Origin of the sequence: Proteiniborus sp. (genome assembly GCF_040308045.1) — a bacterium.
In the GTDB taxonomy this organism is placed as follows: domain Bacteria; phylum Bacillota; class Clostridia; order Tissierellales; family Proteiniboraceae; genus Proteiniborus.
Genome location: NZ_JAWRHZ010000051.1, coordinates 1 through 54,272, shown reverse-complemented (window position 1 = coordinate 54,272; position 54,272 = coordinate 1). Strand labels below are relative to the sequence as shown.

The window sequence follows — 54,272 nt, the reverse complement described above, 5'->3', positions numbered from 1 at the left end:
CCTTAAAAAAACTGTCTAAATTAGTGGTTCTTTCCATAGTTAGTTGAATTTATAACTAATTAGTATTATAATATTTTAATAATAATTCGAGAAATGAGGCTTTGATATGGAAGAACTTATTAAACTATTAGATAAAAACCTAGGATATATTGATCATTCTATCTTAAACGATACTATTTATATAAATGTAAAATCAGTACGCGAATATGCTATATGTCCATATTGCAATACCCCTTCTACCAAAGTACATTCATATTATAAAAGGAGCTTTCAAGATCTACCTATACAAGATAAGAAGACTGTTATTATTCTAAGCAATAGAAAGATGTTCTGTGTAAATGAAGATTGTAAGCATACAACATTTGCTGAAACTTTTGATTTTATTAAGTTTAAATCTAAGAAAACTAGCCGTTTACAAAATGAAATAATTAATATATCTCAAAACGTTAGCTCTATATCAGCTGCTAAGATGATAAATACTAGAATTGCGAGTATAGGAAAAAGTACTATTTGCAATCTTTTAAAAAAAAATAATTATAAGTATTAATAAGAATAATGTTAAAAAGGTATGTATTGATGATTTTGCAACAAAAAAGCGTGAAACCTATGGAACTGTTATGATTGATATAGATACTCATAGAATTGTTGATATGATTAATTCTAGGGAGTATGATGATATTGTTACTTGGCTAAAGACATTTCCAAACCTTCAGGTAGTTTCACGAGATGGCTCTATTACATATTCTAATGCAATCAAAGGTAGAAATAGAAGCTGAAGCACAAGATAAAGAAAAGGGAATCTTAATAGAAAGTAATAATAAACAATTAACTTTATCTGAGAAAATAGATGCAGCTAGAAGATTAGTTGAAACTGGTACTACAAATACAAAGATTTGCAAGTTATTAAATATGGATATCCGTACCTTAGAAAAGTATCTTAATATGTCTGAAAAAGAACTATATGAGAATTTAAATATAAGTACTGTAGAATCTACTCACAATAATAACGTTGCTAAAAAAGAACAATTAATATCTATGGTGAGAGAAATGTATCAAAAAGGTTTTTCTAAAAGAGCAATATCGAGAGAATTAGGTATCCATCGTACTACCGTTACAAATTATTTAAATCCAAATGCATCTCCAATTAATGGAAACTATGCCACAACAAGAAATGATACTTTGCTATCTCCTTATCATGAGCATATTAATCAACTTCTATTAGAAGGATATACATTTAAAAGGATAGAGGAGTCTATTAAAGCTAAAGGGTATACAGGTTCAAGCTCGACAATACGTATGTATACAACTCGTATGAGAAAATTAAATAAAGAGGCAATTAAAGAATTCACTAATGAAAATGTGGAATTTATTGAAAGATCACTACTTATAAAGCTGCTGTATAAACCATTAAAAGATGTGAAAAAACTAAGTGAATCCCAACTAAATAAAGTATTATCGGCACATCCATTATTTGATAAAATCTACAAACTTGTATTAAGATTTAAGGATATTTTAAAAGGTTCAAATCCTGACAATTTAAATTTATGGATTGAGCAAGCTAAACAATTAGAGATAAGTGAAATAAATAGCTTTGTAAATGGAATAAATAGAGATATTGATGCTATAAAAAATGCTATTACCTATAGTTATAGTAATGGATTGGCAGAAGGCAGTGTGAATAAGATTAAAGTTATAAAAAGAATTATGTATGGCCGTTGTAACTTTTCAACTTTACGTTCAAAGGTTCTTTTATTAGAAAGGACATGAGATTTCAACTAACTATGGAAAGAACCAGTTTTCACTTGACAAATACAAATATAATATGTTTTAGTATTCTAAGGATTTAAGCTATTGTAAAACATGGGGAAGTTTAAGCGAGAGCGAAATAAGAGCGATGCCAGACTCTTAACATATTAACTTTTCCAATACTCTAAAAAATCAGTTTCAAATAAGGTAAACATGTCTTCTTTTAAAGTAATAGAAGGTCCTCTGCTCCATAAAAATAATTTCATGAAGCAGAGGACTTTAGTCAATGCCATTTTTACTAAAATAAATAGTCAATATATACTCTAGCTACCAATATATTACTAGGCTTAGTAGGGACTATTTTAATAATCACAGGAGTATCATCAGAAGAATTAATTATTAATGCTTCCATAGCTTTTAAAGAGTAAGTATTGTCATGGGTTTCAATATTTACATCGTTAACACTTAAAATAATGGTGAATTGATTTTTACTCAAAATCTCATTTAATACATATTCTTCATCAATATAAATACATGAAAGACTTCCCTTTGTTCCATTTGCCAACATTAAATTAAAATCCTTAGCTGTACCATAACTAGTTGTATTTAATCCACCATCAAACTCATAGATCTGAAACGGTTTTAATTCCATATAATCTTCATTATTGTGAGTCAATTTTAAATTTTTATCAAGTGGTGTAATAAATCTATATACTCCTTCTAATTTTGTAAATTCTGATTTTTCAAGTTCCACAGTAGCAGAACTTATTCTAAACTTAAAATTAATGCTCTTGTAACTTGCATCTTCAGGATAAATATAGATCTGAGTAGTTTTTCCACCACTCCACTCTGTTACAATGAAATCCTCGTTTTTTATTAGTTTTATAGTATTAGCCATATTATTCTCCTTGATAATATATAGGTTTTATGCATACTTGTAAACATTGTTAAAACAAAATAGTATGTACCATTAAGATATGGTTTGGTCTATATAGATTATAATCTAAAAAGAGAAATTATGGAAGTGTTATTCAGACCCACTGGTAACTTATTCTACTTATTTTTATGGAATAATATTGAAAGTTATTTCTAATAAAGCAAATAATAATAAATAACGGATTTCATTATGATATTTGCCTCTCTTGTTTTTTTATGTCATACATAATTTTCTATGATTATATCAAACTATAATTAGACCAATTTTTTGTGAAATGGTTGAAGCTTATACAAAATAATACTAGGAGGAAAAATATGATTACAAATAGAGCTAATGAAATATTAAATCAAAACCGTAGGAATATTGAAGTTCTTCACAATGGTAATCAGGTTTGGCTAGAAGGCGTTAATTCTTTAAATAACACTGCTCAAGTGAGAGTACTAGAAAATAATCAAAACATAATAGTACCTATTGACGAATTAAATGAAACTGGTAGGGAACTTAAATAAATTAAAAAGCTTCTATGATATGCTTCCTTTATAGTAAATAGTTTAAAAAATCTAACTACTATATAGGAGGCTTTTATGTTTCATAATAATCAGCTGACTATTTAAACTCTTAGTAATATTATATAAATAAATTAACTGTTCTATTGAGAGGGAAGAGTAATAGTTCTTAACTTTTTACAAGCACTTTGTTAAAAAAGTAACGTAGACTTCAGTTTTTTCAATGCGTAAAGTACTTTACAAAGGAAAAGAGATATGATAGTATATGGATAGCTAATATAGTAAAAATATACTTAATAGTTTGATCAAGGAAATTATTAAAATACAATATTAATAACAGGAGAATTGGAGTGTCAACAATTAATAACATTATATTATATATGTGTTGTTTAATTGTTGCTTTTTTTACGCCTTTTTGTTTATTAAAAAGCAAACACTAATAGAAGAAAGTATTAGTTAATGGAAAATGTATCCAGAAGATTATACTATCGTATGAGATAATACAATGATGTCTCTTCTAATACCATAGGTGTTTAATGTAAATACGAGATTACATATAAAAGCTAATAAGAATATTCTGAAAGTATCGCATTATTTACTCTAAACCTATTTAATTAGGCTTAGAGAGGTAAAAGGAGGAAGGTATTGGAGACTTTAAAAGAGAAAACTGTATTTTTATTAGATATGGATGGAACTATATATCTTGGAGATGAATTAATTGATGGTTCGAAAGAATTTCTAGAAACTATAAAAAAGGAAGGAAAAAGATATATTTTTCTCACGAACAATTCATCAAAAAGCAAAGAAGTATATGTAGAAAAGCTTAATAATTTAGGTATACAAGCTACTGAGGAAGAGGTATTTACTTCAGGAGAAGCTACTACCATGTATTTAAAGAAACAAAAAGAAGGTGCAAAAATTTATTTATTAGGAACTGAGGCATTAGAAAAAGAATTTATAAAAGAAGGTTTTATATTAGAAAAAGAAAGACATAAAAACATAGATTATGTAGTATTAGGGTTTGATACCACATTAACTTATGAAAAATTATGGGCAGCATGTGAATACATATCTGAGGGAGTGGAGTATATAGCTACACATCCAGACTTTAATTGTCCCTTGCCCAATGATAAATTTATGCCAGATGCAGGTGCAATGGCTGCATTTATAGAAGCTTCTACTGGTAAGACACCAAAAGTAATAGGTAAACCAAATAAGGAAGTAGTAGAAAGTATTGCTTCAAAATATGGTTTAAACAGAGAAGATATGGTAATGGTAGGAGATAGATTATATACAGATATTAAGACTGGACAAAATGCAGGTATAGCCTCTGTATTAGTTTATTCTGGTGAAACTAAAGAAGAAGACTACAGAAATAGTGAAACGAGAGCAGATTATGTGTTTAATTCTGTAAAAGATATGATTGAGTTATTATAATTTAGAGTTCATATAAAAAGTGAATTCACTTAAAAAAATAAGGAATGATAGTATGAGTGAAACAATAATTGATAAGATTGAGTTAAATCCAGTTATTGCAGCCGTTCAGAATGAAAAAGACTTAGAAATTGCAATTAAGTCTCGAGTATCAACTATATTTTTACTTTGTTGATATATTTAATGCTAAATCACTAGTTGACAAAATCAAAAATGCTGGTAAAAACGCTTTAATACATATTGATTTTCTCGAAGGAATAGGAAGAGACGCTAAAGCTATTGATTATATTATTCATGTTATTCAACCAGATGGTATTATTAGCACTAAAAGTAGTCATATAAAGATTGCTAGGGCAAAAGGGTGCTTTACAATACAAAGATTCTTTTTGATTGATAGTAAATCCTACGAAATGACAATAAAAAGTGTGAAATCTATACAACCAGATATGATTGAGATTATGCCTGGGGTTATGCCTGGAGTAATAGAACGCATTACAAGACAACTGTCAATACCTGTTATAGCAGGAGGGTTAATAAGTAGCAAGCAAGATATAATGGAAGTTTTAAAGGCAGGAGCATTAGGAGCATCCACCGGTAAAAAGAATTTATGGGAACTATAGTATCAAATTTATGATACTTTGATTACAAAAAAATGTTTATGGCTGAGAATAGGAGAGCCGTGGAACTAAATCTATTTTAAATAGGTTATGTTTGCACGGCTTTTTTTATCTTTTCGGCAATATTACTACAACCTTAATTTTAAAAATAAGTATTCATTTTATATTTTCTCAAGATTTTCGTGTGTATGTAAAAAGGAGGAATAAAGAATGTATGATATTACAGTCATTGGAGCCGGTATAGTGGGTACTTTTATAGCCAGAGAGCTTTCAAGATATGAATTAAGAGTGTTACTAATTGATAAGGAAAATGATGTAGCCAATGGAACTACAAAAGCAAACAGCGCTATAGTACATGTTGGATATGATGCGGCAGAAGGAACATTAAAGGCTAAATTAAATGTAAGAGGAAATGAACTATATGAAGAGATATGTAAGGAGCTACATGTTCCTTTCAAAAGAATAGGTTCTTTAGTTATAGCTTTTAATAAACAAGAGATGGAGACAGTAAAAGAGCTATTTGATAGAGGAATAAAAAATGGTGTCCCTCAATTGGAAATATTAGACAAAGAAGGTTTATTAAAGCTTGAAAAAAACATAAATGAAGAGGTAGTAGGTGCTCTATTCGCAAAAACAGCTGGAATAGTTGGACCATGGGAACTAGCTATTGCATTAGCAGAAAATGCAATGGAAAACGGGGTAGAATTGATGCTTAATAGCCAGTGACTAATATCAAAAAAACAGTAGACGGTTACTGTATTACAGCTGGAGATAAGAAAATAGAGAGTAAAATGATTATTAATTGTGCTGGAATTCATTCTGATGAAATAAATAATATGGTAAATAGCCCAAGCTTCGAGATACTGCCCAATAGAGGAGAGTATAATTTATTTGATAAATCAGTAGGAAACATGGTTAGTACGGTAATTTTTGGATGCCCTTCAGAAGCAGGTAAGGGAGTAGTTATTATGCCTACAGTTCACGGCAACTTACTTATAGGTCCAACTGCAGAGTATGTAGATAGCAAAAACAAATTAGATACTACACTTGAGGGGCTAGCTTTTATTAACGAACATGCTCAGCATACCTTGAAGCAAATAAACTTTCAAAATGTTATCACTTCATTTACTGGATTAAGAGCGAAGACTAAGTCTCAAGATTTCATCATTGAAGAGTCAAAAGAATCCTTAGGATTCTTTAATGTAGCAGGAATAGATTCTCCAGGTCTTACATCTGCTCCTGCAATTGCGGAATATGTTGTAGAATTAGTAAAAGAAAGAGTAGGGAACATGGGAATAAAACAAGATTTTAATCCTAATAGAAGACCTAATATTCACTTTATGGAACTGCCTGACGATGAGAAAGCAAAGCTTATTGAAAAGGACCCTAGATTTGGAAGAATTATATGTCATTGTGAGCATATTACAGAGGGTGAAATTGTTGATGTTATCAAAAGAAAGGCAGGAGCAACAACAGTAGATGGAGTCAAGAGAAGAGCAAGACCTGGTTCAGGAAGATGTCAGGGCGGATTTTGTGCTCCGAGAGTAATGGAAATTCTTGCAAGAGAGCTTGGGATAGACATTACAGATGTTGTAAAGGATAGCCCAAATTCTCATATATTAACAGGGAAAACTAAGTAGTATAAATATATATAAAGGTAGGAGGGAGCATTTTGTTACAGTATGATATTGCAGTGATTGGTGGAGGTCCTGCAGGACTAGCGGCTGCTATAGAAGCACGAAAAAGTGGAGTAAAAAAATATTAATAATAGAGAGAGATAGAGAATTAGGTGGAATATTACAACAATGTATTCACAACGGGTTTGGACTCCAGGTTTTCAAAGAGGAGCTTACTGGTCCTGAGTATGCAGAGAGGTTCATTAAAGAGCTTATTACTATGGGCATAGAATATAAACTAGATACAATGGCTCTAGAGATTTCAGATAAAAAAGTTATTACAGCAATGAACTCAACAGATGGGATACTTAAAATACAATCTAAGGCTATAATTCTAGCAATGGGTTGTAGAGAAAGAACTAGAGGGGCTATTAGAATACCTGGAACTAGACCGGCAGGGGTTTTGACAGCTGGAACCGCTCAGAGATTTGTTAATATTGAAGGATATATGATTGGAAAAAGAATAGTTATTCTTGGTTCGGGAGATATTGGCCTAATCATGGCGAGACGTCTTACTCTTGAGGGAGCTAATGTACTAGCAGTTGCTGAGTTGATGCCATACTCAGGAGGACTAAAAAGAAATATAGTTCAATGTTTAGAGGATTTTGACATCCCACTTTATTTAAGTCATACAGTAGTAAATATAGAAGGACATGACCGAGTAGAAGCTGTAACTATTGCTCAGGTTGATGAAAGACTTAAACCAATAAAAGGCACAGAAAAGAAGTTTGAATGTGATACATTACTACTATCTGTAGGACTGATTCCTGAAAATGAACTTTCCAAATCTGCAGGAATAGAACTTCACTCAGTTACTGGAGGTCCAATTGTAAATGAATCTATGGAAACTTCTGTTGAAGGAATTTTTGCCTGTGGTAATGTGGTTCATGTTCACGATTTAGTGGATTGGGTGACGGAAGAAAGTAAAAGAGCGGGAAGTAGTGCTGCTAAATATATAAAAGGACAGATAGAAAGCAACGGTAAAACCATAAAACTTAGGGGGATAAATGGAGTAAGGTATGTTGTTCCACATCAAATAAGGTTAGATAATATAGAGCAAACAGTTGAGTTGATGATGCGTGTAGATAATATCTATAAAGATGTAAAACTTGTTATTAGAAGTAATGAAGAAGTAATAAAAGAGATAAAAAGAAGTCATGTCGCTCCTGGAGAAATGGAAACCATTAAATTGGACTTAAATAAAATTACTCTACAAGATAGTGATGAAATATATATAGAAGTTGTTAAGGAGGAAGCATAACTATGGAAGTTAAAGATATGGTTTGCATTGTCTGCCCTTTAGGTTGCAAGTTAAAGGTTATTAAGGATGATACAAGTCAAACAGGATATACTGTTGAAGGAAACAGATGTTTTAGAGGTGCAGATTATGGCGTTAAAGAATTGACAAATCCTACAAGAGTATTAACAACAACTGTCATTATGTCAGATGCTCCTGTTAAAAGACTTCCAGTTAGAACATCTGGAGCAATTCCTAAACATCTAATTAGACAAGCAATGGACATAATTAATAAAGTAGAGGTTAAAGCGCCAATACAAGTAGGTCAGATTATAATTAAGAATATCCTTGATACAGGCGTAGATGTAGTGGCTTCTAAGAGTATGTATCAAAATACCAACATGAAGATAAATTAAAAGGCTGTTTTGTTTAAGGATAAATTCATTTAGAAATAAGCAATATAGGGGAGGTAGAGATTATTGATAAATAATAGGGAAGTTCTACTAAGATTAGTTTTATCAGCTATAGCAGGAGGTATTGTTGGTATGGAAAGGGAGGCCAACCATAGTTCCGCTGGGCTTAGAACTCATATATTAGTTACTTTAGGCTCTACCCTTATTATGCTAATATCTATGTATGGTTTTCAAGGACTTGGTGCCAATAATAATGGGGGTGAACCTGCTAGATTAGCAGCACAAGTAGTTAGTGGAATAGGATTTCTAGGAGCAGGAACCATTTTGAGAACAGGGAATAATATTCGAGGTTTAACTACTGCTGCAAGTATATGGGTTTGTGGGGGTATAGGATTAGCTATAGGAAATGGTTATTATTTAGGAGGAGTTGCAACTACTATAATAGTTTTGTTTGCTTTAAGAGGCTTGGTTTTTGTACAAAAGAAATTATCTAAAGGCCAACATGAATTGTTAATTGTTCAATGTAAAGAGCGGGCTGGTTTAATAGGGGACATAGGACATATATTAGGCAAAAATAATATTATAATTAATGAAATTAAAGTTAATAGTGAAGATAATATTGTAGAAAATGAAGATCATATGATAGAAATTGTATTTATGGTGAGGTTACCGTCTAAATTTACAAATGGAAGTTTTTTTGATGAAATTCTAAATGTGAATGGAGTGGAAAGTGCAATATGGAAGGGAGAATTAGGAGAGGCTTTTCTAAACTAAATTCTAAGTATTGTTGTCTCAGGTATTTAACACTTGACTATTTTAACCTTTAGTGATACCATATTAATAATTTAATCGTTTCCATTGAAAGGGAAGAGTAATTGTATGTTTAGTTATAGAGAGCTGGTGATGGTGGAAATCCAGCACGATGATGTCCAATGAATGGGCCCTTGAGGAGTAGTGTGAAATAAGTATATTAGATTAGCACTACCGTAAGCCACACGTTATAGTGGATAGGGTATGTTAGTACCTGAAGAGAGGTGTACTTTACACAATTTAGGTGGTACCGCGGATATTACTCCGTCCTATTTATTTAGGACGGAGTTTTTTGTATTTTTGACTTGATTAAGCGCAGAAGGGGTGATAGTGATGTGAAGAGACTTTAATGCTAATAAAAAAACAATGAAACATAAGAAAAATAAAACAAAGGAGAGTGTTTTTATGAATATCAAAAAATTTGTGTTAAACTCTTTATTACTTGCAATAGGAGCTCTTTTACATCAGATTACTCCACCACTAGTGCTTGGCATGAAACCAGACTTTTCACTAGTTATGCTTTTTATTGTAATATTATTTAATGAAGACTTTAAGTCATGTATAACAGCAGGCTTAGCTATTGGGATATTTTCTGCACTTACAACTGGGTTCCCTGCTGGACAATTACCTAATATAATTGATAAGATAATTACAACAACTATAATATACTTTAGTATCAGAGCTCTTACTGGAAAAGTTAAGGAGCAAATATTGATGATGATTATAATAGCTATAGGTACATTAATAAGTGGAATAGTTTTTCTATCTTCAGCAGCATTTTTAGCAGGACTACCAGGAAGCTTCAATATACTACTGGTATCAATTGTTTTACCTGCAGTTCTCATAAATACAGTAGCGGGAATGGCCTTATTTAATACTGTAAGACTTAGCATCAAAAGGAGTAATTTTAAAATGAATTAATTGATAGTTCTGGGAATTGATTTTTCATTCATCTAAAAAGAAGGAAAACATCTTTTCTCTGTAGAATAAAAAGATAAAAGGAGGAAAAATACAATGAGAAAAATTGCTTTTTTCGCTTTTAAAGGTCAACAGATGTGCTTTATGCACATACTACTTAATGCATTAGATTTTCATGAAAAGGGTATTGAAACTAAGATTATCATGGAAGGTGAAGCAGTAAAGCTGATTAAAGAGCTTGAAGAGTCTAACAATAAGCTTTATAAAAAAGCTAAAGATTTAAACCTATTTGATTGTGTATGTAAAGCTTGCTCTGCTAAAATGGGAGTATTAGAGTACAATGAAACCTGTGGTATTCCTTTAAATGGAGATTTGCACGGGCACCCTGCTATGAATGATTATATTGAAAAAGGTTTTGAGATTATTACATTATAGATTATCTTGAGAGTTACAAAAAATAAAGATTTGGATATCTTCCAAGTCTTTATTTTTTTATAGCAAAATAAAGCATTGTGGATAATAAAAAGAAGTACCTAATGATTTATCTTGGTAATAATGATAAACATGTATGAATTATGCAATAAGTCAAATAATATATCTAGACATTGGTAAACAAAATCCATAAGAGAGGTAGGAGTGTGTTTATGGCAAGAAAAGTAAAAACTATGGATGGGAATCAAGCAGCTGCATATGTATCCTATGCCTTCACAGATGTAGCAGCTATCTTTCCTATTACACCGTCTACACCTATGGCAGAAGGTGTAGATGAATGGGCTGCCCATGGAAAGAAGAATTTATTTGGGCAGCCAGTAAGAGTAGTAGAAATGCAGTCAGAAGCTGGGGCTTCAGGAGCTGTTCATGGTTCACTACAAGCTGGAGCGTTGACAACTACTTATACAGCATCTCAAGGACTTTTGCTTATGATTCCTAATATGTACAAGATAGCAGGTGAGTTATTACCAGGAGTATTTCATGTAAGTGCACGTGCAATAGCAACTCATGCCCTATCGATTTTTGGAGATCACCAAGATGTGATGGCTACTAGACAGACAGGATTTGCCCTATTGGCTTCTAATAGTGTTCAGGAGGTTATGGATTTAGCAGGAGTTGCTCATTTAGCAGCTATAAAATCTAGGGTGCCCTTTCTTCATTTTTTTGATGGATTTAGAACTTCTCATGAGTATCAGAAAATAGAAGTGCTAGAATATGAAGAATTAGAAAGCCTATTAGACTATGAAGCTCTAAAGGCTTTCAGGGAGCGTGCATTAAATCCAGAGCATCCTGTAGCTAGAGGAACAGCTCAAAATCCCGATATATATTTTCAAGGGAGAGAGGCTGCTAATCCTTTTTATGAAAATGTACCAGACATTGTAGCAGATTATATGAAGGAAATTAGCCAATTAACAGGAAGAGATTATAGGCCTTTTAATTATTATGGTTCAGAGGATGCAGAAGATATTATTGTAGCTATGGGTTCTGTATGTGACACAATAGAAGAAACTATAGATTATTTAATGAGTAAAGGTGAAAAGGTAGGCTTAATCAAGGTTCACCTCTATAGACCTTTTTCATCAAAATACTTTTTTAATGTACTTCCTTTTACTGTAAAAAGAATAGCAGTATTAGATAGAACTAAAGAACCTGGTGCTGTGGGTGAACCGCTATATCTAGATATCAAGAGTCTTTTCTATGAGCGCAAGGAGCAACCATTAATTACAGGAGGAAGATATGGATTAGGCTCTAAGGATACTAGACCTTCCCAAATAATTGCTGTATATAATAACTTAAGAAAATTAGAGCCTAAAAATGGGTTTACAATAGGAATTGTAGACGATGTAAAAGAGACTTCTCTTAAAGAGGAGGATATAGTTGATACAACCCCTAAGGGCAACATTGCATGCAAGTTCTGGGGGCTTGGCTCTGATGGAACAGTAGGAGCTAATAAAACTGCAGTAAAGATTATTGGAGACAATACAGACTTATATGCTCAAGCCTATTTTTCATATGATAGTAAAAAATCAGGAGGCTCTACAATTTCTCATCTTAGGTTTGGTAAAAGTCCAATTAAATCTTCTTATTTAATTTATAATGCAGATTATATTGCATGTCACAATAGCTCCTATGTAAATCATTTTGATTTATTAAAGGGTATCAATAAAAAAGGAATTTTTGTGTTGAATTGTCCTTGGACTGAAGATGAGCTTGAAGAAAAGCTACCCGCTTCCTTTAAGAGAGCTATTGCAGAAAATCAGGTTGAATTTTATATTATTGATGCTATGAAAATAGCTCATGAAATTGGATTAGGCAATAGAATTAATATGATAATGCAGGCTGCTTTCTTTAAGCTAGCAAATGTAATACCTATAGAAGATGCAATCAAATATTTAAAGGAGAATATTGAAAGTTTATATGGGAGAAAAGGTGAAAAAATAGTAGAAATGAATAAAAAGGCTGTTGATAGAGGTGTTGACGGCTTGGTTAAGGTAAAAGTTCCCTCTCATTGGTCTCAAGCAAAAGACGGAAACAATCCTATAAAAGAAGAGCCAGATTTCGTAAAGAATATTCAAAGACCAATGGCAAGGCATGAAGGAGACGAATTGCCAGTTAGTGCCTTTACAGGAATGGAAGATGGCACCTATCCACTAGGAACAACCTCATATGAAAAGCGTGGCATTGCACCAATGGTTCCTCAGTGGCAGACAGAAAAATGTATCCAATGTAATCAATGCTCATATATTTGTCCTCATGCAGTAGTTAGACCTTTTCTATTAGATGAGGAAGAAAAAAGCAGGGCACCTCATACATTTGAGACTAAAAAAGCAGTTGGCAAAGGAATTGAAAACCTACACTATCGCATTCAGATAAGTCCTTTAGATTGTACAGGATGTGGAAACTGTGCTGATGTGTGTCCTGCCCCTGGAAAGGCTTTAGTAATGGTAGATGCAGAAGAGGAAATAGTAAGGCAAGAGGAAAACTGGGAGTATACCATGACTATTAGTGAAAAAGCTCATTTAGTAGATAAGGGAAATGTGAAAAATAGCCAATTTGCAAGACCTTTATTGGAATTTTCTGGAGCATGTGCAGGTTGTGGTGAAACTGCCTATGTAAAACTAGTAACTCAGCTTTATGGAGATAGGATGATGATTGCCAATGCTACAGGATGCTCTTCAATCTGGGGAGCTAGTGCTCCTTCTATTGCTTATAGTACTACTGCTGAAGGAAAAGGGCCTTCTTGGGCTAATTCTCTCTTTGAAGATAATGCTGAGTATGGATTTGGAATGCATATTGCAGTACGGCAGATAAGAGAGAGATTAGGACAATTGATGAGACAGGGGATTGAATCAGACCTTGATGAGGAATATAAAGATGCCTTTAAGTATTGGCTTGAAAATATGGAACATGGAGAGTTATCGAAAAAAGCTTCTCAAAGAGTCATAGAGACACTTGAAAAGCATAATCATTATGACAATCCAATTGTGAGGGAAATTTTAGAGAAAAAAGATTATCTCATAAAAAAATCCATGTGGATTATTGGCGGTGATGGTTGGGCTTATGATATAGGCTATGGCGGGGTAGATCAAGTATTGGCTATGGGAGAAGATGTAAATCTATTAGTATTAGATACAGAAATCTATTCTAATACAGGAGGGCAATCCTCTAAATCTACTCCTACAGCTGCTGTAGCGAAATTTGCTGCGGCAGGAAAACGGATTCGGAAAAAGGATTTAGGATTGATGGCTATGAGCTATGGTTATGTTTATGTAGCTCAGATAGCTCTTGGTGCCAATATGAATCAAGCTATCAAAGCCATTAGAGAAGCAGAAAGCTATAAGGGACCATCACTTATTATTTGCTATGCTCCTTGTATCAGTCATGGTATTAAGACAGGAATGGGAACTAGTGTAGCTCAAGAAAAGAAGGCAGTAGAAGCAGGTTATTGGCATCTATATAGATACAATCCTTCCTTAAAGGAAGAAGATAAAAATCCATTTATTCTTGATTCCAAGGAACCAACTGCTTCATTTAGGGAATTTATAGAAGGAGAGATTAGGTACTCGCAAATTATGAATGTATTTCCTGATGTGGCAGATGAATTATTTTCTCAAGCAGAAAAGCATGCAAGGGAAAGATATGAAACCTATAAAAGATTAGCAGAGATGAAGTATTAAATCAAAAAAAGGCTCCCCAAAAGGGGCCTTTTCCTATTTTTGATTGCTATCTACCCATTCTTTTGCATTTTTTACTTGATGATAGTCTGGTATGGGAACATTAGAAATTGGCTGCTTTTTTTCTATATTTGCCCAAGCTGCAGTATTTTGTTTTTCGATAGGCATTCCCATATTTCTTTCCTTTTTTTTATTTGTACTCACAGTTATCACCTCTCTATTAGTATTTTCAAGAGAGAAAAAAATATGAGTCATAAAAAATCAAATGATATAGAGAATGACACAGAGGGACTTCATAGTAGGTGGTTCTTGTGTGTTGCTTTTATGTGTTATTATTAGTACTTCCAATCTTTCTTTAATTGCAATATAATAAAGTTGGTAGGGGTCTGTTATTTAATGTGTAATTTTAGGCATGATTATAAAGGTAGATTCTATAAAATAGGGAGATGATAGCTAATGAAGATAGGTATACCTAGGGCATTATTATACTACAAATACCGCTATCTCTGGGAGACATTTTTTGATGAGCTAGGAATAGAATATATTATCAGTCCAGATACAAACAAAGAGATTATTAGCAAAGGCATGACATATGCAATTGATGAGGCATGTCTTTCTTCTAAGATATATTTAGGTCATGTTGAATGGCTAATAGGTAAATGTGATTATATACTTGTTCCAAGGGTCTCAAACTATGGGGGTGCTGGAACTGTATGTACAAAATTTCAAGCTATATACGATATAGTAAAAAATACTTTTAGAGACAGAGATATTAAGATATTGTACTATAATATAGATGTTAAAAGTGCTGACTTTGAAGCCAGGGCTTTTCTTAAAATGGGAAAGCTACTTAACAAGAGAAAACCAAAATGCATGAGAGCTTACCTAATTGCAAAACAGGCTGAAAAAACTGCAAGAATTATGGATGAAAAATATCAAGAACAGCTATTAAATGAAGATAAAATTAAAATCCTCCTAATAGCACATCACTATAATATTAACGACAGATATATTGGTGCACCTATTATTGACTACCTACGTGAAATGGATGCTATACCTATTATAGGAGATATTGCTAACAAGAAAGAGGCTATTACAAAATCAGCAGAGATAACTGATACATTACCTTGGGCATATAACAAGGAGTTAGTAGGCTCAGTAGCAATGTACAAAGACAGAGTTGACGGCATCATACTTATAAGTTCGTTTAATTGTGGGCCAGATTCTTTAGTCAATGAAATAATTATCAGACGTGTTAAGGACAAGCCTATACTTAATCTCATAGTAGATGGTCAAGAAGGAAGTGCAGGTATGGAGACACGTTTAGAAAGCTTCTTGGATATAATTAAATTTAAAAAGGATGATTACAGTGGGAATGTATAAAGTTAGCTTTCCTCAATTAGGAAATTATAATGTACCCTTGGAAATCTTATTTACAGTAGGCTTGGAAGTTGAATATGTAGCGCCTCCACCTATTACTAAAAGAACATTAGAGTTGGGCAGTCGTTATAGTCCTGATTTTGCTTGTGCTCCCTTTAAATATACGCTTGGAAATTTCATAGAAACTATTGAAGCAGGTGCCAATACACTTGTTCAAACAGGTGGAGTGTGTAGATTAGGTTATTATGGAGAACTTGACGAGCAAATACTTAAGGACTTAGGATATAATATACGATTTGTAAATATGGCAAAGGCTAAATACTCAAACCCTGTGACATTTTACAATGAGTTTAAGGAAATAAATCCTAATGTGTCATTAAAAAAAGTAGCCAAAGTTCTACCAGTAGTAATAAAAATGGTGGAATACATAGATGAAATAGAAGATTATATTCGCAAAAACATAGGATTTGAAACTAAAATTGGTTCTTTCAATGATGTCCACGAAAACTTTCTAGCAGAACTTAAATCTGTTCGAACTAAGGAAGAGCTAAATAATACTTATCATAAATTCCTTAAGCTTTTCAAGACAATTGAGGTTAATAAACCTAAAAACCCACTTAGAGTTGGAATAGTAGGAGAGTATTATACTATCATGGAACCATTTAGCAATCATTATATAGAGAAAGAGCTTGCTCAAATGGGAATAGTCGTTGACAGATGGATGAATATTACGAATTCAATACTTCATCGCCCTGAAAAGAAAGCAAAAGAACGTATAAAAAATTATGCTAAATATGATATGGGTGCTACAAGTATGTATACCATTGATAAAGCATTGGAGTATGCAAAGAAAGGTTATGATGGCATAATTCATGTAAAATCAGCTGGATGCACACCAGAAATTGATGCTATGTCTGTACTTCAAAATATTAGTCTAGATTATAAAATACCTATACTATATTTTAGCTTCGACTCGCAAACCAGTGATACAGGAATACAAACTCGTCTTGAAGCATTTTATGACATGATAATCATGAGGAAGGAGAAGTAAAATGAATAAGGCATATTTAGGAATAGATATAGGTTCAATCTCTACTAAAGGAGTTATAATAGATGAAAATAATAATATAAAGGCAAAAGAATATTTGTGGTCAGAGGGAGATCCTGTGGGAGCGGTGAAACGACTTTTAATAGCCTTAAGCAAACAGATTGACACAAATGAATACCAAGTTGTGGCTGTAGGGACAACAGGTAGCGCTCGTAAACTTATAGGTGTAATGACTGATGCAGTAGTGATTAAAAATGAAATCACAGCTCATGCTATAGGTACAGCATCTCTTTATCCTGATGTTCGTACTATTTTTGAAATAGGTGGTCAAGACTCAAAAATTATCTTAATTGAAAATGGAATTGTAGTAGATTATGCAATGAATACCCTTTGTGCAGCAGGAACAGGCGCTTTTTTATCAAGTCAGGCACATAGATTAGGAGTTCAGGTAGAGGAATTTGGTAAAATAGCCTTACAATCTAAAAAGCCAACGCAAATTGCTGCTCGTTGCACAGTTTTTGCAGAATCTGATCTTGTTCATAAGGCACAGATTGGTTATAAAAAAGAAGATATTATTGCTGGTTTATGCAAATCTGTTGTTGCTAATTACCTTAATAATGTAGGGAAAGGAAAAAAGATAGTACCTCCAATAGTTTTCCAAGGAGGAGTTAGTAAGAACGAGGGTGTAGTAAAAGCCTTTGAGGATGTGACTGGCTATCCAGTGACAGTAGATCCAAACAGCCATTTAATTGGTGCTTTAGGTGTAGCCATACTAGCTAAAAAATCCAGAGTAGAAAAAGACTTTACTTTTGATATAGCAAATATTGAATTTATAACTAAAGGCGTAGAATGCGGAAAATGCTCTAATAACTGCGAAATTATTTGTGTATACAAAGACAATGAATTGATTGATGCATGGGGCAATAAATGTGATAATGGAGCAATAAAAACTCGCAGGGATAAGAAAAATTAACAGTCAATTAGGCACTCAAGAAAGTGAGTGTCTTTTTTAATCACTTTACATCGAACATATGTTCTGATATATAATATATAGAAACTATTTTTATGGCTTACATATATTAGACTAACAAAAAATATAATACCAAGGAGGCTTTATTATGTTTATTAATGTCCAGCATATTTCCATGGATGCACCAAATAATAGAAGACCTGGTATTGCTATGGAACCTGAGTATTTGACTATACACAGCACTGCTAATCCAGACAGCACTGCACAAAATGAAAGGGACTGGTTAATTAACCCAAGCAACACTAGAACAGCTAGTTGGCATTTAGTTGTAGATGATAAAGAAGTCATTGAAGCAATACCCCAAAATGAAGTGGCGTGGCATGCAGGTGATGGGAGAAAAGGTACTGGAAATAAAAAGTCCATATCTATAGAGATATGTGAAAGTAATGACAGAGAAAAGACTATTATAAACGCAGTTAAATTATCTGCTAAAATACTTCATGAGAGAAAATGGGGAATTGACCGCTTAAAAAGGCATTATGATTGGAGTGGAAAGCATTGTCCTAGAATACTTGAATGCAATAACTGGTCAGGGTGGGAAAATTTCAAAATAATGGTTTCAAAGGAGCTAGAAGAACTATCTATTAGTACTTGGGCAAAAGAGGCTGTGGATTGGGCTACAAGTTCAGAAATAAATATTACAGATGGAACAAAGCCTAAAGAGTCTATAACTTTGGAGCGCATGATTACTATACTTTATAGATATGATAAGCTAATACAGAAAAAATAATAAAAATATTGTCAGATTAACAGAAATATGTTCGTTTTTGTGTACAATATTAGCGAATTAAGTTATAATACTAATTAGCATTTAAGGTCTAAAATTCATATAGAAAGTAAAAAGAATTTTTTTCCATTCATTAATTGTTAGAGTTGATAAAAGGAGGCGATTTAATGGACTATAAAAAAACTGGTATTCAAGAATATCATGAATTATCACAAAAAGTTGCTGAAGCTATTAAAGCAGTTCTTGGTATTGACGTTACAATAATGAATGAATGGATGGAAAGAGTAGCAGGAACAGGAATCTATAAGTCCCTAATTAATGACCAAATCGAGAAAAATTCAGCTTTTCATATATGTTTGACTACAGGAAAATCGCAGGTTATTAATAATAGATGTGAGAAAGACCCATTATGTATTGGATGTTCTAGGCTTTTAACTTGTGTCGAGCGAGCTGCAATATGTGTTCCTATTAAGCAAGAAAAAAAGGTCATTGGTGTATTAGGTGTCATTGCCTTTAATGAAGAACAGAAAAATCAGATTACTAGGAATGCGGATATTTATTTAAATTATCTGGAAAAGATGGCTTATCTTCTTGAGGGAAAGTATTCAGAATATGAGACTATTATGGAGAAAAAGTTATTGTCAAATAGAATGAAAGGAATACTTGACACTATAAATTCAGGTGTTGTAATCTATGATGGCAGAGGGAATGTGCTATATAAAAATAATTCCTTAGTTAGAATACTAAATGAAATGGGAATAGAAAATATTGACGATTTCGTAAATGAAATAAGGAAAAATGAACTTCTCCAAAGTTTGTTGGACAATGATGAGTGTACTCGTCCATGTGAGATAGCTATAGATATACTTGGTGTAAAATATAGTCTTCTTGTAACTATTACTTATTTAAAGACTGATAGTTTCTCTAATGAAGTTATGCTGACTATACAAAATATAAACTATTTTAAAAAGCAGGTAATGCAGTCTATTGAAAAAAACCAGGTTAGACTTCAATTTAATAATATTTTAGGAGTATCAGAGAATTTTCTTGAAGTAAAACGATTGGCTGAGAAAGCAGCTTTGTCTGATTCTAATGTATTGATACTAGGTGAAAGTGGAACAGGAAAAGAACTTTTTGCAAGGGCAATTCATAACTTCAGTGCTAGAAAAGAATATGCTTTTGTTCCCATTAACTGTGGTGCTATACCAGACGAATTATTTGAAAGTGAGCTTTTTGGCTATGAAAAAGGTGCTTTTACTGGTGCCTATGCCAACAAGATTGGAAAATTTGAAATAGCAGATAAGGGTACTGTATTTTTAGATGAGATTAGTGAGCTACCCTATAGGTTGCAAGTAAAGCTTCTAAGAATTCTACAAGAAAAGGAAGTATCAAGAATTGGAAGCAATAATATTCACAAGATTGACATTAAAATAATAGCTGCTTCTAACGTTGATTTGCATCAACGAGTCCGGGAAGGCCTTTTTAGAGAAGATTTATACTATAGACTCAATGTCATCCCCCTTAATATTCCTCCATTAAGAAAACGTGAAGAGGATATTATATTTATTGCAAATCATTTTGCTGACTATTATTCTAAAATTTTAAAGAAAGATATTGTGGGATTAAGCCACGATGCCATGTCATTGCTTTTAAAGTATCCTTGGCCAGGAAATGTACGAGAACTTCAAAATCTTATAGAATATGCTGTAAATTTTGAGACTAGGAATATGATATGTAGTGAATTGATAGAGAAAAGGCTGTTAACTAATCAAGAAAAATGTAAACTAATTGATTGTTTTGAAGGCAAATCTCTGGGAGTTTCTTTAAAGGAGCTAGAAAAACAGCTTATAAGTAATTGTATAAATAAGTTTGCATTTTCTAACAGCAAGGATTATATGGTACAGCAGGTGTGTGAAGAATTGGCTATAAGTCGCGCAACATTTTATAGAAAAATCAAGGAGCTGGACATTAATCTCAACAATGAGAATTATCTCAATAATGAGATTTAGCTATTTTACAATGATGTAATTGAATAAAAGTATCTATACTTCCGTAGGCAATCTCACAATTGAGATTTTCAGCTAGGGATGTATAGGAAAATAGACCTCTTTTTCGTGGCACAATACTTGCATTGATTTATGTATAGATATGTATAAGAACTATATGACCGTGTAAGGGAGGTGTTTCTATTTCTATAAATTTAGAAATAATAGCATGGTTATAGATGTATTTTTAAGACAAAAGAACAGGACATGGGAGGAATAAGTATGAAAAAAGTAATTGTTTTTGGAAGTAAGCATTGACCAGGTTGTGCACCTGTGAAAGAGTTTCTTTCAAATGAAAATATTAAATTTTTATATCTAGATATTACTGAAAATATGTTAAACTTAAAAAATTTCTTAAAATATAGGGATACTGCACCTGAATTTGATGAAATTAAGAAAGCTGGTAGAGTAGGGCTTCCTTGTATCGTAATCAATAATGGTGAGGAAATAGTTTTTGACAAGGATTTATTAAATCTTGAGGAATTGAGGATTAAATAAGGAGGTTAACCAAGTTGATAAAAAGTCTTGGAGTGTCATTCGAGAAAATGTATAAACGCCCTTTTTATAAAGCACTATTGTTTATATTTGGAATTCTTTCTCTTCCTTTTGTTTTTATTAAGTATATGAAAAACAAACAAAACAATGGTTACATCAGATTAAGAGAAAGTATTTATCAAAGGCTTGAACAAGATGGCGTTAAAGATGAAATATATAGTAAAGCTCAGGAACAATTGAGAAATAAATTATCATTTTTTAAGAAAGAATTGAGTAATGAAGAATTTGAACGCCAGGTTAAAGAAATTACAAACAAGCAATTTAATGAAATAATAAAACATGAATTAAATACAATGTCTAAGCAGCAAAAAGTAAGCAATGTTACTTTTTGTAGCACATTTGTGGAGATGTTTAATAACAAGCTGTTTCTTACTGTATCAATAATTTTATCTTTTCCAATGTATTTAGTGATTTTGATTTTTAGTAATCCTTATTCAAAATATATATTCGAAAGACTTTTTATGATGGTCTTTGTTATATTTGGAGTTACTTGGCTTGTATTTACAATATTGTATTTATCACCAATGGACCCAGCAGCCAACATATTGGGTCAAACAGCGACTCCAGACCAGGTTGCACAGTTTAACAGTATTTATGGACTTGACAAGCCTTATCATATTCAGCTTTTAAATACATTTAAAAGTTTATTTTCATTTGATTTAGGAAAGTCCTATGTAGGAAATGAGGATGTGTTAACAGCCATTATGCGAAAGTTCCCTGTAACATTGCAATTGACTTTTGCATCACTTATTATTGCTGTACTCATTGCGATACCTGCAGGAATTATTTCTGCAATAAAGCAATATTCATCATTCGATTATATATTTATGCTAGGGGCTTTACTTGGACTATCTATACCAAATTTCTGGCTTGGACTAATTATGATACTAAATTTTTCTATAAAGATGAAATGGTTGCCTGCTACCTTCATTGTAGGCGATTGGAAAACTCTTATTATGCCTAGTATTGTTTTAGGAACAGGATTGGCAGCTAGCGTGGCTAGAATGACTAGATCTTCTATGCTAGAAGTAAAGAATGCTGATTATATTACTACAGCACGTGCAAAAGGATTAGATGAGAAAAAGGTTATAACTAAACATATACTTGGTAATGCTATGATACCTATTGTTACGGTTATAGGATTACAATTTGGTGGTATGCTTGGAGGTTCTGCAGTTACAGAGAAGGTGTTCAATATAAATGGTATTGGTAGCTTCATAGTGGACAAGCAGTTTATTCCTGACATACCTATTGTACTCGCTGGTGTAGTATATGTTGCAGTAATCATAAGTTTAGCTAATCTAATAGTAGATATAATGTATGCATTTTTGGATCCAAGAATTAAATCCAAAATGAAATCCTATTAAGGAGAGGCAGAGACTATGGAAAACAAACAATATAACAAAAGAATTCAGCAAAGAAAATTAAATAGTTTTCAAGAATATAAAACTTCTACATTTGCATGGGGAGCATCCCTGCTGCTATTTCTAATTATTCTTATTTCAAGTATAGATATAGCAAGTGGTGAGATAAATTATTTGTCTGCAGTAGTTTCTGGAGTATTTTTAGTATCAGGAATTATTCAGTGTCTAGTTACTCTTAAAATTAAAAAAGAGATATTAAAATATGATGATATTAATTCTTCCACAAGAATAATCGGCTATTTCCTTATTCCTTTTGCAATAACAGGAAATTTCTTTATGGCAATAGCTGGATTTACTTTAATTAAAAAAGAAAAAACCATTGAATACAATCTATGTATATATTCGATATTAACTGCTTTTACAATTATGCTTATATCCGCATTAAATTTATTTAAAGGATATGTAGCTAATACATTTATGCTTGGAATGGGCCTATTACTTGGCATTACTTTGTTCTATGTATTTACTATGTATATGGTATCAAAGCATGTTAAGGGTAAAAAGGTTGATAAAAAACTAGTTCCACTTGCAATACCTCTTATTCTGAGTATAGGAATAGGTAATATATTTGCATTTATTCTAGGTTTAATCATTATTAGCAAGACAAGACACAAAGATGAAGAGATATCTATTGAATGGATTGATGTTTTAAGAAGATTATTTAGAAACTATATGTCAGTATTAGGTATGTTTGTAGTGACACTTCTTATATCATTATCTATTTGTAGTTATCTAACATTTGATTATTCTATAGCTATAGATAATAACTATTCTGCTATACTTTTGTCACCTTCACTAGAGTATCCTTTTGGGACTGACAATTATGGTAGATGTGTATTTACAAGAATCGTATTTGGCGCTAGAATTTCTCTAATAGTGGGTACAATTGCTACTATAGTACCAATTATTATTGGTGGAATTTTAGGAGCACTATCAGGTTATTATGGAAAGAAAGTAGATAACATAATCATGAGATTATTGGACGTGCTTTATGCTGTTCCAGGAATACTTTTGGCAATTGCTATAGTGGCTGCTTTTGGGGCCAGTACAATGAACTTGATTTTAGCTTTAAGTATCGGTTCTGTACCTATGTATGCAAGAACTGTTAGAGCTACTGTTATGAGTATTGCTAATCAGGAGTTTGTTGAAGCAGCTAAAGCCTGTGGCGCAAAAGATTTTACTATAGTGTTTAAACATATAATACCTAATTCTTTGGCACCAATTATCGTAAGGGCAACTCTTGGAATAGGAGGAGCTGTTCTTTCAACAAGTTCTTTAAGCTATCTTGGATTAGGTGTTGAGCCGCATATTCCAGAATGGGGAAATATTCTTAAGATTGGAAGTGCTTATCTTGAGACAAGCCCTTATTTAGCTGTTTTTCCAGGATTGGCGATCATCTTGATTGTTTTAGCATTTAACTATTTTGGTGATGGTCTTAGAGATGCATTAGATCCTAAGTTGAAGTAAGGAAGGAGGGGTTATTTTGGAAAATAAAAAAATATTGGAAATAAAAAATCTTCATGTTCATTATATTACGGAAGATGAAACAGTTAGAGCAGTTAATGGTGTAAACCTATCCTTACAGCAAGGAGAAAGTTTAGGGTTAGTAGGTGAAACTGGAGCTGGTAAAACGACTACAGCATTGTCTATAATGCAGCTAGTACCATATCCCCCTGGTGTCATTACTGAAGGTGAGATTATATTCCAAGGCAAAAACCTTATTTACAATACAGATAAAGAGAATCAGCAAATGAGGGGAAATGGTATCTCTATGATATTTCAGGACCCAATGACTTCTCTAAATCCAATAATGACAATAGGAGAACAGCTGGTAGAAGTTGTTTTAACTCATAAAAAGGCAAGTAAAGAAGAGGCAAAAAAACAAGTTATTGAATTATTAAAGATTGTAGGGGTAAAAGAAGATAGATTCAATGATTATCCTCACCAATTTTCTGGCGGTATGAAGCAGAGAGTAGTTATCACTATGGCTCTTTTGTGTAACCCTCAGCTTTTAATTGCAGATGAACCTACTACAGCACTAGATGTGACTATACAAGCTCAGGTTTTAGATATTATTCGTGATTTGCAACGTAAGTACAACATGTCTATGATACTCATTACTCATGACTTAGGTGTTGTTGCTGAAACCTGTGATAAAGTTGCTATTATGTATGCTGGTGAGATTGTAGAGACTGGTACAATAGAGGAAGTATATACAAATGCAAAGCATCCTTATACTAGAGGGTTGTTTGAATCAATACCAAAGCTAGATGAGGACAGTGAAAAATTGATACCTATTCCTGGTAGTACTCCTAATGCTGCAGCATTACCAAGTGGATGCTTCTTCCATCCAAGATGCAAATATAAGCAGGATATATGTGAGGAAATATCACCACCTGTTCAAGGAGAAGGACACTGCTATAAATGTCATTTTTCATTATTTGAAAAGGAGCAATAATTATGAGGCCTTTATTGGAAGTTAAAAACCTAAAAAAATATTTCAATGTACCTAATGGGTATTTACATGCAGTTGATAATGTAAGCTTGTCAATTAAAGAAGGGGAAACTTTAGGGATTGTTGGAGAATCAGGATGTGGGAAAAGTACATTGGGAAGAGTTATTCTTCGTCTTCACGAGCCTACATCTGGAAACATAATTTATGATGGAATGGACATTACAACATTTAATAAAGAAGAGATGCGTCAGATGAGAAAGCACATGCAAATTATTTTCCAGGACCCTTATGCATCTCTAAATCCAAGGTTTACAATCTCACAAATTATTGAAGAACCTTTGAAGCTACACAAAGTGTATAAAAGCGACAAGGAAAGAAAAGAGAGAGTTGAGAGTCTCATGGAATATGTAGGTTTATCTAAGCGTGCATACAACCTATATCCTCATGAATTTGATGGGGGGAGGCGTCAGCGTGTTGTTATTGCTAGGGCACTAGCAATAAATCCAATGTTTATTGTATGTGATGAACCAGTAAGTGCGTTAGATGTTTCTGTACAAGCTCAGATTTTGAATTTAATGATGGAGCTTCAAGAAAAACTTGGACTTACTTACATTTTCATATCACATGACTTATCAGTTGTTAAGCATATATCTAACAATATTGGTGTTATGTATTTAGGTCAACTTATAGAAAAAGCACCAAAGAAGGATATTTTCAAACAACCACTACATCCATACACTATAGCCTTGTTATCTGCTATACCTTCTACTAATATCAAGGTTAAGAAAAAGAAGATTATTCTTAAGGGAGAAATAGTATCGCCTATTAATCCTAAGCCTGGATGTAGATTTTCAGTTAGATGTCCATTTGCTACAGAACAATGCATCAAAGAAGATCCTCAACTTATTGAGGTTGAAGAGGATCATTTTGTAGCTTGCTTTAGATACAAAGAGATTAAGAATGGAACATTGCATTTTGATACTAAGTAGTTAGTTTTTGTAATTTTCATAGGGAGGTGGTATAGTACAGAAGCCCTAAATAATTTTAATTATATAGTATTCAATAAAACTAACAAAGGAGAGATAAAATAATGAAAAAAACACTTGCTTTATTATTAGTTGCAGTTTTGATGCTTGGAGTATTATCAGGCTGTAATGTAAAAACAAAAGACCAAGTATCTGGTGGAAATACAGATGCAGATTCAAATGCACAACCAGTTGATATTACATTATTGTCTATGAGTGCAAACGAAAAAGACGTTAATATTGTAAGAGACCAGCTTTCAAAAGCAGGATTTAATGTTAAATTAAATATACAACCAGACTACGGCAGCTTTGTTGGACAAAAAGATGCAGGTAACTATGACTTAGCAATTTCAGGCTGGACTACAGTTACAGGAAACCCTGATTATGCTGTAAGATCTTTATTTACAACAGGTGGAGACTACAATGATTATGGTTTATCAAATCCAGATCTTGACAAACTTGTAGAAGAAGCAGCAACTCAAACACCTGATCAATATGTTGAGACTTACAAAGAATTTGAAAAGATACTTGTTGAAGAAAATGCATATATTATTCCACTATATTCAAATTATAAAAGCCAGGCAATAAACAAAGAAGTATTGAAGCTAGATAGCGTTAGACTAAGTAAATCTCGTTCATTACCATGGGAAGAACTTGATTTTGTTGATGAATCAAAAAGAACAACCGAACCATTCTTATTTAGCCAAACTATGTCTTCACTTACTTCACTAGACCCTATTAAAGGTAATGATGGTTCTATCAATATTCTTAACACTAATCAATATGTAAGATTAGTAAATCTTACAGACGACGATGAGGTAACTTCAAAAGGTTCTTTATCTTATAACAATGTTATAGGAGAAGGAAATAAAGAATACTACTTTGTATTAAGAGATGATGTAAGATTTGCTAAAGTTCAAGATAAAAAAGCTGTAGATTCAGGTGAACTTGTAGGAGCCGAAGATGTTGTTTTCTCAATGAACAGAGCAAAAGACAAAAACTCAGTTCCAGACCATAGAACATACAGCTTACACTCAAGCATGGATAAAATTGAAATTGTTACTGATTTGGCAGAGTTAGAAGCTAAAAAAGTATCTGGAAAAGACACAACTGTGAAAGAAGCATTAGAAGAAGGCTTATCAAGCCCAATTAGCCAGCTTGTTACTAATAAAAATGATGTAAAAAATGCTGAAGGTAAATACCAAGTAGTTAAGATTACTACTAACAAACCATTCCCACAAGTATTAAATTATTTAGCTCATCAATCTGCAGGTATTGTTTCTAAAGCACAAGTAGAAGCAGTAAACACTTATGATGTAGCTACTTATGACAGAAATAAAGATATAGCTTATGGTGATCAAACTACTATTACTGAAGGCGCAACATATAACAATACACTAGCTACTAGTGGACCATATATTGCTATTTACAAAAATGACTATGAAGTAGTATTTGAAAAGAACCCTGGATATATGCCAGGAACAGAGCATGAACCAAGAATATCAAAAGTAGTTGTTAAATTCATCAAAGATGCTGACAGCTCACTTTCAGCTTTTAGAAGTGGTGAAGTTCATCTACTATATAGTGTTCCAGAAGATAAATATTCATTAGTTGAAGGTGACGAAAAATTATTCCTTCAAAAGAGACCAAGCAATGGAGTTGCTTATGCATTCTTTAACTTAAAAGGAGACAGCAAATTCTCTGATGTTAATTTGAGAAAAGCAGTTCTAAATAGCATAAACCAAGATGAGTTCTTAGCAGTATATAACAATTTAAAGATTAAAGCTTACTCTACACTTTCAACATTAATAGACACTGGAAATGTTCATAATGCTGACCCAGCTAAAGCAAAAGAATATTTAAATAAATACTGGGAAAGTCAAAAATAGCCTAAAAAGCAAGTAGAAAGATAAAATTATAAGATGAAACAGAAGACAGATAAGTATTATTTTTCTGTCTTCTGTTTTTTAGCTATTGTTTAAGTGACTAGCAAAAAATATAGTTTCGCAACACAAATTTGCTCATTATGTTTGACTGACTTGTGACTTTCTTTATAAATCAGGTTAGGTCAAAAAAAATTCTAAGCCATACATAATATTACATCTTATGGATAAAATATTATCGAATTACTATAAGAAAGGAGTTTATGTATGGCAAAGAATAAAAACAATAACAAAGACAAAAACAACAACCTAAACAATTCAAACAGAAATGACAACAAGAACAACAAAGACAATAATAACAAAGATAACAGAGACAACAGAGATAGATAGTTTTTATTAAAGCTATCATGCACTTATTCTAGGTGCGCAATTATAGAAAGCCACATAAATATGTGGCTTTCTATAATTTATTTTGATTGTTTAAAATAAGTATCTATTATTTTTTCTGCAAGCCTTTTTTGAGAATATGATTGAGTGATAAGTGCAAGGACTAACATTATAAGTTCTATCTTTGGAGAAGTTTCATTATTTTTGTCTGATATTTTTTCCTTAATGCTTGAAAATCTGTCATCAAAATTTTTACTGAGGTTTTCTAATTCTTCTTTTTTAATTTCGATAAAGGAAGTATAAATTTTTTCTAAGGAAATACTATCATTTGTATCATCAAGTTCAATTTCTTTAGTCAATGGAGCAAGTAAGGATTTTATATCGTTTATTGATAATATTTGTTTTAGGTAATATATAAGTATAAGTAAAATCATGTGATTTTTACTATATTTTTTACTTTTAGGAGGTATTATGACTTTATCTTTAGTATAATTATTTATCATAGTTTTAGTTAAAATAGAATCTTTCTCATCTCTTTTTAAATGCTGTAGCTTATCATCAAAAAAAGTAGTTACTTGATCCATATAAAGGTCTATACATGGAATATCTCTTATGTCTATTTCATTAAATATAGATATTTCTTCTACAAGTTTATAGAGCTTATCTTCTTGAATCTTCATACAATCACCTCTTGTATATTATAACACATAATAAAAAATAAATAGAAATAAAAAATTGTTATGTAGTTTTTATGTGAATAGTGATATAATAATATGTAGTAATAAAAACTACATACAAGTTTTTCTACAAAAAACTTGTTTATTTTTTTAAAAAGTGTAATAATTAATAAAACACATAATGAAACTCTAGGAGGAAAGCTAATGAAATTTAAGGTTATTGCTGATAGCTGTTGTGATTTTAACAAAGAACTACGTGAATCTGTAAATATTAAACTAGTTCCGTTGACAATACATATTGACGATAAAGTATATACAGATGACGAAAATTTAGATATAAAAGAATTATTAAGAGCGATGAGTTCCTCTGAAAAAGCTCCACAGACTGCAAGTCCTTCTCCGGGAGATTTTATGCGAGAATATGAAGAAGCAGAAAATATTTTTGTAGTTACATTATCTTCTATGCTAAGCAGTACCTATAATCATGCTATGATGGCTAAAAAAATGGTGCTAGAAGAATTTCCAAATAAATTCATACATGTTTTTGATTCTCTCAGTGCATCAGTAGGTGAAACTTTAGTTAGTTTAAAGATACTTGAGGTTTTAAAAAATGAACAAGATCCTCCTAAAATAGTTGAGAAGGTAAATGAATACATAAATAATATGAAGACATTTTTTGTCTTAGAATCACTTGAAAATTTGATAAAGGCTGGAAGAATGAGTTTGCTAAAAGGGAAAATTGCTTCACTCCTTTCAATTAAGCCAATTATGAGAGGAACTGAAAAAGGCGAAATTAGTATGTTGGAAAGTGTAAGAGGTTCCAAAAAAGCCTTTAAAAGACTAGTAGAAGTAATAGGAGAACAGGGAGAAAAACTAGAGGATAAAATTTTAGGGATAGCTCATTGTAACTGTTTAGAAAAGGCTCTAAAATTTAAAGAAGAGGTTCAGCAAAGATACAAGTTTAAGGATATCATAATAGTTGATACTGCAGGCATCAGCACAGTATATGCAAATGATGGTGGATTAATCATTGCATTCTAACAAGAGACTCTTAAGATTGGGTGAAAACTGTCACCCCGAGCAAGGGAATGGGTCTCAAATGGAGTTAAATAGAGATTCTTTACTGAGTTCATAATGACAAAATCGTACAAAAAGTGAATTCTCACACAGTCTGATTTCTCTGTTGCTCAGGATGGCAACTAATTCACGGGACATTAGTCTTTTGTGAAGTTGTCACCCTGAGAGTAGAGAAGGGGCTAGAGAACCTTCAATAAACCATTCTTCAAACAACTACTTAAAGAAATCTTTTTTAAGCTGTTATTGTCAAAAAGTATCTCAATTTTATCCTTACTTAAGCGTTGAACCTTACCCTTGCCAAATTTAGAATGTATAACTTCGCATCCTACTCTAAGATCACTTTTAGCTTGTTTTTCTTGAAGCATTAGCATTATGTTATGAAGTTCTTTTACAAATCTTGAGCTTTCAACTTTTTCATTATTTATATAATCCAGTGTAACAATATCTAAAAGAGACTTAGCCCTAGTCATACCTACATAAAAGAGTCTTCTTTCTTCCTCTAAAGGCTTTGAGTTTCCTTCTTCGTATGCTTCTATAGTAGATGATGATGGGAATTCTCCATCTATTAAATCAACCATGTATACTTCTTCAAATTCTAAGCCCTTTGCAGAATGTATGGTAGATAGATGTACTGCATTTTTACCTCTATTATACTTAGAATCGTCAATATTTTTTTGTAACTTTTGAAGCTTTTCTAAAAATTCGGGGATACTTTTAGTTTCTTTAGCTATAATCTTAATATTTGATACTATAGATTTTATCCCTTCATAAGAATATCCTAGGCTCTTGCAGTTATCCTTTAAATAACTGGCATATTCCAATTCCTTTTCTATAAATAGAATTCCATCATAGGGGCTTTTTCGTGATAATAGCCTAAACTCTCTGCTGAGTTTTCTAATGTTTTCTAGTTGAAAGTATTGAAAGCCTGGAAATTCTAGAAGTAAATCGAATACAGTTTCAGAACTTTTAGCATCTAGTACATAATTCATAGCATTTTTTGAAATGTATCTATTCATTTTATAATATATTTTTTCAAAGGAAACCTTATCCCTTGGATTTAGGGCAACATTAAAAAAAGCTATTATATCCTTCAATACCCAGTGATTAAAAAAATTCAACTTAGAATCCCGGACATAAAAGGGTATGTTGTGTCTTGAAAAGCTTTCCACAATACCTATTAGGGATAAATTGTTTCTAAATAATATGGCAGTATTATAATAGCATTGTTTTTTTCTTAGGCTATCTATTAAATAATTATACTGCTGATATTCATCTCTTACTTTTACAATGGTTATTGGCCGGTTATTTGGGTTTGATGTAGTTAGGTTTTTTGTATATCTACTAATATTTTGCTTTATGAATTCATTGCAAATGAATACTATATTATTAGAAGAACGATAGTTTTTTTCCATGTAGAACATTTTAGCATTAGGGTAGGTTTCCTTGAATTTTAACAGTTCTTCTGGGACAGCTCCTCTAAAACCATATATGCTTTGGTCATCGTCAGCTACTATAAAAAGATTATCATTTAGCTTTGAAATAGATTTTATGATTTCATTTTGTATTCTTGATGTATCTTGTCCCTCGTCTACTTGTATATATTTAAACCTATTTCTATATTTGCTTAGTATATTGGAATTGGACTGAAGGATTTCATAAGCTAATGAAAGCATATCATCAAAGTCTATATAATGATTATCTTTTTTATATCTTTCATAAATATTGTAAATATTACTAAATCCGTTAATGGAATTGTTATTGGTCCTAATGTAATCTTCAACATCTAGCATCATGTTTTTAATGTAGCTTATGGTGCTTTGTAGTTCCTCTAATTTGTCATCATTGATAAATGCATTATTCACCTTTCTATATATGTCTCTCAATATAGAAGCTTTGTTTGCAGAAGAGCTATCTCCTTCTATTAGAGTATAAGAGGTTTTAGCCAAGTATGCATAGTCTCTGACTATTGAATAAGCAAAACTGTGGATAGTTGAAAATATAGTTTTACTTCCAATACTATGTCCAAATATTAAAGAAAATCTATCCTTCATATCTCTTGCTGCTGCTTTGCTGAAAGTAATAGACAATATATTTTCTGGCCTAATATTATGTTTTAATATCATATGCGCAGTTCTAGATATAAGTACTGTAGTTTTCCCAGCACCAGGTACTGCTAATACTATTGCAGGACCGTCCTTATGTAATACAGCTAATTTTTGCTGTTCATTTAAATCTATTTTATATTTACTCTTTAGTAAATCAAAAAAAGTGCTACTCAAGTCTATACCCCTTTCAAATCAATATAACATATTATATTTTATCATAATTAATGTTGTTTAGGAAATTAAGAACATAACCATTATTTTCAACATATTAAGTGGGAAACTTTTTGAAATTGTAGTAAAATATATAGTAATAATAGACTGCAAACAAAGTATCGAAAGAATTTTTATTATTTTTAACTAAAGACAAACTTGTTTTAAAGTCAGATAATAATAGGGAGGGGTACTTGGTGAATGGACATAAGGGTGAATATGTTAAGTCATTTGATGGCACTGAACTTTATTTTGTAAAGAACATACCAGAAGATATAAAAGGAATTGTTATAGTGGTCCATGGATTTGCAGAGCACTTAGGAAGGTATGAATATGTAACAAAGAGATTAAATAACCGTGGTTATGGAGTCTATAGATTTGATAATAGAGGCCATGGCAAAACCAAAGGTGAAAAAGGGCATATTGAGAAATTTGAGTATTTTTTATTAGATACTGATACAATTGTTAAAATAGCAAAAGAAGAGAATCCATCTATTCCTATTTATATGCTAGGACATAGTATGGGAGGACTAATAGCTGCAACATATGGAACTGAGTATAGGGACAAGCTTAATGGACAGATTCTATCAGGAGCTGCAATAGCTAAATCACATCAGGTCAAAGGGATAAAGGGTTGTATTTTTGAAGCTTTAAATAAGATATCACCAAGAACAAGAATAAAAAACCCTATCGCTGACACATTATGTAAAAATCAAGACGTTGTAGAGAATTATCTTAGCGATCCACTAAACTTAAAAGATGCTACATTGAATTTCTATGTTGAGTTTTTGATTAAAGGTGTAAAGCTTCTTGATAAGAATATAGACTTGTATAGGTATCCTTGTTTAATTTTACATGGCAGTGATGATAAGATTGTACCTAAGAAATCCTCTGAAAGTTTTTTTAGAAGAATACGCTCAATTGATAAAAGGATAATAATATATGAAGGACTTTATCATGAAATATTGAATGAAAAAACAAAAGATAATATAATTGATGATATATGCAATTGGTTAGACAATCAAAATAGCACAAATAGCAAACTAAATAACTAAAAACAAATCTTTTTTCATTTACTACTTAATATCGACAAAAAATGACTGATTTTTTAAATTTTTTGTGTTAAAATTTTATTAATACATGAAAGCCGAGGAGTGATGTAGAGTGGAGGAGCTTAACATTTTAAGCCCTGGACAACGTCTTAAAAAAATAAGAAAGATGTTAAAACTGAGGCAAGATGAATTAGCAGGAGGCAAATTTTCTAAGAACTACATCTCTATGTTTGAAAACAATAAAAGATCTATTAATGCAATTAATGCTACTTATTTGGCAAATCAAATTAATGAGTTTGCTAAGGCTAAAGGAAAAGACTTGAATATAACTGCCTCATATTTATTAAAAAGTGATGTAGATATGGCTAAAGATAAGTGTGAAAAATGGTTACAAGAAGTTGAATTTAATTTAAATACTAATGATAATAGCTGCAATTTAAATCTCTTTAAGATAATTCACGTATCATCAAAGTATGGATTAAATGGTTTCAAGGCAAAGGCTTTATATTTGAAAGGTTTATTGTCTTTATATAATGAAAGACATCAATGTGCAATGACTCAATTGTTAGGAGCATTAGTTTATTATGCTCAGGAAAACGATTTCGTGTATGTAAGCAATATTTATGAGAAACTAGGTATTATATTGTATAATAAAAAACAGCTAGGTCAAGCACTTGTATATTTTAATTTGTCATATGAGATAATCAAAAATAGTAAAATTATTAATAGAGATAAGCTTGAAGAACTAAATTATTATATAGCATTATGCTATTATGACTTACAACAGTATATAATTGCACAAAAAATGCTAGGTATGGTAGAAACAAAAAGCTTCAAAGTATCAGAATTATCTAATAGAATAAATAGGGCACTTGTAGTTTAGGTGTTATATTAAATAAAGAGAAAGCAAATGCTTTCTCTTCTCTTTACTTATGAGATACAACTTCTGTTAGCTTATCCATAGCAGTACTAACTAATCTAGAGGACTCTATTTGGATTCCAGACATATCTTTAAGTTTATCAATTTCAGAATTGATTTTATTTACTTCTTCAGATATCTTACCTAGTAGTTCACTGATTTCTGAGGCGAATTTTTCACTATTGCCTGCTAATACTTGTACTTCTTTAGCTACTACTGAAAAGCCTCTGCCATGCTCTCCTGCTCGTGCAGCCTCTATGTTTGCATTTAATCCTAGTATCTTAGTTTGGTTAGCTATCTTATTTACGTATTGAATTACTTTATCGCTTTCTTCTATGTATTTATTTGAAGCATTAGTTGAGACAAAGAGTTTATCACTTACACTATGAATTTCATCGATAGAATTATAAATTGATTGTAAGTTTTCTTGAACCGAGGTGGATGTTTGGTTTATGACCTCAATTTGTTTATTCATTTTTTCTAAGGTATTCATATTTCCTTCAACTAAAGTGGATACTAATAAAGCAGCATGTGAATCAATTATTTTGTATTTATTTTCGAATTTTTCTATTAGAATATCAGCAACTTTTTTGGCACCAGTTGCTTCAATTATCATATCTACAGGTACAGAAGATATATCATCAATGGATGATGAAAATTTTATTCCTAGTTTTTTTGCTAAAGCTATACCAGGAGCTTCAAGGTCTAAATCAACAACTATAGTAATATATATACCATCAATTGCAGTTAATGATTCAATAAGATTTGTTCCTCCTTTACCTGCTCCTACTATTGCAATATTCATAGTAATACGCCCCCTTTAGATTGTTCACTACCTAAATTCGACAAGAAAGAGGAAATTCCTGCTATTATTAAATAAAATGTATTATACTGCTCTATAATCATAGTGTATAATAAATATGAGGATATCTATTGTAGTAAAAAAGTATTAATATTACGAGGTGATATATTGTTATATGTAGGAATTATTTTTATATTATTAGGATTATATAGTTTTTTAAGTGATATTATTGATATGAGTACTTTAGTTAACCAGAAAGCAATAGTAAAAAGAAAGCATACTATAGTAGATGGTTATTTTAAACTTAAATTAGTTGTAGGGAGTTTTTCTATAATAGTAGGAATTCTTTCTATAGCAAATTACTTACTATATTAAAAGGGTGTAATTATGAGGAAAAATATAGCACTGATTATATTTATAATGTTAGTTTTGTGTTTTAGTACATATGGCTACAGCATAGCTAGTGGTGAAAAAACATTGATTATTGTATTAGATGAACTTGACTTTAGTAAATCAGAAAAAATAATTGAAAATAATGCATCCCTAGGTCTTATGAGCATTAAAACCGCTGAGCTATACCAAGAGGGCAGCAAAGAAAGCTTTTTTATGACTATGGCAGCGGGAAGAAGGCTCAAAATAAATGGAGGTTTATACCAAGGAGTTCATAATACTGATAATGGTTCAATAAAGGTTGAGGGCTATAATAACATATTTAAAGAATATAGATATAGATATCCTGCATTTTCCCGGGAAATCAGCATATTAGGCGATACACTAAGAAAAAGTGGAGTTAGGACAGGATTTATAGGAGAGGGGCCTTCATCTCTATTAATAGCAGATAAAGAAGGAAATATAGATAAAGGAATAATAAATATTAATTATGACTATGAATGGCTTATGGATAAAACCCATGAGCTATTTAGAACTGTAGATGTTTTGGTAGTTTCTTATGATACAAACGGACAACAAGATAGACTTCAATTATTAAAGAAATATATGAATGAATTTAATGATCTTCAGATTCTTGCTTTTCCTGAAAATGTAAAAGGTGATATTTCCTATAGATGGAACAAGACCCTTGTACCTCTAATATATAAGGACAATGAGAACAAGGTAGGTATATTAACTAGTAATACTACAAGAAGAGATGGTTTGGTAGCTAATTTAGATATTAAGGCTCATATTGAGGCAAAATATGGTGTTGGAAAAGAAGCTAATATAGGTAATGAAATGGAAGTAATTGAAAGCTCTGATATTATTGTAAAAAATGATAACAATCTTCTTGAGTTTTTAAACTTAAACATAATTAAATATGTTTTTCATGGATACTTAATAGTTACTCAGCTTTATATTTTATATGATTATATTTTCAGAAAGAAAAGGAACATTCAAAAGTATGAGCTTATTATGACAAGTATCCTTTTGTGTATTTTAATCTCTATATTATATGGAGTATTTGATTTCCACAGGTTTATTATAACATATTGTGTTATTACGATTATTACTTCATTAGTAATATCGAAGATTTTAATTGATAGAGGAATTAACTCTATTACAACTATATCAATAATAACTAATATAATGATTTTAATTGGTGTATTTTTTAATATTGATATGATTTATGATTCATTTATAGGCTACAACAACATTGTTGCAGCAGGAAGATTTTATGGACTTAATAATGATATTATGGGAGTGTTAATAGGGACAGCTATCATTACATTTTATGAATTGAAAAAATTGATATTTAACTATGCACCATCAGTTCTAGCATTACTATATGTTCCATTATTAATATTAGCCTTATCTGGAGGTTATGGAGCCAATGCAGGTGGATATATTACTTCTATTGCTCTATTTTTAATATTGTCATATGTGACTTTATTTAGTAGGAGCAAAGATAAAAAAAGTTTTTTCATATTGTTCGGTATAGGATTAATCATTTTGATGGTCAATATATATATTGACGTTAATAGTGTAAATACAAGCCATGCAGGTAGTCTTATTGAACGTATTAAAATATTTGGCTTTAATGAGCTAGTTTATATCATAAAAATTAAACTTAAGCAACTCTTAATAATGTCTATTCTGCCACCTTGGAGCATTATTATTTTATTTCAATTACTTTTTATGAGGAAATTTTATAGAAAGGAAAAGATGCTTTTTAAGCATATAACTGAAACTGGTGTTGAATCATTTGAAAAATATTATATAATGTTTATAGTGTCAATTATTGCATTTATTATAAATGATACAGGAGCGGTAGCCTTTACATACATAAATACATATTTAATTGCATCTCTTTTCAATGCATATAAATTAGAACTATGGCTGGATGGTGATGATTAAACTATGTTAATTGATTTAATTAGTGAAAACGCCATTGAGTTGGCGGTTAGTACTGAAAACTGGGAGGAAGCTGTTAGAAAAGGCGGAGAACTTCTTGAAAGAAGTGGAGCAGTAGAAAGTAGATATATTGATGCAATGGTAAATATGGTTAGAAAATTAGGGCCTTATATTGTAATATCTAAGGGAGTAGCTTTTCCACATGCAAGACCTGAGGATGGTGTATTGAAAACAGGTATTAGTATTATTACATTAAAAGATGCTATTGAATTTGGAGATGAAGAAAATGATCCTATTAAGCTGGTAATATCATTTTGCTCTACAGATTCAGAAGGACATTTACATGCATTATCTGAACTAGTAGATTTTTTAAGAGATGAAAAAGCTATAAAAAGTATAATGAATGCAAAAAGTAAAAGAGAGGTTATTGACATATTAAAAGAAATTGTGTGAGCGATAGCGAACAAATAAAATCTCCAAAACCTTTTTTCATGTAGCAAAAAAAACATGTATACATAAAATAATAGTGCAAGAGACATGAAATAAGGAGGTTATGTCATGGACGATATGGATAGATATTATTGGGATTCTGAGATGTATCGTAGGTACCCAGAAATGTATCGTAGGTTATATCCAAAAGTGTATGATTGTATATCAAGATACATTAGAGAAAAAGGAGAAGACTGGGATCCTTCAGATAGAGAACTTGAAGAAATGACTGATGAAATATACGAAAGAATGATGAAAGAATGTCCTGAGATAGATGAGGATTTAGATGAAAGAAGATACGGTGTGAGCAGTGATGTAGATGCTATGCAAAGACCTTTTTATGGGAGAAGAAGGATATTTAGAGACTTAATTACTATTATATTGCTAGGTAGCTTGTTAGGTAGGAGAAGAAGAAGGAGAAGATACTACGATTATCCAGGCTATGGATATGGACCAGGGTATTGGTACTAGTTAGAATCTTTTTTTATATTGTAACTTTGACTTAACTCAATAGGTTGAAACATTAAAGGTTGAAAGGATGGATTAATTTCCATCCTTTTTTAATACCCATTGACAGTATATAGTAAATACCTTATAATATTTAGTGTGTCAAAAATATCGTATAACGATATAAAAGGGAGGGAAACTTTGGATATATCAGTAAAAACTGAAAAAATAGTTAAAAATGTAAGAGCAATAAGTAAGATAATACATATGAAACGTCATGAAATAGCACAAAGCAATAATTTAACTCTTGATCAGTTTCATACTCTAATCTTTCTTAACAATGTTGACAAGCCTCCAACTATAGGTGAAATGGCTGCAGAAACTAGCAAAGCACAAAATACAATATCTGAGCGTGTTTCACGACTTGAGGAAAAAGGTTTGGTGGAAAGGGTTAAAGATAAGAAGGATAGGAGAGTAAGCAGAGTAGTTTTAACAAGCATAGGGGCAGAACTTATAAACTCCATAAACTATCAAGCAAGCACTGAATTTGTGAAGAAAGCTTTAATAAATATTGAAGCTGAAGTTGTTGACAATATGCTATATGGACTAGAAGAACTAGCTAAACGTTTAGATGAGGAATAAGGAGGTAAGATAATGATTAGAAAGTTTATTTCATACTATAGACCGCATTGGAAGCTGTTTTTATTAGATATGGCTTGTGCATTTCTAATAGCGGCCTTAGATTTGGTATTTCCTATAGTAACTAGAGATGTTATAAACAATATTATTCCAGAAGGTAGAATTAGAACACTCTTTATAATTACAGGAGTTCTAGTTGTATTATATATAGTAAGGTATATTGCGAACTATATTGTAGACTATTACGGACATGTTGTGGGTACAAGAATGGAATTTGACATGAGAAAGGAGATTTTCTCCCATATACAATCATTGTCTTTTAGCTATTTTGATAATACAAAAACCGGTCATATAATGTCTAGAATTGTAAATGATTTAAGAGAAATTACAGAACTAGCACATCATGGACCTGAGGATCTTTTTATTTCTTTTGTGATGTTAATTGGTTCATTTTTCATTCTTCTTAGGATAGAATGGAGACTTACATTAATAATTTTCGCTTTTATTCCTATTATGATATGGTTTGCAATTACAAAAAGAAGCAAGCTAGAAAGAGCCTTTAAAGAGCAGAGAGTAAAAATTGCTAAGGTTAATGCACAGCTTGAAAACAGTATATCAGGTGTAAGGGTAGCAAAATCCTTTACAAATGAAGAGCATGAGATAGATAAGTTTGATGAGGGAAATAGTGAGTTCAAAGAATCAAGGGAAAATGCATTTAAAACGATGGCAGAGTTTACTGCTGGTATTCAATTTTTCTCAAACATTCTAAACCTTATAGTAATTAGCTTAGGTGGTTATTTTGCTTATAAAGAGCTTATTAATATGGGAGATTTATTTGCTTATTTACTATATGTAACTTTCTTTCTTCAACCAATTAGAAGACTTGCTCAATTTATTCAACAGTATCAAGATGGTATGACAGGATTTGAAAGGTTTATAGAAATAATGAATATTGAGCCTGATATTATGGATAGTGCAAATGCAGTTGAGCTTAAAGATGTGAAAGGTAGTATAGAGCTTAGGGATGTAACATTTAGTTATCAGGATAACAATAAAACTGTATTAGCAGGTTTGAACTATACTATTGAACCAGGAGAAACACTTGCATTAGTAGGTCCTTCAGGTGGTGGCAAGACTACATTATGCCATTTAATACCTAGGTTTTATGAATTAGATGAGGGAGATATACTGGTAGATGGTATTAGTATAAAGGATATCAAATTGAAATCCTTAAGAAAAAATATAGGCTTAGTTCAACAGGATGTATTCTTATTTACAGGTACTATTAAAGAAAATATACTATATGGGAACTTGGATGCTACAGATGAGGAAGTAATAGAAGCTGCTAAAAGTGCTAATATACACGATTTCATTATGACTTTACCAGATGGGTACAATACTTACATTGGAGAAAAGGGAGTAAAATTATCAGGTGGCCAAAAACAAAGAATATCTATAGCTAGAGTATTCTTAAAAAATCCTCCTATACTAATACTTGATGAGGCTACATCTGCCCTTGATAATGAAACTGAAATTGCTATTCAAGAGTCATTAGAAAGACTTTCTAAGGGTAGAACTACTTTAGTCATAGCACACAGACTTTCAACTATAAGAAATGCTGATGAGATTATTGTGCTTACTGACAAGGGAATAGAGGAAAAAGGAAAGCATGAAGAACTATTAGATAAAGATGGAATTTATGCAAAGCTTTATAAGGCGCAGTTTAGAGGATATATTCCAGATGGAGCAGTATAGTTTTATATATATGTCATTCCGAACAGAGTGAGGAATCTATGGAGGTGAATTAAATGGCAGTTTGGAAATGTACAGTATGTGGAGAAACAAAGGAAGGCAGATGCAGACCAAAAGAATGTCCTAAATGCGGGGCACCAAAAGAAAAATTTGAAAAAGAAGAGAAGTAGGATATAAAGAAAAAGCGGGGGGAAGTTCCGCTTTTTCTTTAATGAAAGCCTATATTTCCAATTGTTTTACAATATTTTTCGACTTTTTTTAATATATAGCGGCCAAGTATTATACCTACAATCATAAACCCTGCAAGTATCAGTTGTTCTATATGAATATGAAGCAGTGTATTTGTTCCTAGCATAATTCTTTTTTTGAGTAAATAAGAATGCTAATATTCCTGCTGACATTAAAACAATCCCAAATATTATTAGAGCCAATATATCTGCTTTATAGTGGGTAGTCAAAAGAATAGTTCTTCCTTCTTCTTTTATTTCCAATATAAGCTCTCTTAGATTTCTAGCAGACTGAGGGTCTAGTCCTGAAGTTGGCTCGTCAAGTATTACTATAGATGGTTCTGCTACCAAGGCCTTTGCAAGAGCTACTCTTTGTTTCATACCTGTTGAATATTTTTCTACAGTTTCATCTGCTCTTTTATCTAAATTAAATCTTTGATGTATAATGGTGATGTTGAGCCTAGTGAAGATTACATAAAATTTATTAGATTTTCATCAATAATAGGAGTTATATTTATTACATTTATTCTAATAATTATTTTTATAAAGCACTAAATAATATTCTTATAAATTTTATTTTTTCATGCAGTAATTTATTTTTTTTATGCGTCTTAAATATTAAGTATATAAAACAGTAAATTGCAATAAATGTATTGTAGAGTAGAGTACTATAAAGTGAACAAAACTGAAAAACATTTTACAAAAAGGCGAAAGCTGTCTATAATGGTAGTACATAATTATTTTCATAAAAGGAAGGTTGCGATGAAATATTTAAAGAAATTTCTGATTTTTGGTGATAGCAGAATTTTTCATATGTGTAACACTAGAATGAGTTGTAAGCTATTAGATTTGATAATGCCTAGGATAACTGAATTAGGAGGATTAATATTCTCGGGGATTATGCCCCTTATATTAATAGTAATTAATATTGGCAGAACTAGACCATTAGGCATTGAGTTGCTAGCATCATTATCTTTTAGTCAGGTTTTTGTTCAATTATTGAAAAGAATCCTTTCTAGAGAAAGACCATATAATATTTTAGATAATATAAGAACATTTGATATAGTTTTAAAAGACTATTCTTTTCCTTCAGGTCATACAACAGCTAGTTTTTCCATGGCTACAATACTTACGTATTATTTACCACAGTTCATGTTTATTTTTATTGCACTAGCATTTTTAGTTGGGATTTCCAGGATATATTTAGCTGTACATTATCCTTCTGATGTAATAGTTGGAATTATTTTAGGCGTTGCATCCTCCATAATAACACATTCATATTTCATAAATCATATGTTTAGAGTATCTATTTAGGAGCATTATTAATATAATGCTCCTTTTTGTATTATTTTGTAGCAAAGAAATGGTAAGAATTTTCAAAAAAGTCATTGACAAGACATGTACGTACATGATACCATTAAATCGACAGAAACTTGTACGTACAAGTAGAAAATATAAAGGGGGTTTAATAATGATTAAGGTATCCAGTGATGCTCAGCAATTATTAGAGCACATAGGAGGAAAGGAGAACATCTCAGCAGTATCACACTGTGCAACACGCTTAAGATTTGTACTTATTGACCCGAAAAAAGCAGATATTAGGAGAATTGAAGAGATTGAAGCTGTAAAAGGAACTTTCACTCAGGCAGGGCAATTCCAAGTTATTATTGGAAACGAAGTAGCTACTTTTTATAATGAATTCGTAAAAATAGCAGGAGTAGAAGGAGTTAGTAAGGATACTGCCAAAGTAGCTGCAAGAAAAAACATGAACTTATTACAAGTATTTATTTCTCATTTAGCTGAAATTTTTGCACCATTAATACCAGCTATAGTAGTCGGAGGTCTTATACTAGGTTTTCGTAATGTAATTGGAGATATTAAGATGTTGGAAAACGGTACCAAAGCACTAACAGAGGTATCTCAATTCTGGGCAGGGACTCATCATTTCTTATGGTTAATAGGAGAAGCAATATTTCATTTCCTACCTGTAGGTATCACATGGTCTATAGCTAGAAAGATGGGAGCTACTCCAATATTAGGTATTGTATTAGGTATCACATTAGTTTCACCACAGTTATTAAATGCCTATGGTGTTGCAGGTGGTGCAGAGGCTCCAGTATGGGACTTCGGCTTCGCTCAGATTAAAATGATTGGTTATCAAGCACAGGTTATACCAGCAATGCTAGCAGGATTTTTACTTTCTACTATAGAGCTTAAGCTACGTAAAATTGTTCCAGCATATATTTCAATGATAGTTGTTCCTTTCTTTGCATTAGTTCCAACAGTTCTAATAGCGCATACAATATTAGGTCCTATAGGCTGGGCAATTGGTTCATTTATATCCGATGTTGTTTATGCAGGACTAACTTCAGTAGTAGGTTGGTTATTTGCAGCAATATTTGGCTTTGCTTATGCACCATTAGTTATTACGGGATTACATCATATGACAAATGCTATTGACCTACAGCTAATGAGTGAATTTGGGGGAACTAACCTATGGCCAATGATAGCATTATCTAATATAGCTCAAGGTTCTGCAGTATTAGCAATCATATATCTTAATAGAAAAAACGAAGAGGAAAAACAAATATCTATTCCAGCTACAATCTCTTGTTATTTAGGAGTAACTGAGCCTGCAATGTTTGGAATTAATTTAAAATATGTATATCCATTTTTAGCAGCTATGATTGGGTCTGCAATTGCAGCTATTTTCTCAGTAGGTACAGGAGTTATGGCTAACTCAATAGGCGTTGGAGGGTTACCAGGAATTTTATCAATTCAACCCCAACATATGTTTAAATTTGCCATAGCTATGATAATTGCAATTGTAGTACCGTTTGGATTAACTATTGTACTGTCAAAAACTAAGATAGGTACTAAAAAAGCATAGGATTAATTTAAGGAGGGGATTGTAGACCTGTATGAAAACTGTCACCCTAAGACAGGCAGTATAAGCTGACACGTTTTCTGTCATCCTGAGACGGGCAGTATAAGCCTTACTAACGAAGGATCTACTCACAAAGGGTCTACTTTTCCCTTTTTCAATCATTTACTAGAAGGAGAAGGCTTATGAAGGATTTTAAAAAGAGTGTAATTTATCAAATATATCTTAAATCATTTAATGATACCGATGGAGATGGAATAGGAGATTTAAATGGTGTAACAGAAAAACTAGACTATCTAAAGACTTTAGGTGTGGACTATATATGGATAACTCCAATATACGTATCACCCCAAAGAGACAATGGCTATGATATTTCTGATTACTACAGCATAGATCCTCGTTTTGGAACAATGAAGGATTTCGAAGAATTGATTAAAGAGGCAAGTAATCGTGGAATTCATATTATGCTAGACATGGTATTTAATCATACTTCTACAGAACATAAATGGTTTAAGAAAGCCTTATCTGGAAATGAAAAATATAAGAATTACTATATTTTTAAGAGTTCTAAAGAAGGAAAGGAACCAACTAACTGGGAGTCCAAATTTGGTGGTTCAGCTTGGGAATATGTAGAGGCGCTTGATGAGTATTACCTACATTTATTTGATGTAACACAAGCTGATTTAAATTGGGAAAACGAAGAAGTTAGAAAAGAGATATTTAAAATCTTAAATTTTTGGATAGAAAAAGGTGTTAAGGGATTTCGATTAGATGTCATAAATTTAATTTCAAAACCTTTCAAATATGAAGATGATTATGAAGGAGATGGACGTAGATTTTATACAGATGGTCCTAAAATTCATCAATACTTGAAAGAGCTTAGTAAAGAAACATTTGGCAAGCATGAAGACATGGTAACAGTTGGAGAAATGTCATCTACAAATCTTGATAATTGTATTAGATACTCGAATCCAGATGAAGAGGAACTTTCAATGGTTTTTAACTTTCATCATCTGAAAGTAGATTATGAGAATGGAGATAAATGGACCTTAATGGACTTTGACTTCAAAGAGTTAAAGGACATTTTTGAGCATTGGCAGGTAGGAATGCAAAAAGGAAATGGCTGGAATGCACTGTTTTGGTGCAATCATGATCAGCCACGCATTGTTTCACGTTTCGGAGATGACAAAAATTATCATAGTGAATCTGCTAAAATGTTAGCTACAACCTTGCATATGATGAGAGGTACACCCTATATTTATCAAGGTGAAGAAATAGGAATGACGGATCCAAACTTTGACCATATATCAGATTATCGTGATGTAGAAACTCTAAATATTTATGAAATTAAAAAAGAAAAAGGAATAGACGAAAAAGATATTCTTAACATTATTAAAAGAAAATCTAGAGATAATTCTAGAACACCTATGCAATGGAATTCTAAAACAAATGCTGGATTTACTATAGGTAAACCATGGATTAATTTAGCATCAAATTATGAAAAATTAAATGCAGAAAATGCATTAAGAGATACGGATTCTATACTTTGGCATTATAAAAGGCTTATTGAATTAAGAAAAGAATATGACATTATTGCCTATGGAGATATTCAATTTATTTCAAAGGATCACGAGGATATTTTTGTTTACGTGAGAAGCTATGAAGATGAAAAGATGTTAGTAATAAGTAATTTCTATGGAAAAGAAACATTGTTTGAACTTACTTCAAAGTCAAACTTTGAGAATTATATTAGTAATATATTAATTTCAAATTATAAAGATTCTCCTAAGGAGTATAGGAGAATTAGACTAAGACCCTATGAATCAATTGTATATCATCTTGTGAGAAAATGAAAATGATGGTAAAATATTAATGGTGATGTATTGTGAATATAAAATATATAAATATCTATAATGAAATGGCAGCTGAAATTGAAAAGGGTGAATTAATTCCTAGATCAAAGCTTCCTTCTGAAAATGAGCTTATGCAGAGATATGATGTTTCTAGGGACACAATACGAAAGGCATTAGATTTGTTAGCTAAGAATGGCTATATACAAAAGATTAAAGGTAAAGGCTCCATAGTTTTAGACATTAATAAATTTGATTTTCCAGTATCAGGGTTAGTTAGTTTTAAAGAATTAGCTCAGAAAATGGAAAAGAAGCCTGAGACTGTTCTTGTTACATTACAACTAATTAAACCAGATGAAATGTTAGCAGAGCAGCTACATGTATCTAAAAATGACGAAGTTTGGAAGGTAATAAGAGTAAGGAAAATTGAAAACGAAAATATAATTCTTGATAAGGATTTTATAAATAAAAAGATTGTACCAACATTAACTGAAGAAATTTGCTTGGATTCTATATATGAACATATTGAGAATACATTGGGATTACAAATCAGTTTTGCAAAAAAAGAAATCACAGTAGAAAAAGCTACTAAAGAAGATAAAAAACACTTGGATTTAGATAGTTGCAATATGGTAGTAGTAGTAAAAAACTATGTATACCTAAGTGATGCAACTCTATTTCAATACACCGAATCAAGACATAGAACAGACAAATTCAGATTTGTTGACTTTGCAAGGAGAAGCTATTAAAATATACTATTATATATATAAAAGGAGGGCTTATAGTGTTTTTTAGCAAAGAAAAAATCTATTCTCCCATAAAAGGTATTGTTAAACCGATAGAAGAAGCACCTGATAAAGTGTTTTCACAAAAAATTATGGGAGATGGATGTTGTATAGAGCCTGAGGAAGGCATAGTAGTGTCACCTGTAAATGGAATAATTGCTACTGTATTTCCAACTAAGCATATGATAGGAATTAAATCACAAAAAGGATACGAAATTATTATTCATGTTGGCATGGATACAGTATCTTTAAATGGAGAGGGTCTCACAGCTTTAGTTGATGTAGGAGACAAGGTTAAAGTAGGGGATAAGCTACTTGAAATTGATATAGAAAAAATAAAAGACAAAGTCCCTTCTCTAGTAACACCGATAGTTATCACTAATTTAGTGAATAAGAATGTTAGATTAATTAAAGAAGGTAAAGTTGATAGAGGAGAACTAATAATAGATATTAAATAATTAAATAGCATGTATAAATAAAGCTCTTTTTAAGTATTGTTTTTCATTACTTAAGAGGGCTTTTTTATTGACATTAAATCATGCTGGTAGTATACTATAATCAGATGAACATATGAACAGTCGTTCATATGTTTGCATATACTAGGATTAGATACATAACAGAATAAGGGGGAAAGCAAAATGATCAGGAGAGATATTGTATTAGAAGGCTTAAACTGCGCTAATTGCGCTGCTAAGATAGAAAACAAAGTAAATAACATGGAAGAAATAGAAAGTGCAAGCTTTAGCTTCGCCACTAAGATTATGTCTATTGAATATTATGAAGAGCATGGCTTTGATTTGATTTTAGGCAAGATTAAAAAGATTGTAAATACATTGGAGCCTGACGTAATTGTTAAAACTCAAAATGATTCCAAGAAATTAGCAATACATGGTCATCATCACAGTAAAAGCGAATGCTGTGCAGGTCACTCTCATGACCATAGTCATGGACATAGTCATGGTGAAGGTGAGCACGGTCTACTAAATAAAAAAACAATAAAGCTTGGGATAGGAATAATCTTTTTTATAGCTGCCTTTATTTTTGACAGAAGTATAAGTATACAATTACCTTTATTCATAATAAGCTATTTCCTAATAGGTGGAGATGTGCTTCTTAGAGCAATTAGAAATATTATGAGAGGTCAAGTATTTGATGAAAACTTTTTAATGGCTCTTGCAACAGTTGGAGCATTTGCTGTTAAGGAATATCCAGAGGCAGTATCAGTAATGCTATTTTATCAAATAGGTGAGATGTTTCAGGATATGGCGATTGAGCGTTCAAGAAAATCTATTAGCTCACTTTTAAATATTAGACCAGATTATGCTAATCTAAAAACTGATGAAAGCTTAGTAGTTGTAAGACCAGAGACAATAAATGTTGGGGACTATATAGTAATTAAACCGGGAGAGAGAGTACCACTAGATGGGGTAGTAATCGAAGGGGAATCAATGGTTGATACCTCTGCACTTACAGGAGAATCAGTGCCTAGAAAAATAAAAACAGGCGAGGATATACTAAGTGGATTTGTTAATAACAGTGGATTACTAACTGTAGAGGTAAAGAAGAAATTTAATGAATCCACAGTTTCTAGAATATTAGATTTAGTGCAAAATGCTAGCAGCAAGAAGGCACCGACTGAGAACTTTATCACAAAGTTTGCTAGATACTATACTCCAGCAGTAGTTATTGGGGCTGCTCTAGTAGCTGTTATACCTCCAATATTTACTGGCGACCCATTTTCAGAATGGCTCTATAGAGCCTTAATATTCTTAGTAATATCCTGTCCATGTGCCTTAGTTATATCAATTCCGCTAGGATTCTTTGGAGGAATAGGTGGAGCTTCTAAATCAGGGATACTTATTAAGGGTGGAAACTATCTAGAGGCGTTAAATCAGGTAGATACTATTGTATTTGATAAGACTGGGACCTTGACTCAGGGAGTATTTAAGGTATCAGAGATAAATGAGGAGAATGGATTTTCAAAAGAAGAGGTTTTAAGAGCAGCTGCTTTTGCAGAGACTCACTCAAACCATCCAATTGCAAAATCCATTATCGAAGAGTTTAATGGGAAAATAGACGAAAGTGTAATCGAAAACTATGAAGAAATATCAGGACATGGTATAAAAGCTAATGTAAGTGGTAGTGTTGTATTAGCAGGAAATCTAAAGCTGCTAGAAAGAGAAGGTATAAAAGCTACTCAGGTTAGCAAATCAGGAACTATAGTTTATATAGACATAGATGGAAGATTTGCAGGAAGTATAATTATCTCAGATATGCTAAAAGATGATTCTGTAAAAGCTATGGAAGCTCTAAGAAATCAAGGAGTTAAAAAGCTTGTGATGCTAACAGGGGACTTAGATAATGTTGCAAAACAAGTGGCAACAGAGCTTAACCTTGACGAATACTATTCAGAGCTATTACCTGAAGACAAAGTAAATGTACTAGAGAAAATAGCTAAAGAAAAAGGTAATAAAGGCAAGCTAGTATTCGTAGGAGACGGTATCAATGATGCACCAGTTCTAGCAAGGGCAGATATAGGAGTAGCCATGGGAGGACTTGGTTCAGATGCAGCCATAGAGGCAGCGGATGTAGTGCTGATGACCGATGAACCATTAAAGCTTTCACAGGCAATATCCATAGCTCAAAAAACTAAAAAAATAGTCATTCAAAATATAATATTAGCCCTAGGAGTCAAAGGCATAGTCTTAGCCCTAGGAGCCTTCGGAGTAGCCACAATGTGGGAAGCAGTATTTGCAGACGTAGGTGTAGCATTATTAGCAGTATTAAATTCAATGAGGGTTATGAAAGTTAAATAAGCATAGAGAAACAGCTCAGACTGAAAAAGTTTAGGCTGTTTTTTAATGCAACTTATGCCTTTAAAATGACCACTTATGCCAAAAGAGTTGTCCCTATAGTTTAACTATGATATTTTTGATTTACAATACATATCTTTAGTTCCTTCATTTGCAACATACGATTCTTTTATTACTTATGGAAATATTGCATCATTAGGATTTCTCTGTGAGGGAATTACTTTGATGCCATATGCAATAAATAGAAAAGTCAAGGAGGTGAGCTAAATGAAAGCAAAAACTAGATTATTAAGTAGTATGGCAGTAGTAGCTATGGTATTTGCAAATTTAGGACTAAACATTAACTGTATAGGGATTTTGTATCAGCCTAAATGTCCTAAAAAGGCATAATTTGAAAGATAAGTAAAATATAATGGGGTAAACGTATAAGAATACAATGAAACTTAGGAAGACTATGTTTATGAGTAAGATAAGACTGAAAATAGTACCATAAACTGTTTTACTATGCCATTTTGAGATTAAAGTGTTAATTTAAGTAATAATAAAATCTACTGAATGGTCCAAATAGGGATGAAGCATTAAAGGTTAAATATAAGGAGGATACTATGATGAAAAATCTTGAAAATACTATTAAAACAATAGTTTTGAGTTTCTTAGTTATTATTTTGACTTTTGGTAGTAATGTTTACGCTACAGATGAAAACACCTATCAGTACGAGCTTGAAAAAAATATATTATGGAATATCTATCTTTAAAAGAAAATGTTATTTTTGATATTAAGGATCCTATTGAATTATATGATAGTGAAGAAAATCCTGCTTTTCTATGCTTTAGTCTTAACGATAAAGGCTATATTATAATAAATAGATATGACTTTAGTATCCCTGAGTACAGCCTACGTAATTCTAATGTTTTTTTAAATTCCAAGAAAAAGATTTACTACGATGGTCCACTTAATTATCTTGAATTATCTGGAGAAGAACTTATAGATGCTAAAAGTGGAATGGTTCTTAGTACTATTGATGAATTTAAGATAAAAAGTAGGCTCGAAATGAATGATAAATTAAGCATAAATGAAAAACTGAAAAAGATAGATACTTTGATGGAATATAAAGAAATATACAGAACAGAAACGGAGTCCATTGTTCTTTCACATAAATTAGAAACTTATGATTATAATCCTGATGGAAGGTGTGGGTCTGTGGCAACAGCTATTTTGCTCCAATATTATGATAATAATATCAATGAAAGCTATGTCCCAGATAGATATGACTATGAAAATGGGTTAATAAATCATTTAGTGCCTTATATAGAGGGTACTTCTATGGGAAATACACCAGAAGAGTTAAAAAATGGCTTAAATGATTATTTAGATGATCAAAATATAATTAATCCAGCAAATCTTTACTCTTATAGTATAAGCAGAATAAAATCTAAAATAGACTCAGATAGGCCAATTATTGTTGACTTAAATAATCATTCTACTTACAATGAACATTGGGTTGTAGCGCATGGGTACAATATTGTAGACAAGATTATTTTGCCTGATATTGTAACTGTAATCGTTAATGATGGTTGGGGGAACAATGATATTAATATTGATCCTGCAAATATTGGTAAATTAGTTTATTTAGATGATTAATTTATTTAGGTGACATTTATGAAGAAAGTTTCATTTTCTATTGCTTTTTTGATTTTTGGTGTAATTGTTTTAATTGTTGTTCACAATAAGTTGTTGAGTAATAATAATAAATCCGTTTCAATTAACTTTGAAGAAATAAAATACATAAAGTTAGTATCATTGCCCGTGCCACCTAGATATAAGGTTGTAAATGATGAAAAAGATATAAAAAAAATAGCTGAGTTTATATCTAAATTAAAAGTAGAGACTTATTCAACTGAAGGAATTAATGGCTGGATATTTATGTTAAAGATTAAGTTTAAGAATGGTGAGGAAAATGATTTTGTTGTTGTTAATAATAATCTAATCAGTTATGACAATAAATTTTATTGCGTTAATAATAATGTAGAAACTTTTTTTAAGCAGCTATATCCACACTTGGAATATGAAGAACTAGAATGGCTAAACAAAAGTAAAAATGACAATGGAGGTGCGAAATGAAAAAGGTTATTGTATGTATATTAAGTATAGTCTTAATGCTTTCTACAGTTTCTTTAGTTGGTGCTGAAGATTTTGACTTTAACGTAAATAATGCTGAATACTTAAATGATAAAGTAAAAGAAGACTTACAAGTTCGTTCATTAGCCTGTCCGGAATGTGTTATAGGTAGATTTTTAAGGACTGACGTTAGATACATTACTGTAACAAATGAGGCGGGAATTATTCTTGAAAAATGGAAGGTTGAGTATTATAGATGTATGAATTGTGGTTATTTAGAAGTAGTTGAAACACAGATAATTTAATATCTATGTGAAGCAGAGGGGTGGGGTATTTACCCTAGGGCATCATTTTATGGAATCTAGGAACAGGATATAATCACATATATGACTGTGATATCAAAGGCTTCTTTGATAATATACCTCACAAAAATCTAATGAGAGTAATATCAAAATACATGATGCAGGGGGATGCAGGGGTCAGGCTTGAATTATTTTTCTGATTATTTCACTTTAGATAATGGGGTTATATATATTGATGACAATATTGATGTACCTGAAAATGAATGAGACAAGCTTTCTATAGTCTTAAAAGACATTAATGCATTGTATAAATATGGGAATATATATTTCGATTCTACACAAAAAATTCAGTTTAGAACTGTTGATGAACTAGCTAACTTCAAAGGCGTCAGCTTGAAAGACCTTTATGATATGAAGGGTGTGGCTGATTCTGAATTAAATGAAGAATTAGTGATTCAACATAATGATTATGGACTGTTCTATAATCCTGAAGCCCCGCCTTTTAATTTGGAAGGAAAGGCAAATGTTAGATATTTACAAGAATATGAAGAAGATTTAATTGATTTGCTTATTAGATATCCAAATCTTTATATTATGCCAGCTTTACAAACATGCTAGCAATGTCGCAGAAGGACAACCATGGGATTATAAAAGAGTAATAGGATGGAATAATTATAGAATGTGTACTATGAATGGAAGGCAATACGCTTTGACAGGAGAAGATATTGGGAATATTCATTATGCATATGTAGGGCGTAGTCGTGGATTTTCTACTAATACATTATGCATGGCTGGAGGACTTGTACAAATATTAACATCAAGAGGTGCAGCTTTGTTTCAGTTTAGTTTCGACAGTTATTATGATGCTCCCACCGACCAAGCTGCTATAAGAAGAGGCGCTCTTTGGTACGATACAGGTAGCTTTAACTAGCATGAATTCTATTAAAGTATGCCCTAAGAATGCTAACCCAAATATTAATCATATATTTTAATTAACATATAAATTAGAAAAGGAGTATAATTAGGTAAACAAAGTTGTTAAGGTTTGCCGAATTATACTCCTTCATTAATATTATTTTATTAATAAACAGAAATATGGATTATTGTTTAAATATAACTAATAGGAAAAGTTGTGTTAATTATTATATTTGAATAAATGGGGGGGTAATGAATGAAAAAGAGAATAATGACTATAATTATTATAGTGACCATACTTGTTATTTTGGTTATATTTATGACATATCAGATTTATGAAAAGTATAACACTAAATCACTTATTGAAAACGTAAATGATATTTCACAAATAACAATATATAATTCCGAAACACATAAAAGTATTAATATCAATGCTGAAAGTGAAATAAAAAAGAAAGCAACTAAATGGAATCAAATAATTGTAAAAAGAGATAAACCAGTTTTTGATATGAATGATCCATATATAGTAGTTATAACTTATAATGCAAATGGTGAAACTCTAGAAACTTTTTATACATCAAAAGAAGAAATTGTCCAATATCATTGGAAGTTACAAATAATTGAAGGGAACGACCCATACCATGAACTATCCTATGAATTCCATTAACAGGATATGGTTTAGAATATATTTGGCAAGCATTTTAGATGTTACCGCGGTAAATGCCAGATTTCTAAATAATTCATTTGGTTTCAAATATGTTTTCATAGCTTCTATTTTTTCTACACCGTATAAGGAACAATTATTTTCATGGTTTAATCCCAATATAATAGTTGACTTAGTGGGAATCAGTATTTGCAGATATAGGTGTAGCAGTATTGATTTCAATGAGGGTTATGAAGAATTAAATTAGATACTAGAAATACAGCTCAGACTGAAAAAGCTTGGGCTGTTTTTTTGCAACTTATGCCTTTAAAACGACCACTTATGCCAAAAGGGTTGTCTCTAAAGTTTGATTATGATACTTTTGAATTACAATAAAACTAAAATCTAAGGAAGACGAAATATGATTAATCAAATGGCTTGTTATATTGTTAAGAAAATGAAAAGGAATAATGTAATTGATGAGGATAACATGGAGCTATATATTTTTGGAATTGAAATCCTATTAATAACGATTATTAAATATCTAGGATTATTTATTATAGCATTGTTACTAGGAGTTGTAAAAGAGGCTATTACTTTTATTATAGCTTTTAGTATGTTGAGGATTCAGGCTGGAGGAGTACATTTAAAATTCTTTTTGGTAATGTAAAAAGTTCTATGAAAAAATAATGGTCAAAAAATAGTGTTTTTAAAGCAAATTTTGAGTAGGTTCTCCCGCCACCCTTGACAAAAATAAGAAAATGCTTAAGCAAAAGTAACAAGGGCGAAGGGAACTCAAA

At 31.6% G+C, this 54,272-nt stretch carries 56 protein-coding genes, 2 pseudogenes and 1 other annotated feature; of the genes and pseudogenes, 52 read left to right on the top strand and 6 right to left on the bottom strand.

All coding sequences use genetic code 11. The annotated features are described in order from the left end of the window. Window positions 1–106 precede the first annotated feature (106 nt). From ABV008_RS10510 to ABV008_RS10500, 3 genes are all read left to right on the top strand, one after another. On the top strand, window positions 107–547 hold the full coding sequence (locus ABV008_RS10510) for a transposase family protein (protein WP_352419776.1): 441 nt from the start codon (window positions 107–109) through the stop codon (window positions 545–547). A gap of 70 nt (window positions 548–617) precedes the next feature. Then, entirely contained in the window at window positions 618–776 is a 159-nt protein-coding gene (locus ABV008_RS10505) for a hypothetical protein (RefSeq protein ID WP_352419775.1), read from the top strand. After that, window positions 748–1,767, top strand: coding sequence for a transposase (locus ABV008_RS10500; RefSeq protein ID WP_352419774.1), 1,020 nt, complete (start codon window positions 748–750; stop codon window positions 1,765–1,767). The genes ABV008_RS10505 and ABV008_RS10500 overlap by 29 nt, the downstream gene beginning before the upstream one ends. A gap of 277 nt (window positions 1,768–2,044) precedes the next feature. Here ABV008_RS10500 and ABV008_RS10495 read toward each other — a convergent pair whose 3' ends face one another. Then, the gene (locus ABV008_RS10495; protein ID WP_352419773.1) at window positions 2,045–2,644 is read right to left on the bottom strand and encodes a HutD family protein; all 600 of its coding nucleotides are present in this window, start codon (window positions 2,642–2,644) and stop codon (window positions 2,045–2,047) included. Between the two features lie 353 nt (window positions 2,645–2,997). On the opposite strand from ABV008_RS10495, the gene ABV008_RS10490 reads away from it, so the two are divergent. From ABV008_RS10490 to nifJ, 10 genes and pseudogenes are all read left to right on the top strand, one after another. After that, window positions 2,998–3,192, top strand: a complete 195-nt coding sequence (locus tag ABV008_RS10490) for a small, acid-soluble spore protein, H family (RefSeq protein WP_352419772.1) — start codon at window positions 2,998–3,000, stop codon at window positions 3,190–3,192. 642 nt (window positions 3,193–3,834) lie between these two features. Then, complete coding sequence (locus ABV008_RS10485; protein ID WP_352419771.1) at window positions 3,835–4,626, top strand: HAD-IIA family hydrolase; 792 nt, start codon at window positions 3,835–3,837, stop codon at window positions 4,624–4,626. Between the two features lie 128 nt (window positions 4,627–4,754). Next, window positions 4,755–5,243, top strand: coding sequence for a glycerol-3-phosphate responsive antiterminator (locus ABV008_RS10480; RefSeq protein WP_352419770.1), 489 nt, complete (start codon window positions 4,755–4,757; stop codon window positions 5,241–5,243). A 207-nt stretch (window positions 5,244–5,450) separates the two neighbouring features. Further along, window positions 5,451–6,880 (top strand): annotated as a pseudogene (locus ABV008_RS10475) (NAD(P)/FAD-dependent oxidoreductase). Between the two features lie 32 nt (window positions 6,881–6,912). After that, window positions 6,913–8,177, top strand: a pseudogene (locus tag ABV008_RS10470) (NAD(P)/FAD-dependent oxidoreductase). A gap of 2 nt (window positions 8,178–8,179) precedes the next feature. Next, the gene (locus tag ABV008_RS10465) at window positions 8,180–8,569 is read left to right on the top strand and encodes a DUF1667 domain-containing protein (protein WP_352419769.1); all 390 of its coding nucleotides are present in this window, start codon (window positions 8,180–8,182) and stop codon (window positions 8,567–8,569) included. A 63-nt stretch (window positions 8,570–8,632) separates the two neighbouring features. Next, window positions 8,633–9,340, top strand: coding sequence for an MgtC/SapB family protein (locus ABV008_RS10460; protein WP_352419768.1), 708 nt, complete (start codon window positions 8,633–8,635; stop codon window positions 9,338–9,340). A 75-nt stretch (window positions 9,341–9,415) separates the two neighbouring features. Beyond that, window positions 9,416–9,651: a binding site (T-box leader), on the top strand. Between the two features lie 130 nt (window positions 9,652–9,781). After that, window positions 9,782–10,297: a tryptophan transporter gene (locus ABV008_RS10455; RefSeq protein WP_352419767.1), complete on the top strand. Its 516-nt coding sequence runs from the start codon at window positions 9,782–9,784 to the stop codon at window positions 10,295–10,297. Window positions 10,298–10,390: 93 nt separating this feature from the next. After that, the gene (locus tag ABV008_RS10450) at window positions 10,391–10,729 is read left to right on the top strand and encodes a cytoplasmic protein (protein WP_352419766.1); all 339 of its coding nucleotides are present in this window, start codon (window positions 10,391–10,393) and stop codon (window positions 10,727–10,729) included. Between the two features lie 209 nt (window positions 10,730–10,938). Further along, on the top strand, window positions 10,939–14,463 hold the full coding sequence (nifJ, locus tag ABV008_RS10445) for a pyruvate:ferredoxin (flavodoxin) oxidoreductase (protein ID WP_352419765.1): 3,525 nt from the start codon (window positions 10,939–10,941) through the stop codon (window positions 14,461–14,463). 33 nt (window positions 14,464–14,496) lie between these two features. Here the strand turns inward: nifJ and ABV008_RS10440 are convergent, their stop codons facing one another. Beyond that, on the bottom strand, window positions 14,497–14,664 hold the full coding sequence (locus ABV008_RS10440; RefSeq protein ID WP_352419764.1) for a CDIF630_02480 family spore surface protein: 168 nt from the start codon (window positions 14,662–14,664) through the stop codon (window positions 14,497–14,499). A gap of 252 nt (window positions 14,665–14,916) precedes the next feature. On the opposite strand from ABV008_RS10440, the gene ABV008_RS10435 reads away from it, so the two are divergent. The 12 genes from ABV008_RS10435 to ABV008_RS10380 all read left to right on the top strand — a co-directional run bounded on the left by ABV008_RS10435 (window position 14,917) and on the right by ABV008_RS10380 (window position 28,422). Further along, window positions 14,917–15,843: an acyl-CoA dehydratase activase-related protein gene (locus ABV008_RS10435; protein WP_352419763.1), complete on the top strand. Its 927-nt coding sequence runs from the start codon at window positions 14,917–14,919 to the stop codon at window positions 15,841–15,843. Beyond that, window positions 15,836–16,891 (top strand): 2-hydroxyacyl-CoA dehydratase, encoded by a 1,056-nt coding sequence (locus tag ABV008_RS10430; RefSeq protein WP_352419778.1) that lies wholly within the window; start codon window positions 15,836–15,838, stop codon window positions 16,889–16,891. Before ABV008_RS10435 ends, ABV008_RS10430 begins: the two co-directional genes overlap by 8 nt. A 1-nt stretch (window position 16,892) precedes the next feature. Further along, entirely contained in the window at window positions 16,893–17,861 is a 969-nt protein-coding gene (locus tag ABV008_RS10425; protein ID WP_352419762.1) for an acyl-CoA dehydratase activase, read from the top strand. Between the two features lie 145 nt (window positions 17,862–18,006). Then, on the top strand, window positions 18,007–18,648 hold the full coding sequence (locus ABV008_RS10420; protein ID WP_352419761.1) for a peptidoglycan recognition protein family protein: 642 nt from the start codon (window positions 18,007–18,009) through the stop codon (window positions 18,646–18,648). A 164-nt stretch (window positions 18,649–18,812) separates the two neighbouring features. Then, entirely contained in the window at window positions 18,813–20,654 is a 1,842-nt protein-coding gene (locus tag ABV008_RS10415; RefSeq protein ID WP_352419760.1) for a sigma 54-interacting transcriptional regulator, read from the top strand. Window positions 20,655–20,963: 309 nt separating this feature from the next. Next, on the top strand, window positions 20,964–21,188 hold the full coding sequence (locus tag ABV008_RS10410; protein ID WP_352419759.1) for a hypothetical protein: 225 nt from the start codon (window positions 20,964–20,966) through the stop codon (window positions 21,186–21,188). A gap of 14 nt (window positions 21,189–21,202) precedes the next feature. Continuing rightward, window positions 21,203–22,612, top strand: coding sequence for an ABC transporter permease (locus tag ABV008_RS10405; protein WP_352419758.1), 1,410 nt, complete (start codon window positions 21,203–21,205; stop codon window positions 22,610–22,612). A 15-nt stretch (window positions 22,613–22,627) separates the two neighbouring features. Continuing rightward, window positions 22,628–24,136 (top strand): ABC transporter permease, encoded by a 1,509-nt coding sequence (locus ABV008_RS10400; protein ID WP_352419757.1) that lies wholly within the window; start codon window positions 22,628–22,630, stop codon window positions 24,134–24,136. Between the two features lie 16 nt (window positions 24,137–24,152). Beyond that, the gene (locus ABV008_RS10395) at window positions 24,153–25,127 is read left to right on the top strand and encodes an ABC transporter ATP-binding protein (protein WP_352419756.1); all 975 of its coding nucleotides are present in this window, start codon (window positions 24,153–24,155) and stop codon (window positions 25,125–25,127) included. A gap of 2 nt (window positions 25,128–25,129) precedes the next feature. Next, a complete protein-coding gene (locus ABV008_RS10390) occupies window positions 25,130–26,113 on the top strand; it encodes an ABC transporter ATP-binding protein (RefSeq protein ID WP_352419755.1) in 984 nt (327 codons plus the stop codon). Between the two features lie 101 nt (window positions 26,114–26,214). Further along, window positions 26,215–28,038: an ABC transporter substrate-binding protein gene (locus ABV008_RS10385; protein ID WP_352419754.1), complete on the top strand. Its 1,824-nt coding sequence runs from the start codon at window positions 26,215–26,217 to the stop codon at window positions 28,036–28,038. A 261-nt stretch (window positions 28,039–28,299) separates the two neighbouring features. Then, a complete protein-coding gene (locus ABV008_RS10380; RefSeq protein ID WP_352419753.1) occupies window positions 28,300–28,422 on the top strand; it encodes a hypothetical protein in 123 nt (40 codons plus the stop codon). A gap of 77 nt (window positions 28,423–28,499) precedes the next feature. Here the strand turns inward: ABV008_RS10380 and ABV008_RS10375 are convergent, their stop codons facing one another. Further along, the gene (locus tag ABV008_RS10375) at window positions 28,500–29,099 is read right to left on the bottom strand and encodes a DUF1836 domain-containing protein (RefSeq protein ID WP_352419752.1); all 600 of its coding nucleotides are present in this window, start codon (window positions 29,097–29,099) and stop codon (window positions 28,500–28,502) included. A 201-nt stretch (window positions 29,100–29,300) separates the two neighbouring features. On the opposite strand from ABV008_RS10375, the gene ABV008_RS10370 reads away from it, so the two are divergent. Then, entirely contained in the window at window positions 29,301–30,137 is an 837-nt protein-coding gene (locus ABV008_RS10370; protein WP_352419751.1) for a DegV family protein, read from the top strand. Between the two features lie 215 nt (window positions 30,138–30,352). On the opposite strand, the gene ABV008_RS10365 is transcribed toward ABV008_RS10370, so the two are convergent. Then, a complete protein-coding gene (locus ABV008_RS10365) occupies window positions 30,353–32,452 on the bottom strand; it encodes an ATP-dependent helicase (RefSeq protein WP_352419750.1) in 2,100 nt (699 codons plus the stop codon). Window positions 32,453–32,685: 233 nt separating this feature from the next. On the opposite strand from ABV008_RS10365, the gene ABV008_RS10360 reads away from it, so the two are divergent. After that, a complete protein-coding gene (locus tag ABV008_RS10360; RefSeq protein WP_352419749.1) occupies window positions 32,686–33,543 on the top strand; it encodes an alpha/beta hydrolase in 858 nt (285 codons plus the stop codon). A gap of 109 nt (window positions 33,544–33,652) precedes the next feature. Continuing rightward, the gene (locus ABV008_RS10355; RefSeq protein ID WP_352419748.1) at window positions 33,653–34,423 is read left to right on the top strand and encodes a helix-turn-helix domain-containing protein; all 771 of its coding nucleotides are present in this window, start codon (window positions 33,653–33,655) and stop codon (window positions 34,421–34,423) included. Window positions 34,424–34,466: 43 nt separating this feature from the next. Here ABV008_RS10355 and ABV008_RS10350 read toward each other — a convergent pair whose 3' ends face one another. Continuing rightward, the gene (locus ABV008_RS10350) at window positions 34,467–35,264 is read right to left on the bottom strand and encodes a methyl-accepting chemotaxis protein (RefSeq protein ID WP_352419747.1); all 798 of its coding nucleotides are present in this window, start codon (window positions 35,262–35,264) and stop codon (window positions 34,467–34,469) included. Window positions 35,265–35,429: 165 nt separating this feature from the next. Here ABV008_RS10350 and ABV008_RS10345 point away from each other — a divergent pair, with 165 nt between their 5' ends. The 7 genes from ABV008_RS10345 to ABV008_RS10315 all read left to right on the top strand — a co-directional run bounded on the left by ABV008_RS10345 (window position 35,430) and on the right by ABV008_RS10315 (window position 41,104). Then, complete coding sequence (locus ABV008_RS10345) at window positions 35,430–35,636, top strand: hypothetical protein (protein ID WP_352419746.1); 207 nt, start codon at window positions 35,430–35,432, stop codon at window positions 35,634–35,636. Between the two features lie 12 nt (window positions 35,637–35,648). Continuing rightward, complete coding sequence (locus ABV008_RS10340) at window positions 35,649–37,610, top strand: hypothetical protein (protein WP_352419745.1); 1,962 nt, start codon at window positions 35,649–35,651, stop codon at window positions 37,608–37,610. Between the two features lie 3 nt (window positions 37,611–37,613). Continuing rightward, window positions 37,614–38,060 carry a PTS sugar transporter subunit IIA gene (locus ABV008_RS10335; protein ID WP_352419744.1) on the top strand — a complete coding sequence of 149 codons (447 nt, stop codon included), beginning with the start codon at window positions 37,614–37,616 and terminating at the stop codon, window positions 38,058–38,060. Window positions 38,061–38,165: 105 nt separating this feature from the next. Continuing rightward, the gene (locus tag ABV008_RS10330; RefSeq protein WP_352419743.1) at window positions 38,166–38,567 is read left to right on the top strand and encodes a hypothetical protein; all 402 of its coding nucleotides are present in this window, start codon (window positions 38,166–38,168) and stop codon (window positions 38,565–38,567) included. Between the two features lie 177 nt (window positions 38,568–38,744). Further along, window positions 38,745–39,185 carry a MarR family winged helix-turn-helix transcriptional regulator gene (locus ABV008_RS10325; protein WP_352419742.1) on the top strand — a complete coding sequence of 147 codons (441 nt, stop codon included), beginning with the start codon at window positions 38,745–38,747 and terminating at the stop codon, window positions 39,183–39,185. 12 nt (window positions 39,186–39,197) lie between these two features. Next, the gene (locus ABV008_RS10320) at window positions 39,198–40,937 is read left to right on the top strand and encodes an ABC transporter ATP-binding protein (RefSeq protein ID WP_352419741.1); all 1,740 of its coding nucleotides are present in this window, start codon (window positions 39,198–39,200) and stop codon (window positions 40,935–40,937) included. A 53-nt stretch (window positions 40,938–40,990) separates the two neighbouring features. After that, window positions 40,991–41,104, top strand: coding sequence for an RCKP-type rubredoxin-like domain-containing protein (locus tag ABV008_RS10315; protein WP_352419740.1), 114 nt, complete (start codon window positions 40,991–40,993; stop codon window positions 41,102–41,104). Between the two features lie 66 nt (window positions 41,105–41,170). Here ABV008_RS10315 and ABV008_RS10310 read toward each other — a convergent pair whose 3' ends face one another. Beyond that, the gene (locus ABV008_RS10310; protein ID WP_352419777.1) at window positions 41,171–41,605 is read right to left on the bottom strand and encodes an AAA family ATPase; all 435 of its coding nucleotides are present in this window, start codon (window positions 41,603–41,605) and stop codon (window positions 41,171–41,173) included. Between ABV008_RS10310 and ABV008_RS16305 the strand changes: the two genes are divergently transcribed. The 17 genes from ABV008_RS16305 (at window position 41,600) to ABV008_RS10230 (ending at window position 54,142) form a co-directional block, all read left to right on the top strand. Then, complete coding sequence (locus ABV008_RS16305; RefSeq protein ID WP_502929773.1) at window positions 41,600–41,716, top strand: DUF6199 family natural product biosynthesis protein; 117 nt, start codon at window positions 41,600–41,602, stop codon at window positions 41,714–41,716. The two genes, ABV008_RS10310 and ABV008_RS16305, sit on opposite strands and share 6 nt — an antisense overlap. 207 nt (window positions 41,717–41,923) lie before the next feature. After that, on the top strand, window positions 41,924–42,475 hold the full coding sequence (locus tag ABV008_RS10305; protein WP_352419739.1) for a phosphatase PAP2 family protein: 552 nt from the start codon (window positions 41,924–41,926) through the stop codon (window positions 42,473–42,475). Window positions 42,476–42,632: 157 nt separating this feature from the next. Further along, window positions 42,633–44,051 carry a PTS system trehalose-specific EIIBC component gene (treP, locus tag ABV008_RS10300; protein WP_352419738.1) on the top strand — a complete coding sequence of 473 codons (1,419 nt, stop codon included), beginning with the start codon at window positions 42,633–42,635 and terminating at the stop codon, window positions 44,049–44,051. 179 nt (window positions 44,052–44,230) lie between these two features. Continuing rightward, a complete protein-coding gene (gene treC / locus ABV008_RS10295; RefSeq protein ID WP_352419737.1) occupies window positions 44,231–45,898 on the top strand; it encodes an alpha,alpha-phosphotrehalase in 1,668 nt (555 codons plus the stop codon). A gap of 32 nt (window positions 45,899–45,930) precedes the next feature. Beyond that, a complete protein-coding gene (treR, locus tag ABV008_RS10290; protein WP_352419736.1) occupies window positions 45,931–46,644 on the top strand; it encodes a trehalose operon repressor in 714 nt (237 codons plus the stop codon). A 35-nt stretch (window positions 46,645–46,679) separates the two neighbouring features. After that, window positions 46,680–47,138, top strand: a complete 459-nt coding sequence (locus ABV008_RS10285; RefSeq protein WP_352419735.1) for a PTS sugar transporter subunit IIA — start codon at window positions 46,680–46,682, stop codon at window positions 47,136–47,138. Window positions 47,139–47,318: 180 nt separating this feature from the next. After that, window positions 47,319–49,496 (top strand): heavy metal translocating P-type ATPase, encoded by a 2,178-nt coding sequence (locus ABV008_RS10280; protein WP_352419734.1) that lies wholly within the window; start codon window positions 47,319–47,321, stop codon window positions 49,494–49,496. A 264-nt stretch (window positions 49,497–49,760) separates the two neighbouring features. Continuing rightward, on the top strand, window positions 49,761–49,883 hold the full coding sequence (locus tag ABV008_RS10275; protein WP_352419733.1) for a cyclic lactone autoinducer peptide: 123 nt from the start codon (window positions 49,761–49,763) through the stop codon (window positions 49,881–49,883). Between the two features lie 218 nt (window positions 49,884–50,101). Next, on the top strand, window positions 50,102–50,248 hold the full coding sequence (locus tag ABV008_RS10270; protein WP_352419732.1) for a hypothetical protein: 147 nt from the start codon (window positions 50,102–50,104) through the stop codon (window positions 50,246–50,248). Beyond that, complete coding sequence (locus ABV008_RS10265) at window positions 50,230–51,135, top strand: C39 family peptidase (RefSeq protein ID WP_352419731.1); 906 nt, start codon at window positions 50,230–50,232, stop codon at window positions 51,133–51,135. The genes ABV008_RS10270 and ABV008_RS10265 overlap by 19 nt, the downstream gene beginning before the upstream one ends. An 18-nt stretch (window positions 51,136–51,153) precedes the next feature. Then, window positions 51,154–51,615, top strand: a complete 462-nt coding sequence (locus ABV008_RS10260) for a hypothetical protein (protein ID WP_352419730.1) — start codon at window positions 51,154–51,156, stop codon at window positions 51,613–51,615. After that, entirely contained in the window at window positions 51,612–51,917 is a 306-nt protein-coding gene (locus tag ABV008_RS10255) for a hypothetical protein (RefSeq protein ID WP_352419729.1), read from the top strand. The genes ABV008_RS10260 and ABV008_RS10255 overlap by 4 nt, the downstream gene beginning before the upstream one ends. A 300-nt stretch (window positions 51,918–52,217) precedes the next feature. Further along, window positions 52,218–52,532, top strand: coding sequence for a hypothetical protein (locus tag ABV008_RS10250; RefSeq protein WP_352419728.1), 315 nt, complete (start codon window positions 52,218–52,220; stop codon window positions 52,530–52,532). Beyond that, entirely contained in the window at window positions 52,474–52,845 is a 372-nt protein-coding gene (locus ABV008_RS10245) for a polymorphic toxin type 44 domain-containing protein (RefSeq protein WP_352419727.1), read from the top strand. Before ABV008_RS10250 ends, ABV008_RS10245 begins: the two co-directional genes overlap by 59 nt. Window positions 52,846–53,085: 240 nt before the next feature. Then, window positions 53,086–53,496: a hypothetical protein gene (locus ABV008_RS10240; protein ID WP_352419726.1), complete on the top strand. Its 411-nt coding sequence runs from the start codon at window positions 53,086–53,088 to the stop codon at window positions 53,494–53,496. Further along, entirely contained in the window at window positions 53,483–53,740 is a 258-nt protein-coding gene (locus ABV008_RS10235) for a hypothetical protein (RefSeq protein WP_352419725.1), read from the top strand. Before ABV008_RS10240 ends, ABV008_RS10235 begins: the two co-directional genes overlap by 14 nt. Before the next feature lie 153 nt (window positions 53,741–53,893). Next, window positions 53,894–54,142 carry an accessory gene regulator B family protein gene (locus ABV008_RS10230; protein ID WP_352419724.1) on the top strand — a complete coding sequence of 83 codons (249 nt, stop codon included), beginning with the start codon at window positions 53,894–53,896 and terminating at the stop codon, window positions 54,140–54,142. The last annotated feature ends 130 nt before the right edge of the window (window positions 54,143–54,272 follow it).

Coding starts and splice junctions, on each gene's coding strand:
- ABV008_RS10255 (WP_352419729.1), top strand. CDS start 51,612: ATGAAAAAGGTTATTGTATGTATATTAAGTATAGTCTTAATGCTTTCT.
- ABV008_RS10490 (WP_352419772.1), top strand. CDS start 2,998: ATGATTACAAATAGAGCTAATGAAATATTAAATCAAAACCGTAGGAAT.
- ABV008_RS10315 (WP_352419740.1), top strand. CDS start 40,991: ATGGCAGTTTGGAAATGTACAGTATGTGGAGAAACAAAGGAAGGCAGA.
- ABV008_RS10380 (WP_352419753.1), top strand. CDS start 28,300: ATGGCAAAGAATAAAAACAATAACAAAGACAAAAACAACAACCTAAAC.
- ABV008_RS10420 (WP_352419761.1), top strand. CDS start 18,007: ATGTTTATTAATGTCCAGCATATTTCCATGGATGCACCAAATAATAGA.
- ABV008_RS10455 (WP_352419767.1), top strand. CDS start 9,782: ATGAATATCAAAAAATTTGTGTTAAACTCTTTATTACTTGCAATAGGA.
- ABV008_RS10280 (WP_352419734.1), top strand. CDS start 47,319: ATGATCAGGAGAGATATTGTATTAGAAGGCTTAAACTGCGCTAATTGC.
- treC (WP_352419737.1), top strand. CDS start 44,231: ATGAAGGATTTTAAAAAGAGTGTAATTTATCAAATATATCTTAAATCA.
- ABV008_RS16305 (WP_502929773.1), top strand. CDS start 41,600: ATGTATAATGGTGATGTTGAGCCTAGTGAAGATTACATAAAATTTATT.
- ABV008_RS10450 (WP_352419766.1), top strand. CDS start 10,391: ATGAGAAAAATTGCTTTTTTCGCTTTTAAAGGTCAACAGATGTGCTTT.
- ABV008_RS10465 (WP_352419769.1), top strand. CDS start 8,180: ATGGAAGTTAAAGATATGGTTTGCATTGTCTGCCCTTTAGGTTGCAAG.
- ABV008_RS10500 (WP_352419774.1), top strand. CDS start 748: ATGCAATCAAAGGTAGAAATAGAAGCTGAAGCACAAGATAAAGAAAAG.
- ABV008_RS10400 (WP_352419757.1), top strand. CDS start 22,628: ATGGAAAACAAACAATATAACAAAAGAATTCAGCAAAGAAAATTAAAT.
- ABV008_RS10425 (WP_352419762.1), top strand. CDS start 16,893: ATGAATAAGGCATATTTAGGAATAGATATAGGTTCAATCTCTACTAAA.
- ABV008_RS10340 (WP_352419745.1), top strand. CDS start 35,649: ATGAGGAAAAATATAGCACTGATTATATTTATAATGTTAGTTTTGTGT.
- ABV008_RS10435 (WP_352419763.1), top strand. CDS start 14,917: ATGAAGATAGGTATACCTAGGGCATTATTATACTACAAATACCGCTAT.
- ABV008_RS10390 (WP_352419755.1), top strand. CDS start 25,130: ATGAGGCCTTTATTGGAAGTTAAAAACCTAAAAAAATATTTCAATGTA.
- ABV008_RS10415 (WP_352419760.1), top strand. CDS start 18,813: ATGGACTATAAAAAAACTGGTATTCAAGAATATCATGAATTATCACAA.
- nifJ (WP_352419765.1), top strand. CDS start 10,939: ATGGCAAGAAAAGTAAAAACTATGGATGGGAATCAAGCAGCTGCATAT.
- ABV008_RS10350 (WP_352419747.1), bottom strand. CDS start 35,264: ATGAATATTGCAATAGTAGGAGCAGGTAAAGGAGGAACAAATCTTATT.
- ABV008_RS10230 (WP_352419724.1), top strand. CDS start 53,894: ATGATTAATCAAATGGCTTGTTATATTGTTAAGAAAATGAAAAGGAAT.
- ABV008_RS10235 (WP_352419725.1), top strand. CDS start 53,483: ATGAATTCCATTAACAGGATATGGTTTAGAATATATTTGGCAAGCATT.
- ABV008_RS10260 (WP_352419730.1), top strand. CDS start 51,154: ATGAAGAAAGTTTCATTTTCTATTGCTTTTTTGATTTTTGGTGTAATT.
- ABV008_RS10305 (WP_352419739.1), top strand. CDS start 41,924: ATGAAATATTTAAAGAAATTTCTGATTTTTGGTGATAGCAGAATTTTT.
- treP (WP_352419738.1), top strand. CDS start 42,633: ATGATTAAGGTATCCAGTGATGCTCAGCAATTATTAGAGCACATAGGA.
- ABV008_RS10495 (WP_352419773.1), bottom strand. CDS start 2,644: ATGGCTAATACTATAAAACTAATAAAAAACGAGGATTTCATTGTAACA.
- ABV008_RS10320 (WP_352419741.1), top strand. CDS start 39,198: ATGATTAGAAAGTTTATTTCATACTATAGACCGCATTGGAAGCTGTTT.
- ABV008_RS10330 (WP_352419743.1), top strand. CDS start 38,166: ATGGACGATATGGATAGATATTATTGGGATTCTGAGATGTATCGTAGG.
- ABV008_RS10370 (WP_352419751.1), top strand. CDS start 29,301: ATGAAATTTAAGGTTATTGCTGATAGCTGTTGTGATTTTAACAAAGAA.
- ABV008_RS10335 (WP_352419744.1), top strand. CDS start 37,614: ATGTTAATTGATTTAATTAGTGAAAACGCCATTGAGTTGGCGGTTAGT.
- ABV008_RS10275 (WP_352419733.1), top strand. CDS start 49,761: ATGAAAGCAAAAACTAGATTATTAAGTAGTATGGCAGTAGTAGCTATG.
- ABV008_RS10270 (WP_352419732.1), top strand. CDS start 50,102: ATGAAAAATCTTGAAAATACTATTAAAACAATAGTTTTGAGTTTCTTA.
- ABV008_RS10430 (WP_352419778.1), top strand. CDS start 15,836: ATGTATAAAGTTAGCTTTCCTCAATTAGGAAATTATAATGTACCCTTG.
- ABV008_RS10385 (WP_352419754.1), top strand. CDS start 26,215: ATGAAAAAAACACTTGCTTTATTATTAGTTGCAGTTTTGATGCTTGGA.
- ABV008_RS10510 (WP_352419776.1), top strand. CDS start 107: ATGGAAGAACTTATTAAACTATTAGATAAAAACCTAGGATATATTGAT.
- ABV008_RS10265 (WP_352419731.1), top strand. CDS start 50,230: ATGGAATATCTATCTTTAAAAGAAAATGTTATTTTTGATATTAAGGAT.
- ABV008_RS10375 (WP_352419752.1), bottom strand. CDS start 29,099: ATGAAGATTCAAGAAGATAAGCTCTATAAACTTGTAGAAGAAATATCT.
- ABV008_RS10240 (WP_352419726.1), top strand. CDS start 53,086: ATGAAAAAGAGAATAATGACTATAATTATTATAGTGACCATACTTGTT.
- ABV008_RS10505 (WP_352419775.1), top strand. CDS start 618: ATGATTGATATAGATACTCATAGAATTGTTGATATGATTAATTCTAGG.